The sequence below is a fragment of the Massilia sp. genome, assembly GCF_032106685.1.
Classification (GTDB): domain Bacteria; phylum Pseudomonadota; class Gammaproteobacteria; order Burkholderiales; family Burkholderiaceae_D; genus Telluria.
This window is the reverse complement of record NZ_DAMCPG010000021.1, coordinates 19,086-74,139: the sequence shown is the minus strand read 5'-3', so window position 1 is coordinate 74,139 and position 55,054 is coordinate 19,086. Positions and strand designations below refer to the sequence as shown.

The window sequence follows — 55,054 nt, the reverse complement described above, 5'->3', positions numbered from 1 at the left end:
CCGTCATCTTGTCGTGCATCGTGCCCTGCCAGTCGCGGTCGATGCTGCCGTCGGGCAGCAGGATCACGCCGCCGAAGTTCAGGATCGCGTAGCTGGTAAAGCCCAGGTCGACGCGGCGGAAGGCGTCCAGGCTGCGCGCGGTGGTCGGGATCACCGTCATGCCTTCGCTGGCGAAGGTGAAGAACGCGCGCTGCGCCGGCGTGGTCAGCGAACAGACGCTGCCGTCGCCGTAATAGGCGGCCGGCTCGAGCCCTTCGCGCACCGCGCATTTTTCCAGGGTCTGGAACAGCGTGTCGTCCAGGTCAGCGAACAGGAACTTCTTCAACGTCGTCCTCGGTGTGGTAGTGGAACAGGCGCGCGCCGAGCTGGGCGGCGAGCTCGCGCAGCGCCGCGTTCGGTGGCGTCTCGTGGCACACCAGCACCTGCGCGTACTGGCCGGGCGCCACGTTGTACAGGAAGTTGGCGATGCCTTCGCCGTAGTTGTCGGGGAAGCTCAGCGCGTGCCCGACGGCGCCCCAGGTCAGGATCGGCGAGCGCGTGGTCGACTGCACCACCACGTCCAGGCCAAGGGCTTCGAGCGCCGCGCCCAGCAAGGTGGACGCATGCATGAATTCGCCGGTGCCGAGCACCAGCACTTTTGCGCCGGGCGCGATGCCCGCCGCCAGCCGGTGCGCCAGGGCTTCAGGCGTACGCAGGCCGCGCGTGAGGCCGAGGCGGCCGAATGCCGTGCTGGCGCCACGCTCGGCCAGCGCATCGAAGCGCTGGGCCGGCGCGGCGTCGACCGGGATGTGCGCGGCCTCGAAGCGGTACTCGCCGTCGATCAGCGCACCCAGGGTGGCGGGCATGCCGAAGCGCGCGGCCAGGGCGCCGGTTGCGGCCTGGCCCATGAAGTTGGCGATGACCGCCAGGTGCACGCGTTCGATCGCCGGGTTCAGGCGCAAGCAGGCCTGGGCCAGGTTGACGAAGGTGTTGCCGGTGCTGGCCTCGTCGTCGACCAGCACGATGGTCCTTGCATTGAGCAGCAGGTCCTGTTCGTGGCGGCTTGCGGGCATGTGCAGGAACTGGCGCGGCGCGTGGCTGTGGGCTTCCTCGAACTCGATGATGGGACCCGTGCCGACGCGGTAGCGCGTGGTGTGCAGGAACAGCGCGTCGCGCCCCGGATTGGCGCGCAGCCAGGCCTCGAACACGCCCTGGCCCAGGCCGACGGCCGTCTCGGCCATGGCGATGAAGAGTACCGGGCCGTCGCCAGCCGGCACGCCGGCGGCCAGGCGCGCGTGCACCGCGAGCATGGTCGATGGACGCACCGGCCAGTGCTTGCCCAGCACCTTGCTCAGGAACAGGAAACCACGCTTGGCGTTGGCGCGCGCGGCGAAGCCGAGCAGCGCGTCGAGTTCGTCCGCGCCATTGTAGAGATCGATCTCGAGCAGGCCGGTGGGCAGGCGTTCGCTGCGGCGGACCGGCAAGCCGGCGTCGAGGCGCGCGTTCATGCCAGCTCCACGGCGCGGCTCAATTCGCCGACGCGGATGCCGTTGCGCACCGGTGCGACCTCGACCTTGTCGAAACCGTCGGCGAAGCCGCGCAAGGCGATGTACGGCAGGTTGGGGCCGGCTACGCAGGCCATGCCGATGCCGCCCGACATGCGCGGATTAATCTCGAGCAGGCGTGCGCGTCCTCCGGCTTCGCGGAACTGCACGTTGAACAGGCCGTTCAGGCCATACGCCTGCGCCAGGCGCGCGGTGGCGTCGAGGATGTCGGCGCGCTGGTCGATGCGCTGGCCGGCGCCGGCCTGCGTGCCTTTGCGGCGCGCGACCGCCGCCACCAGGCGGCCGTTGTCGCCGACGCAGTCGACGCTGTATTCGCGCCCGTCCAGGTATTCCATCAACAGCATGTCGCGGAATTCGCCGAGGGCGGGCAGGGCGCGCCGGAAGTCGTCGAGCGAGACGTGGTACTCGGCGCCGGCCATCAGGAGCTCGGCGCTGCTGCGCGTCTCGTCCAGCACGGCGAAGCCCAGGCCGTAGATCGAGCGCGAGGGTTTCACGCACAGCCTGGCGTGACGGCGGCGCAGCTGGTCGTAGGCTTCTTCGAAACCGGCGGCGTCGCGGAAGGCGCGGAACTCGGCCACGGGCGCGCCGGGCAGGTCGGCTTCCCGGTAGAAGCGGCCCTTGTCGTGAATCAGCTGCAGGTTCTGTTCCGAGGCGCAGCTCAGGACGCGGGTGCCGATGGCGGCAAAGCGCGCGTGGGCGCCCGCCAGCAGGGTGGCTTCGCGGCCGGGGACGAAGATGGCGACGGCGTGCGCGCGGCAGAAGTCCAGGCACCAGTCGATGTAGGACTGTCCTTCGAGCCCGGTCGGCTCGGCGTGGAATTCGTGGGCGGCGCGCGCCACCGGCGATTGCGGATTCGGATTGCTGTGGATGATGTGGAAGCGGCCGTCGACATCGTCGCGGCGGATCAGGTCGATCGCGGCGTGGACGGACGAGAACGTACGGTTGAACCAGACGCGCATGAAGTCCTTGTAATGCTGTGGGAGAGTGCCCCGCGCTCAGGCGGGGCGGGAGCAGGGGAGGAAGGCACCCTGCGATCCGGCGGGGCCGGATTACACGTTGACGCCGAACGAGCGCGCCAATGGGCCCAGGCCGCCGTTGTAGCCCTGGCCGACGGCGCGGAATTTCCAGTCGCCGCCTGCGCGGTACAGTTCGCCGAAGATCATGGCGGTCTCGGTCGAGCTGTCCTCGGACAGGTCGTAGCGTGCGATCTCGCCGTTGGTGCCGGCGTTGACGCAGCGGATGAAGGCCTTGCCGATCATGCCGAAGTTCTGGCGGCGCGCTTCGGCGTCGTGGATGGTGACGCAGAACGAGATCTTGTCGACGTCGGCCGGGACTTTCGTCAGGTCGACGGTGAGGGTCTCGTCGTCGCCCTCGCCCTGGCCGGTGGTGTTGTCGCCGTTGTGGACGACCGAGCCGTCGGTCGACTTCAGGTTGTTATAGAAGATGAAGTCGCTATCGCCGCGCACCTTCGCGTCGGACTTCAGCATGAACGCGCTGCCGTCCAGGTCGAAGGCCGCGCCGTCGGTCGAGCGCGGGTCCCAGCCCAGGCCGATGAGGACCTTGGTGAGGTTCGGTGCTTCCTTGCTGAGGTTGACGTTGCCGCCTTTTTGCAAACTGATTGCCATTACAGCTCCTTTCATTGGAGTGAAAACTGCAGTGGATACCGCCGTCGGTGACGGCGGCGGCCGTGATTCCCGCCTGGCCTGGAGTCGATTTGCATCGACTGCCAATATAGGCGTTAATTATTCGATTGTACACAGCTGTCCTTATGGCAAGCTTAGGCGTACGGGAGGGTATGTCGGCGCAGGGTATGCGGCGGGCGCGGGGGCTGTTGCCTGTGCCGTTATCGGAATTCACGATCCGCGTGGGCTCGAGAGCCCACCCTACGGGAGGCGCCTCGGACTCGCGGCGACAGAGCCCGCGATTGGCTTCGCTTTTTTCACCGGAGTCCGCAGCGCCGCCCGTAGGGTGGGCACCTGTGCCCACGCGGACGGCGCGTACCAATCACAGGGCAGTCAGCAGCCCCACAAGCGCCTGCGCACCTGAAGATCACCACCCCAAAAAAACTTTCTCAAACTCAGCTATTGCAAACCGCCGATGCCTTCCCTATAATGCGGGACCTCGGGCGGTTAGTTCAGTTGGTTAGAATACTTGGTCGACATCCAAGGGGTCGCAGGTTCGAATCCTGCACCGCCCACCAAACACTTCAAATATGCGCAGAGCCCTTCGCGGTTCTGCAGAGAAAAGGCGCATTGGTGCCTTTTCTGTGCTGGCCAGCTAGGCCAGATTCCTTCTTCTCCACGCTACTGCGAAAAATGCGCAACAGGGTTCACATACCCCTGATTAACTTGTTGCGTCAAGCCCTTTTGCGCGCTATACTAGCCGGCTTCGGTATGGATTCGTCTTTTTAGATCCGTACTTTTTCTAGTAGTTAAACAACCCCCGCCCAATCGTAGGTGGGAATGGAGAAAAAATGAGCCTGGGCCTTCTCGGTCGCAAGGTTGGCATGATGCGCATCTTCACGGATGACGGGGATTCGATCCCAGTCACCGTGCTCGACGTATCGAACAACCGTGTTGCGCAAATCAAAACTCCTGAAACCGACGGCTATGCCGCAGTTCAGGTCGCATTCGGTCAACGTCGCGCTTCCCGCGTGACCAAGGCTGTTGCGGGTCACCACGCTAAAGCTGGCGTGGAAGCCGGCACGATGCTGAAGGAATTCCGCGTCGACGCCGCCAAGGCAGCCGAACTCAAAACCGGCGACGCCGTCAACGTTTCGCTGTTCGAAGTCGGCCAGAAAATCGACGTGCAAGGCACCTCGATCGGTAAGGGCTACGCCGGTACCATCAAGCGTTACAACTTCGCATCGGGCCGTCAAACCCACGGTAACTCGCGTTCGCACAACGTTCCTGGCTCCATCGGTATGGCGCAGGATCCGGGCCGCGTGTTCCCTGGCAAGCGCATGACCGGTCACATGGGCGACGTTACCGTCACCACCCAGAACCTGGAAATCGCTCGTATCGACGCCGAGCGTCAACTGCTGCTGGTGAAAGGTGCCGTTCCTGGCGCCAAGAACGGTCAAGTGATCGTCAAGCCGGCTGTCAAAGTCAAAGCCAAGAAAGGAGCTTAAATATGGAACTTCAGCTCCTGAATGAGCAAGGTCAAGCTGGCGCCGGCGTTGCCGCCGCCGATACCGTGTTCGGCCGCGAATACAACGAAGCCCTGATTCACCAGATCGTGGTCGCCTACGCCGCCAACGCGCGCAGCGGCAACCGCAAGCAGAAAGACCGTGAAGAAGTCAGCCACACCACGAAGAAGCCATGGCGCCAGAAGGGCACCGGCCGTGCTCGTGCTGGTATGTCGTCGTCGCCTCTGTGGCGCGGCGGTGGTCGTATCTTCCCGAACACCCCGGACGAGAACTTCTCGCACAAGGTCAACAAGAAGATGTTCCGCGCAGGTATCTGCTCGATCTTCTCGCAGCTGGCCCGCGAAGGCCGTCTGAACGTTGTCGAAAACCTGTCGATCGAAGCTCCGAAGACCAAGCTGCTGTCGCAAAAGCTGCAGGGCATGGGCCTGGAATCGGTCCTGGTGATCACCGACACCATCGATGAAAACCTGGAACTGGCATCGCGCAACCTGCCGAACGTGCTGGTTGTCGAGCCGAAAGCGGCCGACCCGATGTCGCTGGTGTTCTACAAGAAAGTCCTGGTCACCAAAGCTGCTCTGGCCAAGATCGAGGAGATGTACGCATGAGCACCGCAATCAAATTTAGCGAAGAGCGCCTGATGAAGGTGCTGCTGGCTCCGGTCATTTCCGAGAAGGCCACCTTCGTCGCGGAAAAGAACGAGCAGATCGTGTTCAAGGTTCTGCCGGACGCAACCAAGCCGGAAATCAAGGCTGCCGTCGAGCTGCTGTTCAAGGTCGAAGTGGAATCGGTGCAAACCGTGAACCGCGAAGGCAAGCAGAAGCGCGCAGGCCGTTTCACCGGTCGTCGCAACCACACCAAGCGCGCTTTCGTGTGCCTGAAGCCAGGCCAGGAAATCAATTTTGTCGAGGAGGCTAAATAATGGCACTCGTTAAGATGAAGCCAACCTCCCCAGGCCGCCGCGGCATGGTGAAGGTTGTGAACGCCGACCTGTACAAAGGCCGTCCGTTCGCAGCCCTGGTTGAGAAGAAATCGAAGACCGCTGGCCGTAACAACAACGGTCACATCACCACCCGCCACATCGGCGGTGGTCACAAGCACCACTACCGCCTGGTTGACTTCAAGCGCAACAAGGACGGTATCCCGGCCAAGGTCGAGCGTATCGAATACGACCCGAACCGCAGCGCGCACATCGCTCTGGTGTGCTACGCCGACGGTCATCGCGCGTACATCATCGCCACCAAGGGCATGGCTGTGGGCGACACCGTCATGAACGGCTCGGAAGCGCCGATCAAGTCGGGTAACTGCCTGCCGATCCGTAACATCCCGGTCGGCACCACCATGCACTGCGTCGAAATGCTGCCAGGTAAGGGTGCCCAGATGGCCCGTACCGCCGGCGCCGGCGTGGTCCTGATGGCCCGTGAAGGCACCTACGCCCAGGTTCGCCTGCGCTCGGGTGAAGTGCGCCGCGTGCACATCGAGTGCCGTGCGACGGTTGGCGAAGTCGGCAACGGCGAGCACAACCTGCGCAAGATCGGTAAAGCTGGTGCGATGCGCTGGCGCGGTGTTCGTCCGACCGTTCGCGGTGTGGTCATGAACCCGATCGACCACCCGCACGGTGGTGGTGAAGGCCGTACGGCTGCCGGTCGTCATCCGGTGTCGCCATGGGGCCAGCAGACCAAGGGCAAGAAGACGCGTTCGAACAAGCGCACTTCGTCGATGATCGTCTCGCGCCGCGGCAAGAAATAAGGATAAATCATGACTCGTTCATTGAAAAAAGGGCCGTTCGTTGACGCCCACCTGGTGAAAAAAGTCGAAGCCGCGCAAGCGACCAAAGACAAGAAGCCAGTCAAAACCTGGTCGCGCCGCTCGACGATCACTCCGGACTTCATCGGTCTCACGATCGCTGTCCACAACGGCAAGCTGCACGTGCCGGTGTACGTCTCGGAGAACATGGTCGGCCACAAGCTCGGCGAATTCGCGCTGACCCGTACGTTCAAGGGCCACGCTGCTGACAAGAAGGCGAAACGATAATGGAAACTAAAGCAATCCTCAAAGGCGTTCGCCTGTCGGAACAGAAGGGCCGCCTGGTTGCGGACCTGATCCGTGGCAAGAAGGTTGACGCAGCACTCAACATTCTGCAGTTCAGCCCGAAAAAGGGCGCGACCATCATCAAGAAGGTTCTGGAGTCGGCGATCGCCAACGCGGAACACAATGATGGCGCCGACATCGACGAGCTGAAGGTCACCCAGATCTACGTCGAAAAGGGCCCGATCCTGAAGCGCTTCACCGCACGTGCGAAGGGCCGCGGCGATCGTATTTCGAAACAATCCTGTCACATCTACGTGACTGTCGGTAACTAAGGGGTCACACGATGGGTCAGAAAATCCACCCAACCGGCTTCCGCCTGGCGGTCACCCGTAACTGGGCGTCGCGCTGGTACGCTGGCAACGGCAACTTCGCCGACATGCTGAAGGAAGACCTGGAAGCTCGCGCTTTCCTGAAGAAGAAGCTGAAGAACGCTTCGGTCGGCCGTATCGTCATCGAGCGTCCTGCCAAGAACGCACGCTTCACGATCTACTCGTCGCGTCCGGGCGTCGTCATCGGCAAGAAGGGCGAAGACATCGAAGTGCTGAAGTCGTCGCTGACGAAGATCATGGGCGTGCCTGTGCACGTCAATATCGAAGAGATCCGCAAGCCGGAAATCGATTCGCAGCTGATCGCCGACTCGATCTCGCAGCAGCTCGAAAAGCGCATCATGTTCCGTCGCGCCATGAAGCGCGCGATGCAGAACGCCATGCGCCTGGGCGCTGTCGGCATCAAGATCATGTCGTCGGGCCGCCTGAACGGCATCGAGATCGCACGTACCGAATGGTACCGCGAAGGCCGTGTGCCTCTGCACACCCTGCGCGCCGATATCGACTACGGCACCAGCGAAGCATCGACCACCTACGGCATCATCGGCGTCAAGGTGTGGGTCTACAAGGGCGACCGTTCGGCAACGGGCGAAGCACCTGTGATCGACGTCCCGGCCGACGAGAAGAAGCCACGCGGCCCGCGTCGCGATGATGGCAAGCCGGGCGGCCGTCCGCGCCCAGGCGCCAAACCAGGAGCCGCTCCAGCAGGTCGTCGCGCCGCTGCCAAGCCGGCTGAGAAAGCAGGAGAATAAAGATGCTGCAGCCATCCCGCAGAAAGTATCGTAAAGAGCAGAAGGGCCGTAACACCGGCATTTCGCACAGCCGCGGCACCGCTGTGTCGTTCGGCGAATTCGGCCTGAAGGCAGTCGCCCGCGGCCGTATCACCGCACGCCAGATCGAAGCGGCGCGTCGTGCGATGACCCGCCACATCAAGCGTGGCGGTCGTATCTGGATCCGTATCTTCCCGGACAAGCCGATCTCGAACAAGCCGGCCGAAGTCCGTATGGGTAACGGTAAGGGTAACCCGGAGTACTACGTCGCCGAAATCCAGCCAGGCAAGGTCCTGTACGAGATGGACGGCGTCGCAGAAGAACTGGCGCGCGAAGCATTCCGCCTGGCCGCTGCCAAACTGCCGCTGGCAACCACCTTCGTGGTGCGCCAAGTCGGCCAATAACAGGAGTTGAATATGAAAGCATCGGAACTCCGCGGCAAGGACCAGGAAGCGCTGCAGAAGGAGCTGAATGAGCTGCTGAAGGCCCAGTTCGGCCTGCGCATGCAAATCGCTACCCAGCAGCTGGGCAATACCGCGCAGCTCAAGAAAGTACGTCGCGACATCGCGCGTGTGAAGACTGTGATGAACTCGAAGGAAGCCAAATGAACGACACCACTAAAACGGCGCTGAAGCGTACGCTGGTCGGCAAGGTCGTGTCCGACAAAATGGACAAGACGGTGACCGTCCTGATCGAGCGTCACGTGAAGCACCCGCTGTACGGCAAGATCATCGTGCGCTCGAACAAGTACCACGCGCACGACGAGACCAACCAGGCCAAGACCGGCGACACGGTCGAGATCCAGGAAGGTCGCCCGATCTCGAAGACGAAGGCGTGGACCGTGACCCGTGTTGTGCAGGTCGCACAGGTTCTGTAAAGCCTGAAAATTTGTCTTGCGGGGCCCGCTGGTATCTGAGATACTAGCGGGCTTCGTTCATGTGTTGCCGCAGTTTGTCCCCCTCGGTAACTGCGGCCTGTACGAAGCTTATTGGAAAGTCCAATCACCCAATCGAACGTTCATGCATTGAGCGGACGGCGGGACCAAGACTGACCGCAGGCCTACGGTTCGCCGTGGGGTTTCTTCGGCTTAAGTTGGGAAAGAAAATACTATGATTCAAACTGAAAGCCGGCTCGAAGTGGCCGACAATACCGGTGCGAAAGAAGTACTGTGCATCAAGGTATTGGGCGGCTCCAAGCGCCGTTATGCGAGCATTGGCGACATCATCAAGGTAACCGTCAAGGTTGCTGCGCCACGTGGTCGTGTCAAAAAAGGTGAAATTTATAACGCTGTGGTTGTGCGTACCGCCAAAGGTGTGCGCCGCCAAGACGGCTCCCTGGTGAAGTTCGACGGCAACGCCGCTGTCCTGCTGAATTCCAAGCTGGAACCGATTGGTACCCGTATCTTCGGACCGGTCACGCGCGAGCTGCGTACCGAAAAGTTCATGAAGATCGTGTCCCTGGCACCTGAAGTTCTGTAAGGAGTCGCAATGGATAAGATTCGTAAAAACGACGAAGTCATCGTTTTGACCGGTAAAGACAAGGGCAAGCGTGGCGTGGTTTCGCGTCGCGTCGACGCCGAGCACGTGATCGTCGACGGCGTGAACGTGGCCAAGAAGGCCGTCAAGCCGAACCCGATGACCGGCGTCACTGGTGGTATCGTCGACAAGGCGATGCCGATTCACGTCTCCAACGTCGCGCTGTTCAACGCCGCGACCGGCAAGGCTGACCGCGTAGGCTTCAAAGACCAGGACGGCAAGAAAGTCCGCGTCTACAAGTCCTCCGGCGAAGTTGTGAAGGTTTAAGATCATGGCCCGTCTCCAACAATTCTACAAAGAAAAAGTCGTCGCTGACCTGACCGAGAAATTCGGCTACAAGTCGGTGATGGAAGTGCCGCGCCTGACCAAGATCACCCTGAACATGGGTCTGTCGGAAGCTGTCGCAGACAAGAAGGTCATCGAACACGCAGTGGGCGACCTGACCAAGATCGCCGGCCAGAAGCCGGTCGTCACCAAGGCACGCAAGGCAATCGCAGGTTTCAAGATCCGCGAAGGCTACCCGATCGGCACGATGGTGACCCTGCGCGGCGCCCGCATGTACGAGTTCCTGGACCGCTTCATCACCGTGGCCCTGCCGCGCGTGCGTGACTTCCGCGGTGTCAACGGCAAATCGTTCGACGGCCGTGGCAACTACAACATCGGCGTCAAAGAGCAGATCATCTTCCCGGAAATCGATTACGACAAGATCGATGCGCTGCGTGGCATGAACATCTCGATCACCACCACCGCTAAGACCGACGAAGAAGCCAAAGCGCTGCTCGCCGCCTTCAAATTCCCGTTCAGGAACTAAGAGCATGGCAAAACTTGCACTGATTAACCGCGAACAGAAGCGTGCAGACCTGGTGGAGAAATTCGCCGCAAAGCGTGCAGCTCTGAAAGCAATCATCGACGACCAGTCGAAGACCGAAGAAGAGCGTTACGAAGCGCGCCTGAAACTGCAGGCCCTGCCGCGTAATTCGGCCCCGACCCGCCAGCGTAACCGCTGCGCCATGACCGGCCGTCCACGTGGCACTTTCCGTAAATTCGGTCTGGCCCGTACCAAACTCCGTGAATTCGCGATGAAAGGCGAAATCCCGGGCATGACCAAAGCTAGCTGGTAATAGGAGAACAAGCAATGAGTATGAGCGATCCTATCGCCGATATGCTGACCCGCATTCGCAACGCACAAACTGTCCAGAAAACCACGGTCGCAATGCCGTCGTCGAAAGTCAAAGTTGCGATCGCCAACGTCCTGAAGGACGAGGGTTACATTGAGGATTTCGCCGTGACCACCGAAGGTGGCAAGTCGGAACTGAAAATCGGTTTGAAGTATTACACCGGCCGTCCGGTCATCGAGCGCATCGAGCGCGTCTCGCGTCCTGGCCTGCGCATCTACAAGGGCAAGAACGAGATCCCGTCGGTCATGAATGGCCTGGGCGTGGCAATCGTCTCGACCCCGCAGGGCGTGATGACCGACCGCAAAGCACGTGCTACCGGCGTCGGTGGCGAAGTGCTGTGCTACGTGGCTTAAGGAGTAGACATGTCTCGAGTAGCTAAGATGCCAATCGCCGTCCCGGCAGGTACCGATGTCGCGATCAACGCGTCGTCGATCACCGTCAAGGGCCCGCTCGGCACCCTGACCCAGCCGCTGAACGGCCTGGTCAAAGTGGAAAACAACAACGGCACGCTGACTTTCGACGTGGTGGACGATTCGCGTGAATCGAACGCCATGTCGGGCACCCTGCGCGCCCTGGTCAACAACATGGTTACCGGCGTCACCAAGGGCTTCGAGCGCAAGCTGACCCTGGTGGGCGTGGGCTACAAGGCAGCTGTGCAGGGCAACGCCCTGAACCTGTCGCTGGGCTTCTCGCACCCGGTGCTGCACGCGATGCCGGAAGGCGTCACCGCGGTCACCCCGACCCCGACCGAAATCCTGATCAAGGGTATCGATCGTCAAAAGGTCGGCCAGGTTGCCGCTGAAGTGCGCGCTTACCGCTCGCCTGAGCCTTACAAGGGCAAGGGTGTCCGTTATGCGGACGAAGTGGTGAAGCTTAAAGAAACCAAGAAGAAATAATCGGAGCTGACATGGACAAGAAACAGTCGCGTCTGCGTCGCGGACGCCAAACCCGCATCAAGATCGCGCAGCTGGGTGTGAATCGCCTGTCGATTCACCGCACCAACCTGCACATCTATGCGAACCTGATCAGCCCGGATGCGAAGGTCCTGGTTTCGGCTTCGACGCTGGAAGCAGAAGTGCGCGCCGAGCTGGGCGGTAAAGCTGGTGCCGGCGGCAACGCTGCAGCAGCTGCCCTGGTTGGCAAGCGCGTCGCAGAAAAAGCACTGAAAGCAGGGATCACCGAAGTCGCGTTCGACCGTTCGGGTTTCCGTTACCACGGCCGTGTGAAGGCGCTGGCAGATGCCGCGCGTGAAGCCGGTCTGAAGTTCTAAGGAAGAATCGTCATGGCAAAAATGCAAGCGAAAATGGCAAGCGACAAGCCGGATGATGGCATGCGCGAAAAAATGATCGCGATCAACCGCGTCACCAAGGTGGTGAAGGGTGGTCGTATCATGGGTTTTGCAGCGCTGACCGTTGTCGGTGACGGCGATGGCCGCATCGGCATGGGCAAGGGCAAGTCGAAGGAAGTTCCTGTCGGCGTGCAGAAAGCGATGGAAGAAGCCCGCCGCAACCTGATCAAGGTGCCCCTCAAGAACGGTACGCTGCACCACACCGTTACCGGTCGTCACGGCGCCTCGCGCGTCATGATGTCGCCGGCCAAGCCGGGTACCGGCGTGATCGCTGGTGGCGCAATGCGCGCTATCTTCGAGGTGATGGGCGTGACCGACGTGGTCGCCAAGTCGACCGGTTCGTCGAACCCGTACAACCTGGTTCGCGCGACCCTCGACGGTCTGGCAAAAATGAGCACCCCGGCTGACATCGCTGCCAAGCGCGGCAAGTCGGTTGAAGACATCCTGGGTTAAGGGGAAGAAACATGGCAAACACTGTCAAAGTCAAGCTCGTCAAGGGCCTGATCGGTACCCGTCAGGATCACCGTGCCACCGTGCGCGGCCTGGGTCTGCGTCGTGTCAACTCGGTTTCCGAGCTGCAGGACACCCCAGCTGTGCGTGGCATGATCAACAAAGTCGCGTACCTCGTTAAAGTTGTCTCGTAAGCGACAGCTTACGTACGGAGAAATCAATGGAACTCAATACCATTCAACCTGCTGACGGCGCCAAGCACGCAAAGCGTCGCGTCGGCCGCGGTATCGGCTCCGGCCTGGGCAAGACCGCCGGTCGCGGTCACAAGGGTCAGAAATCGCGTTCGGGCGGCTTCCACAAAGTCGGCTTCGAAGGCGGCCAGATGCCTCTGCAGCGTCGTCTGCCGAAGCGCGGCTTCAAGTCGCTCAACGCCACCTTCAAGGCTGAAGTCCGTCTGTCGGACCTGAACGCCCTGGCCGTCGGCGATGTCGACATCCTGGTGCTGAAGCAAGCAGGCATCCTGCCGGTGGTGGCACGCGACGTGCGCGTCATCCTGTCGGGCGAGATCACCAAAGCGGTGAACCTCAAGGGCCTGAAGGCGACCGCGGGCGCGAAAGCGGCCATCGAAGCAGCTGGCGGTTCGGTCGCCTAAAGCGGCCGCTGCCTGATCGGAGCAAAAATTGGCGACTAATTCACAACTTGGTAAAAGCGCCGCCGCCGGCTTCCCCTGGGGTCGGCTGTGGTTTTTGCTTGGCGCATTGGTCGTGTACCGCATCGGTGCTCACATCCCGGTCCCCGGGATCGACCCGGTAGCGCTGGCGTCACTGTTCAAGCAGAACGAAGGCGGCATCCTGGGCATGTTCAACATGTTCTCGGGTGGCGCGTTGTCCCGCTTTACCGTGTTCGCACTCGGGATCATGCCCTACATTTCGGCTTCGATCATCATGCAGCTGGCGTCGATCGTCGTGCCGCAGCTGGAAACGCTGAAGAAGGAAGGCGAAGCAGGGCGCCGCAAGATCACCCAGTACACCCGCTACGGCACGGTGGCACTGGCGTTGTTCCAGGCGTTCGGCATCGCCGTCGCGCTCGAGGCCCAGCCGGGCCTCGTGCTCGACCCCGGCATGGCATTCCGCTTCGTCACGGTCGTGACCCTGCTCACCGGCACCATGTTCCTCATGTGGCTGGGCGAGCAGATCACCGAACGTGGTCTGGGCAACGGCATTTCGATCATCATTTTCGCCGGTATCGCAGCCGGTCTGCCGTCGGCACTGGGTGGCCTGTTCACCCTGGTTTCGAACGGTTCGATCAGCAGCATTGCCGCGATCATTATCGTCATCCTGGTAGTTGCGGTTACGTATGCCGTCGTGTTCGTTGAACGCGGACAGCGCAAGATCCTCGTGAACTACGCCAAGCGCCAAGTCGGCAACAAGGTGTACGGTGGCCAAACCAGCCACCTGCCCCTGAAGCTGAACATGGCCGGCGTGATCCCGCCGATCTTCGCCTCCTCGATCATCCTGTTCCCGGCGACGATCGTTGACTGGTACACGCGAGGCAAGGACTCCAGCAGCCCGTTCGTCGGGTTCCTGAAGGACTTGGCCGCTTCGCTGGCGACCGGTGAGCCGATCCACGCGTTGCTGTATGCGGTGGCGATTGTGTTCTTCTGCTTCTTCTACACCGCGCTGGTATTCAACAGCAAGGAAACGGCGGACAACTTGAAGAAGAGCGGCGCGTTTGTTCCGGGCATCCGTCCGGGCGAGCAGACCGCACGCTACATCGACAAGATCCTGATGCGCCTGACCCTGGCCGGTGCAGTCTATATCACCCTGGTGTGCCTGGTGCCGGAGTTCCTGCAGTCGTTCTGGAAAGTTCCTTTCTATTTCGGCGGCACGTCGCTCCTGATCATCGTGGTGGTGACGATGGACTTCATGGCACAAGTGCAGAACTACGTCATGTCGCAGCAATATGAATCGCTGCTGCGCAAGGCGAATTTCAAGGGTGGGATTCCGACGCGATAAGCGGGGAGTACATAGACCGAATGGCAAAAGACGACGTCATCCAAATGCAAGGTGAGATTCTCGAGAATCTCCCAAATGCGACATTTCGCGTAAAGCTGGAAAACGGGCATGTGGTCCTGGGGCATATCTCGGGTAAAATGCGGATGAACTATATCCGCATCCTCCCGGGCGACAAGGTAACGGTGGAACTGACCCCGTACGACCTGTCCCGGGCGCGCATCGTATTCCGCACCAAGTAAAAAATTCAAGTAATCAGGAAGAGAGTGCAAAATGAAAGTTAATGCTTCAGTCAAGCGGATCTGCCGCAACTGCAAGATCATCAAGCGCAAGGGCGTGGTCCGCGTGATCTGCGTCGAGCCGCGTCACAAGCAGCGTCAAGGTTAAGAGGAATAACGAATGGCACGTATTGCAGGGGTTAACATCCCAAATCATCAGCACACTGTTATCGGCCTGACGGCGATTTACGGTATCGGCCGCCCGCGCTCGCAGAAGATCTGCGATGCGACCGGTATCGCGACCAACAAGAAGGTCAAGGACCTCGACGATAACGAACTCGAGAAGCTGCGCGACGAAGTTGCGAAGTTTGTCGTGGAAGGCGATCTGCGCCGCGAACTGTCCATGAACATCAAGCGTCTGATGGACCTGGGTTGCTACCGCGGCATGCGTCACCGCAAGGGCCTGCCAGTGCGCGGCCAGCGCACCCGTACCAATGCACGTACCCGCAAAGGTCCGCGCAAGGCCGCTCAATCGCTGAAGAAATAATCTAGGAATAGACCATGGCTAAGCAACAAAGCAGCGCAGCAGCGGCAGCCGCCCGCGCACGCAAGAAAGTCAAGAAGAACGTGGCTGAGGGCATCGCCCACGTCCACGCTTCGTTCAACAACACCATCATCACGATCACCGACCGCCAGGGCAACGCCCTGTCGTGGGCGACGTCGGGTGGCGCAGGCTTCAAGGGCTCGCGCAAATCGACCCCGTTCGCGGCACAGGTCGCTGCTGAAGCAGCCGGCAAGGTCGCACAGGAAAGCGGCGTGAAGAACCTGGAAGTGCGCATCAAGGGCCCTGGCCCTGGCCGTGAATCGGCTGTGCGCGCGCTGAACAACCTGGGCATCAAGATCACCGAGATCCAGGACGTGACGCCGGTTCCGCACAACGGCTGCCGTCCGCCGAAGCGTCGTCGTATCTAAGACAAACGGCGGGTTCGCCCGCCGGTTGTTGCAGATGCCCGTCGCGGTATCAAATACGCCGGTGCGGTTGCCCGATTTCGGGTATACTGCCCGGCTATTCTCGCCTCGGACCTACGGTCCGGGGCGTTCTTTCAGCCACGTCCGCTCAACATTGGGTCGGACTAGCGCCTGCCGCATCGTTCGCGATGCCTCCGGGGCGTGATTAATACATCAAAGGATTCAACGTGGCACGTTATATCGGACCAAAAGCAAAACTGTCGCGCCGTGAAGGCACCGACCTGTTCCTGAAGAGCGCACGTCGCTCGCTCGACTCGAAGTGCAAACTGGACGTCAAGCCAGGCCAGCACGGCGTGAAGTCGGGTGCTCGCACCTCGGACTACGGCAACCAGCTGCGCGAAAAGCAGAAGGTCAAGCGTATGTACGGCGTGCTGGAGCGCCAGTTCCGCCGCTACTTCGCAGAAGCATCGCGCCGCAAGGGCAACACCGGCGAGACCCTGCTGAAGCTGCTGGAAGCCCGCCTGGACAACGTCGCTTACCGCATGGGCTTCGGCTCGACCCGCGCCGAAGCGCGCCAGCTGGTCAGCCACAAGGCCTTCACCGTCAACGGTAACGTCGTGAACATCGCTTCGTACCAGGTCAAGGCAGGCGACGTCATCGCCGTGCGCGAAAAGGCCAAGAAGCAGACCCGCATCGTCGAGGCGCTGTCGCTGGCTGAACAAGTCGGCATGCCGAGCTGGGTCTCGGTCGACGCCAAGAAGATGGAAGGCACCTTCCGTTCGTTCCCTGAGCGTAACGAGATCGCCGCTGACGTCAACGAAGCACTGATCGTCGAACTGTACTCGCGTTAATCCGAGACGGTAAATGCGCCCGCTCCTCATCCGAGCGGGCGTTGCAGTTTTAAGAATTCACCACATGCCATCAGCCTTATCGGTGTAACGAGCCGAGGGTATTGAAAAGGACATTTCATGCAAAATAGTTTGTTGAAGCCACGTATCATCGACGTCGAAGCCCTGGGCGCCGGTCACGCGAAAGTCGTGATGGAGCCGTTCGAGCGTGGCTACGGCCACACGCTGGGCAACGCGCTGCGCCGCGTGCTGCTGTCGTCGATGATCGGCTACGCGCCGACCGAAGTCACCATCGCCGGTGTCGTGCACGAGTACTCGTCGCTGGACGGCGTGCAGGAAGACGTCGTCGACCTGCTGCTGAACCTGAAGGGCGTCGTGTTCAAGGTGCACAACCGCGACTCCGTCACCCTGACCCTGAAGAAGGAAGGCGAAGGCGCAGTCCTGGCATCGGACATCGATCTGCCGCATGACGTGGAACTGATCAACCCGGATCACGTGATCGCTCACCTGACCGCCGGCGGCAAGCTGGACATGCAAATCAAGGTCGAAAAAGGCCGTGGTTATGTTCCGGGTAACGTCCGTCGCCTGTCGGAAGACACCAACAAGACGATCGGCCGCATCATCCTGGACGCATCGTTCTCGCCAGTCCGCCGCGTCTCGTACGCCGTGGAATCGGCCCGTGTCGAACAGCGTACCGACCTCGACAAGCTGATCATCAACATCGAGACCAACGGCGTCATCACCCCGGAAGAAGCGATCCGCCAGTCGGCCCGCGTCCTGGTTGACCAGCTGAACGTCTTCGCCGCGCTGGAAGGCACGGAAGCGGCCGCCGAAGCACCGTCGCGTGCTCCGCTGGTCGATCCGATCCTGCTGCGTCCGGTCGACGATCTGGAACTCACGGTCCGTTCGGCAAACTGCCTGAAGGCCGAGAACATCTACTACATCGGCGACCTGATCCAGCGTTCGGAAAACGAGCTGCTCAAGACCCCGAACCTGGGCCGCAAGTCGCTCAACGAAATCAAGGAAGTCTTGGCTTCGCGCGGCCTGACCCTGGGCATGAAACTCGAGAACTGGCCGCCTGCCGGCCTCGAGAAGTAAGCTTCATAAACCTACTGCGCGGGCACATTTCCGTCCTGCGATGCTCGCCGTACCGGATGTACGGCTGCGCTTCTCGGACGGAACTGAGCCCGCTCGCTACGGTTTCTGAAGCTTACGATGCTGTAGTGGTTTGCCAGCATTCTTAAGTAATTGTTGTACCTGGCCGGACAATGTTGTCCGGGCAGTCTTAAACCCTTAGAACCGGTCCGCGTCCATGCCCTGGCATGAACGATCGAAGAACTGGAAATTAAACACTCGAAAGGAAGTACCATGCGTCACCGTCACGGCCTCCGTAAGCTGAACCGTACCTCGTCCCACCGTCTCGCCATGCTGCGCAACATGACCGTCTCGCTGCTGCGTCATGAAGCCATCAAGACCACCGTGCCGAAAGCCAAGGAACTGCGTCGCGTCATCGAGCCGATCCTGACCCTGGGCAAAACCGACACCCTGGCCAACAAGCGCCTGGCATTCGCCCGCCTGCGCGACCGCGAAATGGTGCAGAAGCTGTTCGCCGAACTGGGCCCACGTTACGCCAACCGTAACGGCGGCTACCTGCGCATCCTGAAAATGGGTTTCCGCGTGGGCGACAATGCGCCGATGGCCTACGTCGAACTGCTGGACCGTCCGGAAGTCACCTCGGCTGAAGAAGCACCGACCGCCGAGTAATCGCTCCGTGCGACAAGAAAAACCAGGCCTCGCGCCTGGTTTTTTTTCGTCCATGCGCAGCCGGGGACAGGCGGCGGCCTTTGTCCCGGGTTCGGATTACCCATCGTCACGCGGGCGGTGTACCATTCGGCTGCGCTGTATTCAATCAAAGGAAGTCATGTCCCGTTCCCGCCTTCGTGCCTTGCCGACGCACCCGCTCGCCGCGCTGTCGCTGCTGTTCCTGTTCCTGTTCGCCGTCCTGCTGGCCGCGCCGAGCCGCGCCGCCGACGAGTTCCTCGATCCTGCCATCGCCTTCAAGTTCTCGGCGCGCATGGAGGGCGAGCGCACCGCGGTCGTCACCTACGACATCGCGCCCGGCTACTACATGTACCGCGAACGCTTCGCCTTCACGGCCCGCGGCGCGAAGCTGGGCACGCCGGACATCCCGCCGGGCAAGGTAAAGTACGACGAGACCTTCCAGAAGGATGTCGAGACGTATAAAGGGTCGGTGACGATCCGTATCCCGGTCGAGGGCAGCGGTCCCTTCACCCTGAACGCGACCAGCCAGGGCTGCGCCGACGCCGGCCTGTGCTATCCGCCGCAGGAAGCCAGCGCGCAGCTGGCCGCCGGCGGCGCCGCGCCACAGATGAGCCTGCCGAACGGCGGCGCGACCGCGTCCGCACCCGGCTTCCTCTCCTCCAGTCCGCAAAGCGAAGGCAATGCCGGCGCCGCCGCGCGTCTCGGCCTGCCAGTCGACGCCGCGCCCGCGGTCGACAAGCCCGCGCAAACAGCGGCGGGGCAGGGCGCCAGCGCCGCGCAGGCAGCATCCACCACGGCGCCGGGCGAGACCGTCGACATCGCCCCGGGCGCCGGCAGCAGCGCGCCAGCCGCCAGCGCGGAGAAGCCTTCCGAACTGTCCGGCATCAACGCGATCCTGCACGGCGGCCGCCTGCTCGCCATCGTCCCGGCGTTCATCCTGCTCGGCCTGGGCCTGGCCTTCACGCCCTGCGTGCTGCCGATGGTGCCGATCCTGTCCTCGATCATCGTCGGCGAGGGCGGCAAGGTGCGCCGTTCGCGCGGCTTCATCCTGTCGCTGACCTATTCGCTCGGCATGGCCATCGTCTACACCATGCTCGGCGTCGCCGCCGGCCTGATCGGCGAAGGCCTGGCCGCGGCGCTCCAGAATCCCTGGGTGCTGGGCGCGTTCGCCGTGCTGATCGTCGCGATGGCGATGTCGATGTTCGGCTTCTACGAATTGCAGGTGCCGGCGGCGCTGCAGACGAAACTGGCGGGCGTCTCGGGCCGCCAGGCGTCCGGCAAGCTGGCCGGCGTGTTCGCCATGGGCGCCATCTCGGCGCTGATCGTCGGCCCCTGCGTGGCCGCCCCCTTGGCCGGCGCCCTGGTCTACATCAGCCAGACCCGCGACGTGCTGATCGGCGGCGCGGCGCTGTTCTCGATGGCCCTGGGCATGAGCATTCCGCTGCTGCTGGTCGGCGTCTCGGCCGGCTCGCTGCTGCCGCGCGCCGGCGCCTGGATGGAAGCCGTGAAACGCTTCTTCGGCGTGCTGATGCTGGCGATGGCCTTGTGGCTGGTGTCGCCGGTGCTACCCCCAATCGTGCAGATGGTCCTGTGGGCCGCGCTGCTGCTCGGCTACGGCGCCTGGCTGCTGCGCCGCCGCGGACACTGGGCCGCGCTCGCCTTCGGCGCCGTATTCGGCATCCTGGGCGCGATGCAGCTGGTCGGCGCGGCCAGCGGCGGCCGCGATCCGCTCGCGCCGCTGGCCCACCTGACCGGTGCGCAGCAGCAGCACCTCGTATTCAAGCGCGTGAAAACCGTGGACGAGCTGGACGCGGCGCTCGCCGCGCTCGGCGGCAAGACCGCCATGCTCGACTTCTACGCCGACTGGTGCGTTTCCTGCAAGGAGATGGAGAAGCTGACCTTCGTCGATCCGCAGGTGCAGGCGAAACTCGCCAATACCGTGCTGCTGCAGGTCGACGTCACGGCCAACGACGCGCACGACAAGGCCATGCTGAAGCGCTTCGGTTTGTTCGGGCCGCCGGGCATTATCTTCTTCGATCCGAGCGGTGCGGAAATCCCGGATAGCCGGGTGATCGGCTACCAGAATGCGGCGAAGTTTTTGGTGTCGCTGGAGCGCCTGGACTGATCCTGGCTTGCGTGAGGGCGTGCGTGAGACCGCGCGGTCTGTGCAAGCCGTACCGCGTGGGCACAGGTGCCCACCCTACGAAAAACGAAAAATAGGGATGCCGCGGCATCCCTTTTGCATTCGACTGAAAGCTGAACCGATCAGCTCTGCATCGCCGCGCCGCGCTGGCCGTGGTGGCCGCCGTGGCCGCGGTGTTTGCCGCCGAAGCCGCCGCGCATGGCCTGGCTGTCGAACACCTTCTTCTGCTCGGGCGTGAGTACGGCATAGAAGTTGTTCAGGGCGGCCAGGCGCGCTTCCATGCGCGCGGTGCGCTGTTTCTGGCGCTCGATCATGCGCTCCATGCGCTGCGGCGCAGGCAGGGCGGCGAACTTCGCGCGCTCGCCACCATCGCGTGCCTGCGGGCGCCCGGCCGGCTTGCCGGCGGCGAGAAAGGCGGCGAAGGCCGGCTCCTGCTGGGCGCTCAGCTTCAGCTCGGCGCGCAGCTTGGCTTCGCGCTGGGCCCGGCGTTCGGCGTGTTTTGCCTGGCGCTCGGCCTTGTGCGCGGCGCGCTGTTCCGCGCTGACGGCGTGGCCGTGGCGGCCTTCCGCGGCCGGCGCGGTGGCGCTCTGGGCGATGGCGCCGCCGGCGATGCCGAGGGCGGCGAAGGCGATCAGGATGTTCTTGCTCAGGGTGTTCATGTGATGTCCTTTGAGTGTGTGAGTCAGTCGGTTGTGTGCGTGAACTGCTCTCTGCACGGGATCCATCATCGCCAAAAACTGTAACCCCAGCGTGTCCCCTGTCCCGCACTTTGTATCAATATGTTTCCTCTGCGAATTCATATACATACCGATACAAATGCGCTGTTCAGGGTCCTTTTAAGTAAGGATAATTGCGGCTATGGATAATCCTTCTACCATTCTCATCGTCGACGACGACCGCGACATCCGCCAGCTGCTGGCCGATTACCTCGAGTCGAACGGTTACCGCGCGCTGGCTGCCGGCGACGGCAGCGCGATGTGGAAGATCCTCGACGAGTCGCGCCCCGACCTGATCGTGCTCGACCTGAACCTGCCCGGCGACGACGGCCTGACCCTGTGCCGCAAGCTGCGCGCCACCTCGACCCTGCCGGTCATCATGCTGACCGCCCGCAACGAGCCGCTCGACCGCATCCTCGGCCTCGAAATGGGCGCCGACGACTACCTGCCGAAACCCTTCGAACCGCGCGAGCTGCTGGCGCGCATCCGCAGCGTGCTGCGCCGCTCGCACGCCATGCCGTCCAACGCGCCGGCCGAGAACGTGCAGCAGATGCGTTTCTCGGGCTGGACGCTCGACCTGACCGCGCGCCACCTGGTCAACCCGGACGGCATCGTCATCATGCTCTCGGGCGCCGAGTTCCGCCTGCTGCGCGTCTTCCTCGAACACCCGAACCGCGTGCTGAACCGCGACCAGCTGCTCAACCTCACGCAGGGCCGCGACGCCGATCCCTTCGACCGCTCGATCGACATCCAGATCAGCCGCCTGCGCCAGAAGCTGGGCGAGGACGCGCGCATGCCGCAGATTATCAAGACCGTCCGCAACGGCGGCTACGTGCTGGCCGGCCAGGTGACCGTGGAGCCGACTGCGTGAAAGCATTCCTCGGCTCGATGACGGGCCGTGTCTTCGTGACCCTGCTGCTGGGGATCCTGATCTCCGGCGCGCTGACCCAGCTGATGGCCGACAACGAGCGCCAGCGCGTGCTCGAGCATGCGCGCGACCAGAACCTGATCGAGCGCGCCGAGCAGCTGATCATGGCCACCGAGATCGTGCCGGCCCCGGCGCGGCGCGCCTACCTGGCGGTGGCGAACCGGCCCGGCCTGCTGCTCGAGGTCGGCGAACCGCGTCCGCTGGCGAAAGGCGCCAGCGAATTCGCCGAGACCCTGGGCGAGCGCCTCGGCGCCGGCTACCAGATCGTCTCGGCCAGCGCCCGTCCGCCGGCCTGCGAGAGCCCGGTACGCATTCCCCAGCTCTACGGCCTGCTGTCGGCGCGCTGGCGCGGCGCCTGCGAATACCTGAACGTGCGCCTGCGCGACGGCGAAGCGCTGCGCCTGGCGGTGCTGCCGCCGCGCAGCGCCGTCAACGACGACACCGACTACCGCGCGGTCATCGCCCTGTTCTTCGTCAGCATCGCCTTCCTGGCCTACCTGGTCGCGCGCATGACCACGCGTCCGCTCAAGCAACTGGCCGTGGCCGCGCAGGAGCTGGGCAACGACATCAACCGCCCGCCGCTCGACCTGACCGGCGCCAGCGAGATCCGGCAGGCCAGCGCCGCCTTCAATGCGATGCAGGCGCGCATCCGCCAGTACATCTTCCAGCGCACGCAGATGCTGGCCGCCATCACGCACGACCTGCAGACCCCGCTCACCCGCATGCGCCTGCGCCTGGAAAAGGTGGCCGACGCCGAGCTGCAGGAACGCCTGATCGGCGACCTGTCGGCGATGCAGGCCATGGTGAGGGAAGGGCTGGAACTGGCGCGCAGCATGGACACCACCGAAAGCATGCAGATGCTCGACCTCGACTCGCTGCTGGCGTCGAGCTGCGACGACGCCGCCGACGCCAACCAGCCGGTAACGCTCAACGGCCGCTCCGGCATGGCGATCCTGGGCCGGCCGCTCGACCTGCGCCGCTGCCTGGGCAACCTGATCGACAACGCCGTCAAGTACGGCCGCGAAGCGCAGGTGACGGTCGATCGCGTGAACGGCGCGGCGCGCATCCGCGTGCGCGACCGGGGCCCCGGCATTCCCCCGAACGAACAGGCGCGCGTGTTCGATCCGTTCTATCGTGTCGAGACCTCGCGCTCGCGCGAATCCGGCGGCACCGGCCTGGGCCTGACGATCGCCCGCAATATCGCCGGCCAGCACGGCGGCAGCATCGCGCTGGCCAACCATCCGGAAGGCGGCCTGGAAGTGACCCTGATGCTGCCGGAATACTACCCAGGTAAATAAGTTGGTAAATAAGTTGGCAAGATAAGTTGGCAATAAGTTGGTAAATAAGGCTGTCACACGTGGACGCCATACTGCGTGTTTAACTCATCGTTGATTGATAAAGCCGCCGGCACTGGCGGCAAGGGACCTGAATGAAAAAGAATACTCTCGCAGTCGTCGCCATCATCGTTGCCGTCGGCGCAGGAAGCGCCTGGTACATGAGCCGCGGCGCGCACGCCGACGGAGACGGCGGGAACGCAGCCGCCGGCGCCAAGGGCGGACCCGGCGGTGGGCAAGCTCCTGTCGTCGTCAACGTGGTCACGCCGCAGCGCCAGGACGTCGGTGTCGACGTCGCCGCCAACGGCACCGTCAGCCCGAAGCAGACGGTCGACCTGCGCCCGCAAACGACCAGCACCATCCGCGAAGTGCATATCCGCGAGGGCCAGTTCGTGAAGGCCGGCCAACTAATGTTCTCGCTCGACGACCGCAGCGACCGCGCCGCCGTCGCCCAGGCCCAGGCCGAGGTCGCGCGTGGCAAGGCCACGCTGGCCGACCTCGAGCGCCAGTACAAGCGCAGCCAGGAACTGGTCGCACAGAAATTCCTGGCCCAGAGCGCGGTCGATACGCTGCAGAGCCAGGTGGAGGCAGCACGCGCTGCGCTAGCAGCGAGTACCGCCTCGGTGCGTGCTTCGGAAGTCAGCGCCAGCTACACCGCGATCCGCGCGCCGATGTCGGGCCGCGTCGGCGCCATCAACGTCTATCCGGGCAGCCTGGTGCAGCCGGCCACCTCGCTGACCACCATCACCCAGCTCGACCCGATCGACGTCGCCTTCACGCTGCCGGAATCGAGCCTGGGCGCGCTGCTGGCCGCCCAGAAGCAGGGCAAGGTCGCGGTCGAGGCGCGCAGCGGCGGCAACGCCAAGCCGGTCACCGGCGAACTGGTGTTCGTCGACAACACGGTCGACCCGAGCAGTGGCACCATCCGCGTCAAGGCCCAATTCGGCAACGCCGACGGCCTGCTGTGGCCGGGACAATACGTCAACACCCGCGTGACGGTGCGCACGATCAAGGATGCGGTCGTCATTCCGCAAAATGCGATTATCATCAATGCCCAGGGCACCTTCGTCTACGTGGTGGAAAAGGATGGCACCGCGCGCCTGGCGCCGATCCAGCGCCAGCACAGCTTCGGCGTGAACGCGGCCGTGACCGGCCTGGCCGGCAACGAACAGGTCATTACCGAAGGCAAGCAGAACCTGCGTCCGGGCGGCAAGGTGCGCCTGGCAAGCTCGAAACAGCAAGGCGCGCCCGCGCGCAAGGGTGAACAGGCATGAACCTGTCGGAACTGTGTATCCGCCGCCCGGTAATGGTGGTGCTGCTGTCGATCAGCCTGGTGCTGGTCGGCATCCTCGCCTACATGCACATCCCGGTCGCGGCGCTGCCGAGCTATAACACGCCGGTCATCAACGTCAACGCCAACCTGCCCGGCGCCAGCCCGGAGACCATGGCGTCCTCGGTCGCGCTGCCGCTCGAGAAGCAGTTCTCGACCATCGCCGGCATCAAGCTCATTTCCTCGACGAATACCCAGGGCAACACCTCGCTGACGCTGGAATTCGACACCTCGATCGACGTCGACAAGGCTGCCGTCGACGTCCAGGCCGCGCTGCTGGCCGCCCAGCGCCAACTGCCGCTGGAAATGACCGACCTGCCGTCCTACCGCAAGATCAATCCGGCCGACGCCCCGATCCTGTTCATGCACATGACCTCGCCGTCGATGAACCTGTCGGAGCTGAACGACTACGCCGAGAACATGGTCTCGCCGGCGATCTCGACCCTGCCGGGCGTGGCCCAGGTCTCGGTGAACGGCGGCAAGCGCTTCGCCGTGCGCGTGCGCGCCCGTTCCGACCTGATGAACGCGCGCAACATCTCCATGGACGAGCTGGCCACCGCGCTGCGCGCCGCCAACTCGAACACCCCGCTGGGCGTGCTCGACGGCCCGCAGCAGACCTTGACCATCCAGGGCGGCGGCCAGCTGATGAAGGCGGCCGACTTCGCCGACGTGATCGTCGCCACCCGCGACGGCCTGCCGGTGCGCCTGAAGGAAGTGGCCGAGGTCGAGGACAGCTACCAGTCGGTGAAGGCCGCCGGCAGCCTGAACGGCGAGCGTTCGATCGTGCTGATGGTGCAGCGCCAGCCGAACGCGAACACCGTGCAGGTGGTCGACGCCGTGCGCAACCTGATGCCGAAATTCGAGACCCAATTGCCGGCCTCGATCAAGATCCACCTCGTCAACGACCGCTCGGTCTCGATCCGCGAAGCGATCCACGACGTCAACCTGACCCTGGCCGGCACCGTCGTGCTGGTCATCCTGGTGATCTTCCTGTTCCTGCACCGCCTGACCGCGACCCTGATCCCGGCGGTGACGGTGCCGATCTCGCTGCTGGGCGCGCTGTCGCTGCTGTATGCCTTCGGCTATAGCCTCGACAACATCTCGCTGCTCGGCATCACGCTGGCGGTCGGCCTGGTGGTCGACGACGCCATCGTGGTGCTGGAAAACATCGTGCGGCACATGGAGATGGGCAAGAAGCCCTTCCACGCCGCCCTGGTCGGCTCGCGCGAGATGGGCTTCACCATCGTCTCGATCTCGATCTCGCTGGTGGCCGTGTTCATCCCGATCTTCTTCATGCCGGGCGTGATCGGCCTGCTGTTCCGCGAATTCGCCGTCATCGTCGGTCTCGCGGTCTTGGTGTCGGCGGCCGTGTCGCTGACCCTGGTGCCGATGATGTGTTCGCGCCTGATCAAGCAGGGCGGCCACGTCGAGCCGCACGAGATGTCCTGGATCGGGCGCCGCTTCGAAGCCATGTTCACCAGCGTGCGCGACGCCTATGCGCGCACCCTGGACAAGGCGCTGCGCCACCGCTTCCTGGTGCTGATGCTGGCCTTCGGCACCTTCGCCCTGACCGCCGTCCTGTACATGAGCATGCCGAAGGGCTTCTTCCCCGAGGAAGACATCGGCCAGATCCGGGTCAGCGTCGAAGCCTCCGAAGACACGTCCTCGCAGGCCATGATGGCGCTGCAGGGCAAGGTGGTCGACATCATGCGCGCCAACAAGAGCGTGCAGGACGTGACCTCGTTCGTGGGCGGCGGCAATACCGGCCGCATGTTCCTGGTGCTGGTGCCGCGCAGCGAGCGTCCGGCGATGCCGATCGTGCTCGATGAGCTGCGCAAGGCCACGCGCTCCGTGCCCGGCGTGCAGGTCTACATGTCGCCGGTGCAGAACCTGCAGCTGGGCGGACGCCAGAGCAAGAGCCGCTACCAGTACACGCTGCAAAGCGTGTCGGGCGGAGAAATCGGCAGCTGGGCCGACCAGTTCCTCGAGCGCATGCGCGCCGACCCGATGTTCCGCGACGTCACCAGCGACTCGCAGAACAAGGGCTTGCAAGCCACCCTCGACATCGACCGCGACAAGGCGGCGCTCTTGGGCGTGAGCATGGCCGACGTGCGCACCGTGCTGTATGCCAACTTCGGCGAGCGCCAGGTCTCGACCATCTATTCGACCGCGGCCAGCTACTACGTGATCCTGGAAGCGGCCGAAGCCGACCGCTACTTCGACGACGCCCTGGCGCGCGTGTCGGTGCGTTCGAAGTCGGGCGAACTGGTGAAGCTGTCGAGCTTTGCCAGCGTGCGTCGCACGGTCGGCCCGATCGCGGTCAACCACCAGGGGCAATTGCAGGCGATCACGCTCGCCTTCAACCTGGCGCCGGGCGTGCCGCTGGGCGACGCCACCGCCGCCATCGACCAGATGAAGGTCGACATGAAACTGCCGTCCTCGGTCATCACCAACTACGGCGGCGACGCCGCGGTGTTCCAGGACACCCAGTCGAGCCAGCTGATCCTGATCATCACCGCGATCGGTGTGATCTACGTGCTGCTGGGCGTGCTCTACGAGAGCTACATCCACCCGCTGACGATTCTCGCCGGCCTGCCGTCGGCGGCGGTCGGGGCCCTGGTCACGCTGTGGATCTTCGACATGGACCTGACCCTGATCGCGATGATCGGCATCCTGATGCTGATCGGTATCGTCAAGAAGAACGCGATCATGATGATCGACTTCGCGCTCGACGCCCAGAGGAATGCCGGCATGACCCCGGTCGAGGCGATCCGCGAGGCCTGCATCCTGCGCTTCCGCCCGATCCTGATGACCACGCTGGCGGCGATGATGGGCGCGCTGCCGATCGCGCTGGGCATCGGCGCCGGCGCCGAGCTGCGCCAGCCGCTCGGCCTGGCGGTGGTGGGCGGCCTGATCTTCTCGCAGGTGATCACGCTCTACATCACGCCGGTCATCTACCTGTACCTCGACAAGTACAGCGGCAGCGGTCCGATGAGCGATGTCGACATTGCCGCGCACGAGACAGCCCATGAGGCGGCGCACGCGCCGGCACATGGGACATCTCATGCATCCAATCCCACGGTATCGCTCCACAAACCGGTTGAAACATAATGTAACAACCATCAATACAACCGACCTGTAAGCTGTGCAGCGTAACGCGGCCGTGCGCCGGCGACCCAAAGCAGGTAGACTGCGCGGGTAGAATTCGGCCCACCCCGCTTTGCGCTGACCAGTTTCCGGAAAGTTTTATTGATCTTGCGTGACCATTCCCACTCCTACGCCGCGTATAGCGATGTCTGCGAGCATTGCGGGCAAGTCCTGCCCGGCGCCGTGGTGCCCACCTACGGCGTCCGGCGCACCAGCCGTACCGGCCTGGCGGTCACGATCCTCCTGCACCTGCTGCTGGTAGCGCTGTACTTCTACCAGCCCGAACGTCCGGAAAAGAAGGCACTCCCGCCAAGCGGCGGCGAGGTCGTGTACGTCGCACCGCTGGCCAAGCCGCCGCCGCCGCAGGCGCAATCGCCGCAGAAAACCAGCAAGCCCTCGAAGAGCCCGGCCCAGCCGCGCCCGACGACCCCGCGCGTCGAGCGCCTGCCCGACACCATCACCTTGCCCGAGGAAAAGCCGGTCATCGTCGACAAGGTGCAGCCGCCGCCGCTCGAACCGAAACCCGAGCCGAAGGCAGAGGAAGCGCCGCCGATGGACATGGCCGAATACATCGCGCGCCGCCGCGCCCAGCGCGGCGCGACCGAGCCCAGCCCGAGCCAGGAAGAAAGCGAAGCGGCGCGCGGCACGCGCAATGCGCTGGCGAACATTGCCGCCATCAATAACCGCGGCCGCGACGACAGCAACCAGAGCGGCGGCATCTTCTCGATCTCGAACAAGACCTTCCACAGCATGGACCTGAAGTTCCGCGGCTGGAACCCGAGCTTCAAGCGCCGCTGGCTGACCTCGGTGACGGTGGAGCAGGGCAGCGAGCCGGACGTCGAGACCGCCGTGGTCAAGAAGATGATCGAGCTGATCCGGCGCGAGAAGAGCGGCGACTTCGAGTGGGAATCGCACCGGCTCGGGCGCGTCGTGACGATGAGCGCTCGGCCGCAGGACACGGCCGAGCTGCAGGCTTTCCTGATGAAGGAAATGTTCCCCGAGTACAAGCCGCCGCGTTGAAGCGGCAGGCGTTGACGTGCTTGTGACACGCCTTGCGCGCATTGCTTCCTGCGCGCAAGCGGCTTTGCTGGTCTTTTATTTCCCTCTGCCATTGCCCCGATGAACGGGCGCACTGGCCTGGTGCACTCCTTTGCGCTGTGCCATCGCCGGCGCGGACAGACACGATAGGCTGAGCTCGTGCCCTGTCGAGCTTGGCTTTGTCGAAGCTGCGAACTGGGCGTCCCCCGCGCCCGGCGACAGCAGACGGGCGCCGTTCTCCACGCAACCGGAGCAGCCCATGACCATCAAGCCAGACCAGCTTGTCAGCCCGATTCGCCGTCACGTCCTGAAGTCCGCCGGACTCACGCTCGCCGCAGGCGCCTTGCCCTTCGGTGCAGCGCTGGCGCAGCCGCAGGCGCAGCATCACAAGCCGCGCTACCGCCGCTGGCGCGCCTCCTCGCATTCGAAGATGGGCATGCGCATGCTCAAGAGCTACGCGAAGGCCGTGAACGCCATGCTCGCGCTGCCGCCGGAAGATCCGCGCAACTGGTATCGCCAGGCCATCATCCACACCCTCGACTGCCCGCACGGCAACTGGTGGTTCCTGTCCTGGCACCGCGGCTACCTCGGCTGGTTCGAGCAGGTTTGCCGCGAACTGAGCGGCGATCCCCAGTTCGCGCTGCCTTACTGGGACTGGACCGCGGAACCGAGCCTGCCCGACGGCATGTTCGACGGCGTGCTCGATCCGAACCATGCCGCGTTCGTCGGCAACAGCGCCGATTTCGAAGTCCGGCTGGCCTCGGCGGTCGCGAACGCGGGCTACTGGACCTCGCCCGACGGCGTGTTCAACCGCAACTCCCAGTACGGGCAACTGCTGGCGCGCAGCATCCGCTTCGACGCCGACGTGATGTTCGACATCCTGCGCGACCCGTCCGGCCGCATGTTCTTCGACCAGCCGGGCGCGCGCGGGCTGGTGCGCGAACGGCCCGGCTTCTCGCTGGCCGCCAGTGACGCGGTGTCGGCCAGCACGATCCAGGCGGCCCTGGCCGCGCCCGATTTCATCACCTTCGCCAGCGCCAAGACCTCGAACCACCATACCTCGGGCGGCTTCGGCATCCTGGAAGCGCGGCCGCACAATTCGGTGCACCGCTGCGTCGGTTCACGCGACTGCAATTTCACGGAAACGCGCGGCTTCATGGCCGACATGCTCTCGCCGGTGGACCCGGTGTTCTTCCTGCACCATGCCAACATCGACCGCCTGTGGGATGTCTGGACGCGCCGCCAGCTGGCGCTGGGCCTACCCGTCCTGCCGGCCGGCCTGGAGCTGCGCACCGATCTGCCGGACGGAGAAAAGTCGCCGGAAGAACGCGCCACCGATTATTTCCGCTGGGCGCGCGAACCGCTGCTGTTCTTCGTCGACGCCAAGGGCGAACCGGTCAGGCAGACCCGCAACGGCGACTACGTGTCGATGGCGGCCTTCGGCTACGACTACGAGCCCGGCAGCGGGGAAGAAATGGTGCCGGGCGGCGGCAGGCGCGGGCCGCGTTCCGCGGCGCGGCGCGTCTACCCGGGCAAGGTGGTGGCGCGCGCCGTGCGCGGCCCGCAACCGGCCAGCGCCCTGGTGCAGCTGCCGGCGGGGACGCTCGAGAATGCGACGGCCGCCGGCCAGACCATGGTCGCGAACGTCACGTTGAGCTTCCCCGAACAGTGCCGCGATCCCTATGCCGTGATCCTGAACGGGCCCGACGACCCGACCCAGGTCGACACCGGCAGCCCGTTCTACCTGGCGACGATCGTCATGTTCGGCCACCGCGGCGCCACCGGCCCCCTGAGCTTCTCGTTGCCGCTCGGCGAAAAGCTGCAGCGGGCGCGCGCCAATCAGCCGCAGTCCGGCGACGCCGCGCTGCGGCTGCGCGTGCTGTCGCTGCATGAGCTGATGGGACATCACCACATGGCAGGGCAGCCGGTGGAGTTGCTGGCGGCGAGTGTGGAGACGTACTAAGCGTTAGCCCGTTGGCGGGTTGTGTAGGGTGGGTACTTGTACCCACGCGGTAGAACGTTTGCGTGATTTCGGCGTTACCGGTACGCCGGAAACAGCAAGGAAAATAGTGTTTTTACCGGGCGGCGGTGTCCGGTCACGGTGGAGGAAGGGCAGAAGGTCGACCGCGTGGGTACAAGTACCCACCCTACAAAAAAACCGTGCCTCGGCACGGTTTTTCCATTGCTACAGCGAAGTCAACGCTTACGCACCCGCCTTCAGCTTGCGCGCCACGTCGAGCGCGAAGTAGGTCAGCACGCCATCGGCGCCGGCGCGCTTGAAGGCCATCATCGATTCCATCATGACCTTGTCGTGGTCCAGCCAGCCGTTCTGGGCGGCCGCTTTCAGCATCGCGTATTCGCCGCTGACCTGGTAGGCAAAGGTCGGCACCTTGAATTCGTCCTTTACGCGGCGCACCACGTCGAGATACGGCATGCCCGGCTTGACCATCACCATATCGGCGCCTTCGGCCAGGTCGAGCGCGACTTCGCGGAGGGCCTCGTCGCTGTTGGCCGGATCCATCTGGTAGGTGTTCTTGTCGGCCTTGCCCAGGTTGGCGGCCGAGCCTACCGCGTCGCGGAAGGGACCGTAGAAGGCGGACGCGTACTTGGCGGAATAAGCCATGATGCGGGTGTGGATGAAGCCGCGCTCTTCCAGCGCCGCGCGGATCACGCCGATGCGGCCGTCCATCATGTCCGACGGCGCCACCACGTCGACGCCAGCCTCGGCGTGCGTCAGCGCCTGGCGCGTCAGCATCTCGATGGTCTTTTCGTTGACGATGTAGCCGTTCTCGTCCGGCAGGCCGTCCTGGCCGTGGGTGGTGTAGGGGTCGAGCGCGATGTCGGTCAGGATCCCCAGCTGCGGGAAGCTTGCTTTCAGGGCGCGCACGGCGCGCGGCACCAGGCCATCCGGGTTGGTCGCTTCGACGCCGTCATAGGTCTTCAGCGACGCGTCGATGACCGGGAACAGGGCCAGCACCGGGATGCCGAGCGACACGCATTCTTCGGCGACCTGCATCAGGAGATCGACCGAGACGCGCTCGACGCCCGGCATCGACGCCACCTGCTGGCGCTGGTTCTCGCCGTCGAGGATGAAGACCGGATAGATCAGGTCGGCGGCGGTGAGGGTGTTTTCGCGCATCAGGGCGCGCGAGAACGGGTCGCGGCGCATGCGGCGCATGCGGCTGTTCGGGTACTGTCCGGTAACGATCGAGCTCATGTAATGTTGCTTTCTCTTTCAGGAGTGGTCGGGGGCCCCGTTCGCTTCGGGTTCGCCGGCGGCATCGTCGGTCAGGCCGAGCAGGTCGAGGATCTTGGCGTCCGCTTCCTCGACGCCGATGCGCTTGAGCGCGGAGAACAGCTGCACGGTGAAGGGGAAGCCTTCGCCGTCTTCATCGACATAGCTGTCGAGCACCTGCCGGGCCTGGCGCAGCGCATTGGTCTTTTCGTTCTGGTTCAGCTTGTCGGCCTTGGTCAGGATGCAGTGGATCGGCTTGCCGGTCGGGGCGAACCATTCCAGCATCTGCACGTCCAGGTCGGTGAACGGGCGGCGCGAATCCATGATCAGGACCAGCGCGGCCAATTGCTCGCGGCGCTGCACATAGTCGCCCAGCAGTTTCTGCCAGTGCAGCTTGGCCGTGCCCGACACCTCCGCATAGCCGTAGCCCGGCAGGTCGACCAGCAGCGCCTGGATCTCCTCGACGATGGTCGGGTCCTTGCGGTGCTGCCCGACGTGGGCGCCGCCGATCGAGAAGTAATTGATGTGCTGGGTGCGCCCCGGCGTTTTCGACGCGAAGGCAAGGCCTTTCTGGTTCGTCAGGATATTGATCGCCGTCGATTTGCCCGCGTTGGAGCGGCCGGCAAAGGCGATTTCGGGCACCCGGGTGGATGGGAGATCACGCAGCTGGTTGACGGTCGTGAAGAAGCGGGCTTGCCAGAGTTTGGACATGGAAGAGAGGTGAAAAAGGCAACGAAATGAGGCGTGGAGGAAACAATCCTATTGTACAATAAGGGGTTATCTATTGCTTTTGTCGGTGAAGCCGCTGTACCAATAAAACTGTTTTCGACTTTTTCAGGGTGCTCGAATGAATCGTGTGTCTGTATCGTCCGCTAGCGCGGTGTTGATGAAATCGTTGTTGGTTGCAACCCTGGCGCTCGGCAACGTCGCTGTCGCCGCCGAAGCCCAGCCTGCCGCAAAGCCCGATGCCGCCAAAGGCGCCACCCTGTACGACAGCGGCGACGCCGCGCGCGGCCTGCCGGCCTGCCTGTCCTGCCACGGCGCGAACGGCAATTCCACCATCGCCGCCAATCCGAAACTGTCGGCGCAGTTCGAAGCCTACACCCATAAGCAGCTGGTCGACTTCACGACACCCCAGCGCAACAACCCGGTCATGAGCACCTATGCCAAGATGCTGACCGAGGAAGACAAGCGCAACATCGCCGCCTACCTCGCCACCCAGAAGGCCAAGCCGGGCGCGGCCAAGAACAAGGACACGGTCGAGCTGGGCCGCAAGATCTACCGCGGCGGCATCGCCGACAAGGGCGTGGCCGCCTGCGCCAGCTGCCACGGCGCCGCCGGCTCCGGCATCCCGGCCCAGTACCCGCGCCTGGCCGGCCAGCACCAGGACTACACGATGACCCAGCTGACCGCCTTCAAGAGCGGCGCGCGCGCCAACAGCCCGCAAATGACGACGCTGGCCCAGCGCCTGTCGGAAGCCGAGATGCAGGCCGTGGCCGACTACATTGCCGGCCTGCGCTGATTTTTCCGTATCGATAGTATGTACCGTAAGGAAGGGCGCCAACGCGAGTCGGCGCCCTTTTTTGCTGTACACTCGCGGCGCACCTGCCCGCATGAGAAAGTAAGTACCCAGAATGAGCACCACCGGAATTGAACTGAAGACGCGCCGGCGCGCGCTGGCCGAGGCCGTCGAGCTGGTGTCGTCGATGCGTTTTGCCATCAGCCTGCTGGTGATCCTGTCGATCGCCGCCATCATCGGCACCGTGCTGCGCCAGGGCGATGCGATGCCGAACTACGTGAACCAGTTCGGTCCGTTCTGGTACGAGATCTTCCGCAAGCTGGGCCTGTTCACCGTTTATTCGAGCTGGTGGTTCCTGCTCATCCTGCTGGTGCTGATCGTCTCGACCGGCCTGTGTATCGTGCGTAATACGCCGAAGATGCTGCGCGACATGCGCAGCTGGCGCGACCACGTGCGCGAGGAATCGCTGCGCAATTTCCATCACAAGAGCGAGTGGACCGCGCCGCTGAACAGCTCGGCGCTGGCGGTGCAGAGCGCCGAACGCCTGCGCCACGCCGGCTACGCCGTAAAAATCGTCGAGAAGGACAGCGGCGTGCTGGTGGCCGCGAAGAAGGGCGCCGGCAACAAGTTCGGCTACATCTTCGCGCACACGGCGATCATCGTCATCCTGCTGGGCGGCATGCTCGATTCCGAGCTGCCCATCCGCTTCCAGCAATGGTTCTTCGGGAAGACCCCGTATGCCGGCAGCGGCCTGATCTCGCAGATCCCGGCCCAGCACCGCCTCGGCCTGTCGAACCCGACCTACCGCGGCAACACCATGCTGGCCGAAGGCCAGACCGGCAACACCGCGATCCTGCCCCAGGCCAGCGGCGTGCTGGTGCAGGACCTGCCGTTCGCGATCGAACTGAAGAAATTCAACATCGAGTTCTACTCGACCGGCATGCCGAAACTCTTCGCCAGCGAAGTCGTGGTGCACGACCGCGAGGCGGGCAAGACCTTCCCGGCGACGATCGAGGTCAACAAGCCCCTGATCTACAAGGGCGTGGCGGTCTACCAGTCGAGCTTCGAGGACGGCGGCAGCAAGCTCAAATTGACCGGCTTCCCGATGACGGGCGCCACTGCCCAGTCCTTCGAGATCGCCGGCGAGGTGAACGGCTCGACCGAGCTGAAGACCGCGGGCGGCGCCTTCGCCGTCGAGTGGTCGGGCTTCCGCCCGTTCAACGTCGAGAACACCTCCAGCAACGACCCGCGCGCGGTGGAGAAGGGCAAGTCCTTCAACGAACAGTTCTCGGCCACCCTCAGCAAGGCCTCCGGCTCGGCCGGCAAGAACGCCGAGAACAAGGATCTGAAAAATGTCGGCCCGAGCGTGCAATACAAGCTGCGCGACCAGACCGGCCAGGCGCGCGAATTCCTGAACTACATGCAGCCGGTGACACTCGAGGGCGCGCAAGTCTTCCTGGCCGGCGTGCGCGAGAACCCGGCCGAGCAGTTCCGCTTCCTGCGCATCCCGGCCGACGACAACTACAGCGTGCGCGAATGGATGCGCCTGCGCGCGGCCCTGGCCGACCCGGCCCTGCGCCGCCTGGCCGCCGAGCGCTACGCGGCGCGCGCGCTGGCGCCGGGCCAGGCGTCGCAACCCGGCTTTGCCGACCAGTTGCGCGACTCGGCCGAGCGCACCCTGGGCATCTTCGCCGGCGCGGACACGCCGGGCGGCTTCGTCGCCGTGGCCCAGTTCCTGGAAAAGATCCCGGCGGCTGAGCAGGAAAAGGCGGCCAACGTCTTCATCAAGATGCTCAACGGCGTGTTGTGGGAGCTGTGGCAGGCCGCGCGCGTGCGCGACGGCGAGGCGCCGATCGAGGCGAGCGACAAGCACGGTCGCTTCCTGCAGATGGCGACGAACGCCCTGTCCGACAGCTTCTTCTACGGCGCGCCGGTCTACCTGCAGCTCGACGAATTCCACGAGGTCAAGGCCTCGGTGCTGCAGGTGACGCGTTCGCCCGGCAAGAAGATCGTCTATCTCGGCTGCGTGCTCTTGACCGCCGGCATCTTCGCGATGTTCTACATTCGCGAACGGCGCCTGTGGGTATGGGTCCGCAACAACGGCGAAGGGGCGCACGCGCTGATGGCGATGAGCACGCAACGCAAGACGCTGGATTTCGAGAAAGAATTTGCTGACCTGGCGGCCAAGCTGCCGCAATCGGCGTAAGCTGGCGCTTGCCGGCACTCTATAAGCTGAAGGCACTGGAGGACATGATGGAAGCATCCCGACCAAGCCCGACCTCGTCGGTTACCTACAAGGAAACGCCCGGCTATTTCCGGCGCCTGAGCAGCATCGACTGGCTGTACGGCGCCGCCCTGCTGGCTGCCGCGCTGTTCGCACTGAACCGCTACGCCCATTTCATGGACGGCTACGAGCGCGCGATCTTGCTGCTGTCGGCGCCGACCTTCGCCGCGCTCGGCTGGCACTGGAAACCGGTGCGCTGGCTGATCCCGCTGGTGGCGCTGCTGTCGCTGTGGGGCGTGTCGCTGTACGACGGATCACTGGCGGCGGCCGACCAGAAATTCTTCCTCAAGTACATGCTGTCGAGCCAGTCGGCGATCCTGTGGATGAGCGCGCTGTTCGTGTTCTCGACCGTGTTCTACTGGATCGGCTTGCTGTCGCGTTCGGAATCGGGCGCAGCGATCGGTTCGCGCCTGTGCTGGGCCGCCGTGGTGCTGGGCTTCACCGGCATGATGGTGCGCTGGTTCGAGTCCTACCTGATCGGGCCCGACGTCGGCCACATCCCGGTGTCGAACCTGTACGAGGTGTTCATCCTGTTCGCGCTGATCACGGCGCTGTTCTACCTGTATTACGAGGAGCGCTACGCGACGCGCCAGCTGGGCGCCTTCGTGCTCCTGATCATCGGCGCGTCGGTGGGCTTCCTGCTCTGGTACACGGTGTCGCGCGACGCCGCCACGATCCAGCCGCTGGTGCCGGCGCTGCAGAGCTGGTGGATGAAGATCCACGTGCCGGCCAACTTCATCGGCTACGGCACCTTCGCCCTGGCGGCGATGGTCGGCACCGCCTACCTGCTGAAATCCCACGGCATCCTGGCCGACCGCCTGCCGTCGCTCGAAGTGCTGGACGACGTCATGTACAAGGCGATTTCGATCGGCTTCGCCTTCTTCACGGTGGCCACCATCCTGGGCGCGCTGTGGGCGGCCGAGGCCTGGGGCGGCTACTGGTCCTGGGACCCGAAGGAAACCTGGGCCCTGATCGTCTGGCTCAACTACGCGGCCTGGCTGCACCTGCGCCTGATCAACGGCCTGCGCGGCCGCATGGCGGCCTGGTGGGCGCTGGTGGGCCTGCTGGTGACGACCTTTGCCTTCCTGGGCGTGAACATGTTCCTGTCGGGGCTGCATTCCTACGGCGAGCTGTAATCCGCGCTGCTCGGGCTTCCGTAGGGTGGGCGCCCCGTGCCCACGCGTGACGCATGCGTCATGTTGGCCTCTAGAGCGCAGCGTCTGCTCACCGTTTACGCGTGGGCACGGGGCGCCCACCCTACGTCCCTTCGCTCTGGCGCCCGAAAATTTAACCGGCCTCGCATCTCCACGCCGATTGTTTGCCAAAACATCCCCGCGACATCACCGATCATCCACGCGGCCGGCAGTTCCACGAGCAATGGTGTAAGGTACAAGTTCAATTGCCCGCGGAGTAAACGATGCTGATCAAACGAAACCCGAACGGCCTGGACCGGCCCTTCGCCTCTGAAATCACGCCGCGCGAGGTGTACGAAGAGCGGCGCCAGTTCATTGCCCGCATCGCCGCCGGCGCCGCCGTCGGCAGTGCGCTGTGGGAGATGGCCAACCGCGAGGCCTTCGCCCAGGCCGCGCCCGCGCAGAAGCTGGCCGCGAAAGCCAACCCGGCGCTCTCGACCACCGAGAAGCAGACCGCGTTCCGCGACGCCACCAACTACAACAACTTCTACGAATTCGGCCTCGACAAGACCGACCCGGCCGAGAACGCGCACACCCTGCGCCCGCGGCCGTGGACGGTGGCGATCGAAGGCGAGGTGAAAAAGCCGATGCGCCTCGACATCGACAGCCTGGTCAAGCTGGCGCCGCTCGAGGAGCGCGTCTACCGGCTGCGCTGCGTCGAGGGCTGGTCGATGGTGATCCCCTGGGTCGGCTATTCGCTGTCCAACCTGATCAAGCACGTCGAGCCGACCGGCAACGCGAAATACGTGGAATTCACGACCCTGGCCGACCGCGCGCAGATGCCGGGCCTGAGGAGCGGTGTGCTCGACTGGCCTTACGTGGAAGGGCTGCGCATCGACGAGGCCATGCATCCGCTGGCGCTGCTCACCGTCGGCATGTATGGCCAGGTGCTGCCGAACCAGAACGGCGCCCCGGTGCGCGTGGTCGTGCCATGGAAGTACGGCTTCAAGTCGCCCAAGTCCATCGTGCGCATCCGTTTTACGCGCGACCAGCCGAAGACGGCCTGGAACGTGTCGGCGCCGCGCGAGTACGGTTTTTATTCGAACGTGAACCCGAACGTGGACCACCCGCGCTGGTCCCAGGCCACCGAGCGCCGCATCGGGGAAGACGGCTTCTTCAAGCGCAAGCGCGATACGCTGATGTTCAACGGCTACAACGAGGTCGCGCCGCTGTACGCGGGCATGGACCTGAAACGGTTCTTCTGATGGCGGCGGGTCCTTCGGCGAAACAGGTCAGCGGTATCAAGGCGTCGGTCTTCGTCGCCGCGCTGCTGCCTTTCCTGTGGGGCGCGTGGCAGGTCGTGCAAGGGGTGCCGGTCGATCCGCTCGCCTACATCACGCACCAAAGCGGCGACTGGGCGCTCTACCTGCTCTGCATCACCCTCGCCGTGACGCCCTTGCGGCGCCTCTCGGGCTGGAACTGGCTGCTGAAACTGCGGCGCATGCTCGGCCTGTTCGCCTTCTTCTACGCGCTGCTGCACTTCATCGCCTTCTTCTGGTTCGACCATTTCTTCGACGTCGCCAGCATGCTGCGCGACGTCGCGAAACGTCCCTTCATCCTGGTCGGCTTCATCGCCTTCCTGATGCTCGTTCCCCTGGCCGCGACCAGCACCAACGGCATGATGCGGCGCCTGGGCGGCAAGCGCTGGCAGTGGCTGCACCGGCTGATCTATCTCGTTGCGCCGCTCGCCGTGCTGCACTTCTGGTGGATGAAGGCGGCCAAGAACAACCTGGCCCAGCCGATGCTGTTCGCCGCCATCGTGGCGGTGCTGCTGGCGCTGCGCATTTACTGGAGCCGGGCCAAGGCGCGGGCGCAGGCTTCCGCCGCGGCGCCGCATCGCCGATCCGCATAACAGCCTTGCCGTCACCAGCATTGATGCCATCCTTTCATCGGCATAGATTGATTCTCGCAGGATCAATTACATAACGATAAAAGGAGACATCGTGATTTGTGCGGAAAAAGCGCCGTGGAAGTACCTGGTGATGTGGCTGCGGTTTTACTACGCCATCCATTTTTTGAAATCGGGAATCAACTACGCCGTGTTCGGCGTCATTCCCGATTTCAGCAAGGCCGGCGCGGTCGGCCCCTACCTGACCGAGATGAACAATATCGGGTTCTATCCCTTCATTAAATATCTCGAGATCGTCCTCGGATCGATGTTGCTGTTCAATATCCTGACGCCGCTGGCATTGGCCGTCATGGCCGGGATCGCCTTCCAGATCGCCTACCTGAACCTGTTCGTCTCCCCGCATCCGAGGCAGCTGTTCACCGGCACCCAGGAGTTGCTGCTGTGCGGCTTGCTGATCCTTGCCTACGGCAAGCATTTCCGCTCGCTGTTCGTGATGAAGGCGGGGGCCGCCTTTCCCTGGGCGGCGCGTCACGGGAGCAAGCCATGAAGCGCGCAGTCACGGCCAAGGATGTCCTGATCCTGATCGGCGTCGCCATCGCCTGGACCCTGGTCGTCATGGCCTTCTCGACCTCGATGGGAACGCGTCCCCTGCGCATCTACGACTGGGGTCCGCCGGTGTTTGCCGCCGTGCTGACCCTGTTCTTCATGCTGAAGGACAGGAAATCGGGTCCCGACGAACGCTAAGCCGGCGGCGGACGGACCAAAAAAAATGCTCCAGCCGCAAGACTGGAGCATTTTTCCGTTCATGCATCGCCATGACGATGCAGCGGCTGGCTTACTTCAGCATCGACTCCAGCGCATACAGCTCTTCCGGCGTCTCGCGCCGGCGCACCAGGTGCATTTGCTCGCCGTCGACGATGACTTCGGCGGCGCGGCCGCGGGTGTTGTAGTTCGAGGCCATGGTCATGCCGTAGGCGCCGGCGGTCATCACCGCCAGCAGGTCGCCCGGCGCGACCGCCAGTGCGCGGTCGCGCGCCAGCCAGTCGCCCGATTCGCAGACCGGGCCGACGATGTCGTAGGTGACCTTGCCGCCTTCGCGCGGCGTTACCGGCTGCACGCCCATCCAGGCGCCGTACAGGGTCGGGCGCATCAGGTCGTTCATGGCGGCGTCGACGATGCAGAAGCTCTTTTCTTCGCCCGGCTTCAGGAATTCGATGGCGGTCAGCAGCACGCCGGTGTCGGCGACGATCGAGCGGCCCGGCTCGAAAATCACCTTGATCGGCTGGCCGGCGTGGCGCTCGGCGCGCCAGGCGTCGATGCGGGCGAACAGGCGTTTCAAATAGTCGCCGACCGGCACCGGCGGCTTGTCGCCTTCCGCGCCGTAGTCGACGCCGATGCCGCCGCCGATGTCCAGGTGGTGCACATGGATGCCTTCGCCGTGCAGGGTGTCGATCAGTTCGATCAGTTTATCGAGCGCTTCGAGCAGCGGGGCGTCGTCGAGCAGCTGCGAGCCGATGTGGCAGTCGATGCCGACCACGTCCAGGTGCGGCAGGCTGGCGGCGGTGCGGTAGGTCGCCAGCGCGTCGTCGAAGGCGACGCCGAACTTGTTCGCCTTCAGGCCAGTGGCAATATACGGGTGGGTCTTGGCGTCGACGTTCGGGTTCACGCGCAGCGAGACCGGCGCGCGCTTGCCCATGCTGCCGGCCACCTCGTTCAGGCGGTGCAGCTCGGGGATCGACTCGACGTTGAAGCACAGGATGTTCTTTTCCAGCGCCAGGCGCATCTCGGCCACGGTTTTCCCCACGCCCGAGAAAATGACCTTGCCCGGGTCGCCGCCGGCGGCGATCACGCGCAGCAGTTCGCCGCCCGAGACGATGTCGAAGCCCGCGCCTGCGCGCGCCAGCAGGTCGAGGATGGCCAGGTTCGAGTTGGCCTTCATCGCATAGCAGACCAGGGCGTCGCGGCCGGCGCAGGCGTCGGCGTAGGCGGCGAAGTTCTTCAGCAGGGCCGACTTCGAGTAGACGTAGGTCGGGGTGCCGAATTCCTCGGCGACGCGGGACAATGGGGTGCTTTCGGCGTGCAGGACGCCGTCTTGGTACGAGAAATGCGACATGTGCTTATTGTGCGGGGGCGGGTGTGGATTGTTCTTGCTGCTTCGTTGCCGGGGCGGGGCGCGCCTGGGCCTGGTTGTCCGGCATCGCGGCCGGCGTGCTCATCGCCGGGGTGCTGGACAGCGTGGCGGTCGCGGGCCTGGCCGGCGGGGTGGGCATGTAGAGCGGACCGGTCTGGCCGCAGCCGGACAGCGCGGACGCGGCGAGGATGGCGAGCGCGGCGGCGGGAAGAAGCGCGATGGGTGACTTCACGATTAGAATCACGGTTTGATTAAGACCTTGGAGTGTAGCATGACCGAAACCGAATTTTTGGACCTGGCCGAATCGACGCTGGACCGCATCGAAAGCTGCTTCGACAACCTGAACGACCAGGACGTCATCGATGTCGAATGCAAGCGCAGCGGCAACGTGCTCGAGATCGAATTCATCGACAACGGTTCGAAGATCATCGTCAACAGCCAGGCCCCGCTGCAGGAAATGTGGGTGGCGGCGCGCGCCGGCGGCTATCACTACAAGCGCGTCGGCGACGAGTGGAGGAATACGCGCGACGATACGGAACTGTACACGGCGCTGTCGGACCTGGCCACGCAGCAGGGCGGGGCGCCGGTCAAGCTGGGATAAGCGTTTCGTAGGGTGGGTTCTCGAACCCACGCCGTACCCCGGCGGCATGTCGAAACGAGATTCTCTGCGATGGCGGGCGTCATCGCGGATGCGATGCGGTGTGCGAGCGCTCTACTGGGGTAAGCGCAGGTCGGGTTGTAGGGTGGACACCTGTGTCCACGCTGTACCCCGGCGGCATGTCGAAACGAGATTCTCTGCGACGGCGGGCGCATCGCGGATGCTGTGCGGTGTGCGAGCGCTCTACGGCGTGGGTTCGAGAACCCACCCTACAAAAGCGATGAAAGAATATTTCATTCAGCGATGCTTTCTGAAATATTCTTTCACGCAAACTTCAATCAGAACAACTCGTTCCGCACCGCATCCTGCGCCTTCTGCTGGGCCGGCGGAGGCGGAGCACCGACGTCGAGCGACTGCACGCCCGTGCCCGGCGGGTTCTCGGCGTAGTAGTAATCCCCGTCCATCATGATCAGCCCCGGCGGCGCTTCGCGCTCCTCGACCGGCACGCCTTTCAGCGCGGTCTGCATGTAGCCGATCCAGATCGGCAGGGCCAGGCCGCCGCCGGTTTCGCGGTTGCCCAGGTTCCTCGGCTGGTCGTAGCCCATCCAGGCGATGCCGACCAGTTTCGGCTGGTAGCCGGCGAACCAGGCGTCGATCGAGTCGTTGGTGGTGCCGGTCTTGCCCGCGATGTCGGGGCGCTTCAGGGCTTGCTGGGCTTTCGCTGCGGTGCCGTAGCGCGCCACGTCGCGCAGCATCGAATCCATCAGGAAGGCGTTGCGCGCATCGATCACGCGGTTCGCCTCGACGCCGGCGCGTTCCGGACGCGCTTCCGACAGCACCTTGCCCGAGCTGTCCGTCACCTTCGAGATCAGGTAGGGGCTGACGCGGTAACCGCCGTTGGCGAAGACCGCGTAGGCGCCGGCCATCTGCAGCGGCGTGGTGGCGCCGGCGCCCAGGGCGAGCGTCAAATACGGCGGGTTGCGCTCGGGGTCGAAGCCGAAGCGGGTCGCGTATTCCTGGCCGTAGCGGGCGCCGATGCGGTTCAGGATGCGGATCGAGACCATGTTCTTCGACTTGGTCAGGCCGCGCCGCATCGTCATCGGGCCCTCGTACTTGTTGTCGTAGTTCTTCGGCTCCCAGGGCTGGCCGCCGGTCTGGCCGGCGTCGAACGAGATCGGCGCGTCGTTCACCAGGGTCGAGGGCGACAGGCCGCGCTCGAGCGAGGCCGAGTAGATGAAGGGCTTGAACGAGGAGCCCGGCTGGCGCCAGGCCTGGGTCACGTGGTTGAATTTATTTCGGTTGTAGTCGAAGCCGCCCACCAGGGCCTTGATCGCGCCGTCCTCGGTGCTGGCCGCGACAAACGCCGATTCGACCGCCGGCATCTGCGTGATCTTCCAGTCCGCGCCGCCTTCCTGCATGACGCGGATCAGCGCGCCGCGGCGGATGCGGCGGTTCGGCGCCGCCTTGGCGGACAGCCAGTTCGAGGCGAAGGACAGGCCCTTGCCGGTGATCTTGATTTCCTCGCCCGAGGCCAGCACCGCGGTCACGCTCGACGGCGAGGCCTGCAGCACGACGGCGGCGACGATGTCGTCGCTGTCGGGCTTCTCGGCCAGTTCCGCCTCGATCGCTTCGTCCGCTTCGGTCTTGTCGTTCGGGATCTCGATGTAGGATTCCGGGCCGCGGTAGGGATGGCGGCGCTCGTAGTCCATCACGCCGCGGCGCACCGCGAGGTAGGCCGCGTCCTGGTCGGCCTTGGTGATCGTGGTGAACACGTTCAGGCCGCGCGTATAGGTGTCTTCCTTGAACTGTTCGTAGACCAGCTGGCGCGCCATCTCGGCCACGTACTCGGCGTGCACGCCGAACGCGGTGCTGTCCGACTTGATCTTGAGTTCCTCGTTCTTCGCCTGCTCGAACTGGGCGTCGGTGATGTAGCCCAGCGAATGCATGCGCTGCAGGATGTACTGCTGGCGCGTCCTGGCGCGGGTTGGGTTCACCACCGGATTGTAGGCCGATGGGGCCTTCGGCAGGCCGGCCAGCATTGCCGCTTCGGCCACCGTGATGTCGCGCAGGTCCTTGCCGAAATAGATCTGGGCCGCCGACTGGAAGCCGAAGGCGCGCTGGCCCAGGTAGATCTGGTTCATGTAGACCTCGAGGATCTGGTCCTTGGTCAGGTTCTTCTCGATCTTCCAGGCCAGCAGGGCCTCGTAGGCCTTGCGCTTGAGGGTCTGTTCCGACGACAGGAAGAAGTTGCGTGCCACCTGCTGGGTGATGGTCGAGGCGCCCTGGCGCGAGCCGCTGGTCGCGTTGTGCAGGGCCGCGCGCAGGATGCCCATGTAGTCGACGCCGCCGTGCTGGTAGAAGCGGTCGTCCTCGATCGAGAGCACGGCCTTCTTCATGACGTCGGGGATGTCCTTGAAGCGCACCAGGGTCCGGCGTTCTTCGCCGAATTCGCCGATCAGGACGTTATCGGCCGTGAAGATCCGCAGCGGCATCTTCGGACGGTAATCGGTGATGGTGTCGAGCGCCGGCAGGTTCGGGTAGGCCATCGCCAGCGCGAACACCACCAGCAGCACGCCCGTGAGGGCCAGGCCGGCGATGGCGCCGAAGGTCCACAGGACCAGGCGCTTGGCGCCAGATTTCTTCGGGGTAGAGGACTTCGAATCGGTTTGGGATTTCATGCTGACTCACAGTGTTGATCCATCTCATTATAAGACAGGGACTTTTGTGACGGTACGAACTCAACCGGACAAGCCGGCGGAATCTGCCTTTCATGACGATCCGACAAGTGGTGTGTACAAGGCGTTATCGAGTGTGGCATGCGCGCGCCGGATTGTAATGTTCCAATGCAGAAATATCTTGTCGGTACGCATCCTTATTGCTACGATTTAATGCAGTGCCTCATATATGTGCAGTAAGTTGTGCTGACACAGGCAGTTTCTTCAACATGACACTCCCCCGAGCGGGCGTTCAATAAATCGTTCTGCCACGGCAGACAGCAGTGAGGGAGGTCGCTCGTGATCAATCTGGGGTCCCTGTTCGGAAAGTCGAGCCCGCCTTTGGCCGGGCTCGACATCAGCACGTCCGGACTGCGCCTGGTGGAGCTGGCCGACGCCGGCAAGGGCGCGCTGCGCCTCGAGCGCCACGCGTTCGAAGCGCTGCCGCGCGGCGCCGTCGTCGACGGCAACATCGAGAACTTCGACCAGGTCGCCGACGCCGTGCGCCGCATCTGGAAGAAAAGCGGGACCCGCGCCCGCCACGTCGCGCTCGGCATGCCGCCGGGCGCCGTCATCACCAAGAAGATCATCCTGCCGGCCGGCATGGGCGAAGACCAGCTCGAAGTGCAGGTCGAGTCCGAAGCCAGCCAGTACATCCCGTTCGCGCTCGACGAGGTCAGCCTCGACTTCGACGTGGTCGGTCCCTCGGCCACCTCGCCCGAGGACATGGAAGTCATGCTGGCCGCCGCGCGCCGCGAGAAGGTCGAGGACCGGGTGGCGATCGCCGAGGCGGCCGGCCTCACCGCCACCGTGATGGACGTCGAATCCTACGCCGCGCGCGCCGCACTGGAACGCGTTACCGTCAATACCGCACTGGCCGACGCCAAGGCCGACGACAAGGTCGTGGCCCTGTTCCAGATCGGCGCGAGCATGACCTACGTCTCCTTCATGGTCAACGGCGACACCGTCTACGAGCGCGAGCAGCCCTTCGGCGGACACACGCTGACCCAGGACATCGTGCGCAGCTACGGCCTGGCCTACGAGGAAGCCGAGGCGCGCAAGCGCTCGGGCGACCTGCCCGAGAACTTCCGCGCCGACCTGCTGGCGCCCTTCATGGACAACGCCGCCCTCGAAGTGACGCGCGCGATCCAGTTCTTCTACACCTCGACGCCCTACACCCGCATCGACCAGATCTGGCTCGCCGGCGGCAACGCGCTGCTGCCGGGCCTGGTCGAGCTGGTCGGCGGGCGCACCCGCATCCCGACTGCGCCGGTGGCGCCGTTCGAGGGCATGCTGCTGGCGCCCGGCGTGCGCGAACAGCAACTGCGCCAGGAGGGCCCAGCCTACCTGGTCGCCTGCGGCCTGGCCCTGCGGAGGTTCGGATGATCCGGATTAACCTGCTCCCGCACCGGGAAGCGAAGCGCAAGCAGAAGCAGAAGGCTTTCGTCGCCATGCTGGTGCTCGGCGGCCTGCTGGGCGCGGCCGTGGTGCTGCTGGTCGGCGGCTGGAACGCCAGCCGCATCGCGATCCAGGAACAGCGCAACCTGGCGCTGAAGAACGAGAACGCAAAGCTCGACAGGAAGATCAAGGACATCGCCACCCTGAAGGAAGAGATCGAGGCCCTGAAGTCGCGCCAGCAGGCGGTCGAAGACCTGCAGGGCGACCGCAACCAGCCGGTCTACCTGCTCGACGAACTGGTGCGCCAGACGCCCGACGGCGTGTTCCTGAAATCGGTCAAGCAGGACGGCCAGCGCGTGGTGCTGAACGGCGTCGCCCAATCGCAGGAGCGCGTTGCCGAGCTGCTGCGCAACCTGTCCGGCCAGTCGCCCTGGCTCGAGGCGCCCGACCTGACCGAAGTGAAGGCGGCCACCGTGACCCAGAACAAGGCCGCGCGCAAGGTCGTCGAATTCACGCTGGCCGTGAACATCAAGCGCCCGCGCGAAGCGGAGGAGGGTGACGAAGCCGACAAGCCGGCCGCCCTGGCCGCGAAGAACGGAAGCAAGCCATGAACATCGACCTGAAACAATGGAGCGCCGAGCTGTCGTCCCAGTTCGAAGGCCTGCAAGGGCGCCCGCCCGGCCTGTGGCCGCTGGCGCCGCGCCTCTTGTGCGCGGCCGGCGTGATGGCGCTGGTGGTCGTGCTCGGCTACTTCGCCTACTGGCAAGGCCAGTTCGAAGCCCAGGAACAGGGCGCGGCCCAGGAACAGAAACTGCGCACGGCCTACAAGAACAAGATCGCGCAGGCGGTCAACCTGGAAGCGCTGCAGGCGCAGAAGCTGCAGGTCGACCAGTCGGTCGAGCGCCTGGAGAAGCAGTTGCCGAGCAAGGCCGAGATGGCGGCGCTGCTGTCGGACATCAACCAGGCCGGCGTCGGCCGCGGCCTGCAGTTCGAGCTGTTCCGCCCGAACCAGACCGTGGTGCGCGACTACTACGCCGAGCTGCCGATCGACATCAGGATCAGCGGTACCTACCACGACCTGGGCGCCTTCGCCGCCGACATGGCGCACATGCCGCGCATCGTCACGCTCAACAACATGGCGATCGAAACCAACAAGGACGGCAGCCTGAAGCTGGAAGCGATCGCCAAGACCTTCCGCTACCTCGACGCCGAGGAACTGGCCGCGCAGAGGGCCGCGCGCGAGAAGGCCAAGGGCAAGGGCAAAAAAGCCAAAGGGGCGAAGAAATGACGAAGACCCATGGCGCACTGCTGCTGACGATGGCCGCGCTGCTGGCCGGCTGCGGCGACAGCGACGTGCGCGAGGTGCGCAGCTGGATGGACCAGGTCAAGCGCGAAACGAAGCCAAAAGTGAAACCGCTGCCGGCCTCGAAGGAATTCATCCCCTACGCCTACAACCAGCAGGAGGCGGTCGATCCGTTCAGCACCGCCAAGCTGGCCGACGCCGGCCTGCTGGCGCAGGCGCGCAGCACGCTGCAGCCGGACTTGGAGCGGCCGCGCGAGGCCCTGGAGGCCTACCCGCTCGACACCATGACGATGGTCGGCACCATGCAGAAAGGGGGCGCCAGCTTCGCGCTGCTGCGCATCGACAACGTCATCTACCGCGTGCGGGTCGGCCAGCGCATCGGCCAGAACTTCGGCCAGGTCACGCGCGTGACGCCGGCGGCGGTGGACGTCAGGGAAATGGTACAGGACGCCGGCGGCGATTGGGTCGAGCGGATATCGAAGCTGGAGCTGCAGGAAAGTAAGGAGACCGGGAAATGACCCCATTTGCAATGAACAGCGGCGCGGCGCGCTTGCTGCCAGGCTGGCTGCTGCGCCTGGGCGCGGCGCTGCTGCTGGCGTTGGGCGTGCAGGCCGCGCAGGCGCAGGCGCAAGCCAATGCCATCGAGTCGATCACGGCCAACCAGCAGGGCGCCAACGTGGTGCTCAACATCGCCATGAGGAACGCGCCGGCGAAAGCGCCGCTCGGCTTCGCGATCACCAACCCGGCCCGCATCGCGCTCGACTTCGGCGCCACCAGCAACGCCACCGGCAAGAGCACCCAGGAGATCAACCTGGGCGACCTGCGCAGCGTGAACGTGGTGCAGGCCGCCGAACGCACGCGCCTGGTGCTGAACCTGAAGCGCTCCGTGAACTACACCACCGCGATCGACGGCAAGGCCATTGTCGTCACCATCGACGGCGCCGGCGCCGGCGGCACGTCTGTCGTCTCCCAGGTCAGCACCGCGGCCGCGGCGGTACAACCGTCAGTGCGTCAACAACTGCGCAACCTCGACTTCCGCCGCGGCAGCGGCGGCGAAGGCCGGGTCGTGGTCGACCTGCCGAACAACCAGGTCGCGGTGGACGTGCGCCAGCTCGGCAACCGGGTCCAGGTCGATTTCCTGAACACCGGCCTGCCGGAAGCGCTGCGCCGCCGCCTCGACGTGACCGACTTCGGCACCCCGGTGACGACCGTCACCACCGCGGCCCAGGGCAGCAACGTGCGCATGATCATCGAGGCGCAAGGCCAGTGGGAACAATCGGTCTACCAGAGCGAGACCCAGCTGGTGGTCGACGTGCGTCCGGTCAAGGAAGACCCGAACAAGCTGGGCGGCCCGCAGGGCTTCAACGGCGAGAAGATCAGCTTCGACTTCCAGAACATCGAAGTGCGGGCCGCGCTGCAGGCGGTGGCCGACATCTCGGGCCTGAACATCATCGCCAGCGATTCCGTCAGCGGCAGCCTGACCCTGCGCCTGAAGGACGTGCCCTGGGACCAGGCGCTCGACGTGATCCTGCAATCGAAGGGCCTGGACATGCGCAAGAACGGCACCGTGCTGTGGATCGCGCCGAAGGAAGAACTGCTGACCAAGGAAAAGCTCGAGCTCGAGCAGCGCGCCCAGATCTCCGACCTGGAACCGCTGCGTTCGGAGATCTTCCAGCTGAACTACCAGAAGGCCGAGTCCTTCCGCACCGTGTTCGGCCTGGACGCCAACGGCGCGCCGGGCGGCGACAGCCGCAACCGCGTGCTGTCCAAGCGCGGCAGCGCCATTATCGATCCGCGCACGAACCAGTTGTTTGTCACTGACATCGCCTCGAAGATCGAGGACATCCGGATGCTGATCCAGAAGACCGACGTCGCCTCGAAGCAGGTGCTGATCGAGGCGCGCCTGGTGGAGGCGAGCGACGGCTTCTCGCGCAACCTGGGCGCCAAGATCGGCTTCAACGATGCGCGCCGCGCGGCCGGCGGCGACCCCGGCTACGGCGTCGGCGGCGACAACCGCCTGGCGCTGAGCGGCAACATCCCCGGCGTCGGCGCGGTGACCGGCCAGGCCAGCGGCAGTACCTTCGACAACTCGACCCTGGTGAACCTGCCGGCGGCGGCGATCGGCGGCATCAACGCCCCGAGCATCGCCTTCAGCCTGTTCTCCTCGTCCGACAACCGCTTCCTGAACCTGGAACTGTCGGCGCTGGAAGCGGACGGCAAGGGCAAGATCATCTCCAGCCCGCGCGTGGTCACCGAGGACAAGATGGTGGCCGTGATCGAGCAGGGCATCGAGCTGCCGTACCAGGTCGCTTCGTCGAGCGGCGCGACCTCGATCGAATTCAAGAAGGCCAACCTGCGCCTGGAAGTGATCCCGCAGATCACCCCGGACGGCAACGTGGTGCTGGAAGTGGACGTCAGCAAGGATTCGAAGGGCGACGAGACGCGCGCCGGCTTCGCCATCAACACCCAGCACGTGAAGACCAAGGTGATGGTCGAGAACGGCGGCACGGTGGTGCTGGGCGGGATCTACCAGCAGACCGAGCGCAGCAACGAAAGCAAGGTGCCGCTGCTGGGCGACATCCCGTTCGTGGGCTACCTGTTCAAGACCCAGGGCCGCGAAAGCGCGAAGACCGAACTGCTGGTCTTCATCACGCCGAAGATCGTGGCCGACCGCATGACGTCGGGCCGCTGAACGACGTTTCGAACAACGCAGCAAGGCCGGCGCCGCGTGCGCCGGCGCGATGTACCCGCCACAGCGACGCCGGCGTGTTCCTGTGGCCTTCGTTTTTTTGATGGCCGGGCCGTATGCCGGCTGCATGAGTGACCAACAACCAATAATCGACAACAACTGGAACGACGATGCAGCACACCCCGAACTCCTCGAAGCCCGCCGCGCAGCTGCGCCTGGCGGCCCTGACCCTGATCGCCGCGGCCGCCCTGGCCGCCTGCGGCGGTGGCGGCGGCAATCCCGGCGCGGTCGGCGCGCCGGGTGCCCCCAGCGCCGGCGGTGGCGGCACGACGCCGCCCGCGCCCACCACGCCGGCGGCGCCGACGGTCAGCCTGTCCCTGCTCGGCGCGGGCGGGCAGGCCAGCAACTCGCTCAGCGGCGCCACGCCGCTGACGGTGCAGGCCAGCGTGAAGGACGCGGCCGGCAAGCCGATGAAGGAAGAACTCGTGACCTTCGTCACCGACGCCAACCTGGGCGTCTTTTCGCCATCGGCCGGCACCGCCCTGACCGACGACCAGGGCGTGGCGCGCATCACCCTGAACGCGGCCAGCCTGGCGGCGGGCGGCGCCGGCAAAGTGACCGCGACGGTCAATGCCGGCGGCACCACCATCGTGGGGGAGCGCAATTACCAGGTCGGCGCCACCATGCTGAGCTTCGGCACGCTCAAGATCTCCAGGAGCGCGATTCAGGCCTACGACTCGACGGACCTCTCGGTGGAAGTGCAGGCCGGCGGCGCGACCTATGCCGGCCGGGCCACCGTCAACTTCACGTCCGCCTGCGTTGCCGCCGGCAAGGCCACGCTGGCCACGGCCGTCGCGACCACCAACGGCGTCGCCAGGACGGTCTACCGCGACCTGGGCTGCGCCAACGACGACATCATCACGGTCTCGGCCGACGGGGTCTCGGTCCCGGCCACGGCCGCGCTGAAGATCGCGCCGCCGAACGCGGCCTCGGTGCAGTTCGTCTCCGCCGATCCGGTCGGGAAGTCGATCGTGATCCAGGGCCAGGGCGGCATCAACCGCACCGAAACGGCGACCCTGAAGTTCCGCGTCTTCGACACCTTCGGCAACCCGCTGCCGCGCCGCGCCGTGAATTTCACGGTCTCGTCCCCGACCCTGGTACACCTGAACAAGACCTCGGACAGCACCGACGAGAAGGGCGAAGTGATCACGACGGTCAATTCCGGCACGGTGGCGACCTCGTTCCGCGTGTTCGCGACCCTGCCGAACACGGCCACCGCGACCCAGCCGGACATCTCGACCACCTCCGATTCGATCGTCGTCACTACCGGCCTGCCGGTGCAGCGCGCGTTCTCGCTCAGCGCCGGCAGGTCCAACCTGGAAGGCTGGACCCGCGACAGCAGCCCGACCCAGCCGGCCACCACGGTCCAGGTGATGATCGCCGACAGTTTCGGCAACCCGGTCCCGGACGGCACCCCGGTCGTGTTCCAGACCAACATGGGCTCGGTGGGCTCGTCCGACAAGGGCGGCTGCAACACCGTCAACGGCGGCTGTGCGGTCGATTTCCGGACCCAGGAACCGCGGGTGCCGACGCCGGGCCAGCCGGCCACGCCGTGCAACACCGGCAGCGGCGCCGGCGTGAGCCCGGACAGCACGCGCCCGGGCCTGGCGACCGTGTGCGCCAGCAGCACCGACGGCACCAACACCATCTTCGGCAAGATCGGCCTGTTCTTCGGCGGCAGCGGCGCCGCCAAGGTGTTCCTGGACGGCGCGTCGGCGCCGCTGGCGAACGGCGTCACCGACCTGGGCACGGTGAAGGCCCTCGATTCGAAGGTGTTCGTGCTGCAGCTGAACGACGTGAACCTGAACCCGCTGCCGTTCGGGACCCGCGTCGAGGTGACCAACCTGGTGAACGCGAGCGCGGCGGCCGTGGTGCCGGCCACGGTTCCGAACATCTTCCCGCACACCATGAACGGCGACGACATCACCGGCACCAACGTCTCCGGTCCGCAGGGATCGCGCCATACTTTCTCGATCTCGAACCCGGCCGGCAAGGACTGCACCGCCCCGGTAACGGCGACCTTCAACGTCACCGTGACCTCGCCAGGCGAGGTGGTGACCACGATTCCGTTTAAACTGGCGTTCAGCTGCCCATAAAAAGGGTGACCGTAACAACAGACGGCCAGCTTATCCTGGCCGTTTGTCTTTTTAGACGAGCTGAATATCGTGCCCGAGGCAAACAGTAACAATATCTTCCTGGTCGGACTGATGGGGTCCGGCAAGACCACCATTGGCCGGCTCCTCGCGCGCCGGCTGGGCAAGCGCTTCGTCGACTCCGACCACGCCATCGAGGCGCGTACCGGCGCCTCGATTCCCTGGATCTTCGAGATCGAGGGCGAGGCGAGTTTTCGCCGCCGCGAGGCCGAGATGATCGCCGAGCTGACCGCCCAGGACGACATCGTCCTGGCCACCGGCGGCGGCGCCGTCCTGAATCCGGCCAGCCGCGCGCTGCTGGCCGAGCGCGGCACCGTGATCTACCTGCGCGCCGGCATCGGCGCCATCTTGCAGCGCACTTCGCACGACAAGAACCGGCCGCTCCTGCAGACGGCCGATCCGCGCCGCAAGCTCGAGGAGCTGCTGGCCCAGCGCGAGCCGCTGTACCGCGAGATTGCGGACCTCGTCATCGATACCGGCCGACCTAACGTACAATCGATGGTCCAGACTATCCTAGACCAGCTGGACGCGCTCGCAGCCGGGCGCGCCCGGCGCACGAAGGCGGCATCGATGAATCAGGCAGCACAAATCAATCTCAACGTCGAACTGGGCGAGCGCAGCTATCCCATCGCGATCGGCCCCGGCCTGCTGGCCGACCCCGCGGCCCTGGCCCGCCACGTCGGCGGCCACAAGGCGGCGATCGTCACCAACACCACCGTGGCCCCGCTCTACCTGGAGCAGGTGGCCGCGCCCCTGCGCGCCGCCGGGCGCGAGGTGGTCGAGATCGTCCTGCCGGACGGCGAGGAATTCAAGCACTGGGGCTCGCTGATGCAGGTGTTCGACGCCCTGCTGGCCAACAAGTGCGACCGCAAGACCACCCTGGTCGCCCTGGGCGGCGGCGTGATCGGCGACCTGACCGGCTTCGCGGCGGCCAGCTACATGCGTGGCGTGCCCTTCGTGCAGATCCCGACGACCCTGCTGGCCCAGGTCGATTCCTCGGTCGGCGGCAAGACCGGCATCAACCACCCGCTCGGCAAGAACATGATCGGGGCCTTCTACCAGCCGCGCGCGGTGCTGGCCGACACCTCCACGCTGTCGACGCTGCCGGACCGCGAGCTGTCGGCCGGCCTGGCCGAGGTGATCAAGCACGGCGCCATCCTCGACGCCGAATTCTTCGACTGGATCGAGGCCAACGTCAAGGCCCTGGTGGCGCGCGAGCCGCAGGCGCTGGCGCACGCGATCGCGCGCTCCTGCGAAATCAAGGCCGACGTCGTGCGCCGCGACGAGCGCGAAGGCGGCCTGCGCGCGGTGCTGAACTTTGGCCATACCTTCGGCCACGCGATCGAGGCTGGCCTCGGCTATGGCGAATGGCTGCACGGCGAAGCGGTCGGCTGCGGCATGGTGATGGCGGCCGACCTGTCGCAGCGCCTGGGCCTGGTCGACGCGGCAACCGTGGAGCGCCTGCGCGCGCTGGTCAAGGCGGCCGGCCTGCCGACGGTGGCGCCGGACCTGGGCGTCGCGCGCTGGATCGAGCTGATGGAAGTCGACAAGAAGAACGAGGGCGGGGCGATCAAGTTCATCCTGCTGAAACCCCTGGGCAGCCCGAGCATCGCCAGCGTGCCCGAGGAAGCGCTGCGGGCCACGCTGGCGGCCTGCGTGGCGGGCGGGAGCGCATGATGGATTTCGACGCCCACCTCGCACCCTATGCGGCGCATTCGTCGACATCGCGCGGGCGTCGCTTTCCGGAACCGGCGCCGGGCTCGCGCAGCGAATTCCAGCGCGACCGCGACCGCATCATCCACTCCACGGCCTTTCGCCGGCTGGAATATAAAACCCAGGTCTTCCTGAACCACGAGGGCGACCTGTTCCGCACCCGCCTGACGCACTCGATCGAGGTGGCGCAAATCGGGCGCACCCTGGCGCGCAGCCTGCGCCTGAACGAGGACCTGGTCGAAGCCACGGCGCTGGCGCACGACCTCGGCCACACGCCCTTCGGCCACGTCGGCCAGGACGTGCTCAACGAATGCATGCAGGACTACGGCGGCTTCGAGCACAACCTGCAAAGCCTGCGCGTGGTCGACCAGCTGGAAGAACACTACGGCGCCTTCGACGGCCTGAACCTCACGTTCGAAACGCGCGAGGGCATCCTCAAGCACTGCTCGCTGAACAACGCGCGCCAGCTGGGCGAACTCGGCCAGCGCTTCATCGACAAGACCCAGCCGAGCCTGGAAGCGCAATTGACCAACCTGGCCGACGAGATCGCCTACAACAACCACGACATCGACGACGGCCTGCGTTCCGGCCTGCTGACGATGGCGCAGATGGAGGAAGTGGAACTGTTCGCGCGCCTGCGGCACCAGGTCGAGGCCCAGTACCCGGGCCTGCCGGGACGGCGCGCGCTGTACGAGACGATCCGCCTGATGATCACGGCGATGACGGCGGACCTGGTCGAGACCTCGGCCGAACGCCTGCGCGAGGCCGCGCCGCAGAGCATCGACGACGTGCGCCAGGGTCCGCCCTTGATCCGCTTCTCGGACAAGATGCGCGCCGAGACCACGGCCTTGAAGCGCTTCCTGTACGCCAACCTGTACCGCCACTTCCAGGTCAACCGCATGCGCGTGAAAGCCAGCCGCATCGTGCGCGAGCTGTTCGACGCCTTCATGACGGACCCGGTGCTGCTGCCGCCCGACTACCAGGCGGTCGATGGCGACACCCTGAAGCAGGCGCGCAAGATCGCCGATTACATCGCGGGGATGACGGACCGGTACGCAATCCGCGAGCACCGGCGGATTTTCTCGCTCGACCATCTGTAAGGTGGGTTCCTGAACCCACGCGCCGTGACGATGCGCATCGCGGCGCAGTATCGTAGGGTGGACACCTGTGTCCACGCTGTATGGTGCGCGTCCCGGCCACCAGCGTCACCGATGAAAGGCGCCGTGATGCAACCGGTGAGACCGCGTGGGCTCAGGAGCCCACCCTACGCAACCCCGGTAGGGTGGGTTCTCGAACCCACCGGGCGGCAGCATGATGCGAACGGCCGGGGCGGTGGGTTCAAGAACCCACCCTACGAGAACAG

The 55,054-nt window shown here is 64.6% G+C and carries 61 protein-coding genes and 1 tRNA gene (1 of these 62 running past the window's edge); 52 read left to right on the top strand and 10 right to left on the bottom strand.

Going from position 1 to position 55,054, the window contains the following annotated elements:
- The 4 genes from RT688_RS13450 to RT688_RS13435 all read right to left on the bottom strand — a co-directional run.
- Nucleotides 1-325, bottom strand: partial view of a hypothetical protein gene (locus RT688_RS13450; protein ID WP_313705364.1) — the start only. It extends 428 nt beyond the left edge of the window; 325 of the gene's 753 nt are visible here — the first part of the coding sequence; it begins with the start codon at nt 323-325; the stop codon falls past the left edge of the window.
- Nucleotides 303-1,487 carry a phosphoribosyltransferase domain-containing protein gene (locus tag RT688_RS13445; protein ID WP_313705363.1) on the bottom strand — a complete coding sequence of 395 codons (1,185 nt, stop codon included), beginning with the start codon at nt 1,485-1,487 and terminating at the stop codon, nt 303-305. The genes RT688_RS13450 and RT688_RS13445 overlap by 23 nt, the downstream gene beginning before the upstream one ends.
- Complete coding sequence (locus tag RT688_RS13440) at nt 1,484-2,503, bottom strand: ATP-grasp domain-containing protein (RefSeq protein ID WP_313705362.1); 1,020 nt, start codon at nt 2,501-2,503, stop codon at nt 1,484-1,486. Before RT688_RS13440 ends, RT688_RS13445 begins: the two co-directional genes overlap by 4 nt.
- Nucleotides 2,504-2,593: 90 nt before the next feature.
- Nucleotides 2,594-3,169 (bottom strand): TerD family protein, encoded by a 576-nt coding sequence (locus RT688_RS13435; protein ID WP_313705361.1) that lies wholly within the window; start codon nt 3,167-3,169, stop codon nt 2,594-2,596.
- A 498-nt stretch (nt 3,170-3,667) separates the two neighbouring features.
- Between RT688_RS13435 and RT688_RS13430 the strand changes: the two genes are divergently transcribed.
- The 30 genes from RT688_RS13430 (at nt 3,668) to dsbD (ending at nt 20,341) form a co-directional block, all read left to right on the top strand.
- Nucleotides 3,668-3,744: transfer RNA gene (locus RT688_RS13430), tRNA-Val, on the top strand.
- A gap of 273 nt (nt 3,745-4,017) precedes the next feature.
- The gene (gene rplC / locus RT688_RS13425; protein WP_313705360.1) at nt 4,018-4,674 is read left to right on the top strand and encodes a 50S ribosomal protein L3; all 657 of its coding nucleotides are present in this window, start codon (nt 4,018-4,020) and stop codon (nt 4,672-4,674) included.
- 2 nt (nt 4,675-4,676) lie between these two features.
- Complete coding sequence (gene rplD, locus RT688_RS13420; protein WP_027867260.1) at nt 4,677-5,297, top strand: 50S ribosomal protein L4; 621 nt, start codon at nt 4,677-4,679, stop codon at nt 5,295-5,297.
- Nucleotides 5,294-5,611, top strand: a complete 318-nt coding sequence (rplW, locus tag RT688_RS13415) for a 50S ribosomal protein L23 (RefSeq protein ID WP_312550063.1) — start codon at nt 5,294-5,296, stop codon at nt 5,609-5,611. The genes rplD and rplW overlap by 4 nt, the downstream gene beginning before the upstream one ends.
- Complete coding sequence (gene rplB / locus RT688_RS13410; protein WP_312550064.1) at nt 5,611-6,438, top strand: 50S ribosomal protein L2; 828 nt, start codon at nt 5,611-5,613, stop codon at nt 6,436-6,438. The genes rplW and rplB overlap by 1 nt, the downstream gene beginning before the upstream one ends.
- Before the next feature lie 9 nt (nt 6,439-6,447).
- Entirely contained in the window at nt 6,448-6,723 is a 276-nt protein-coding gene (gene rpsS, locus RT688_RS13405) for a 30S ribosomal protein S19 (protein ID WP_312550065.1), read from the top strand.
- On the top strand, nt 6,720-7,052 hold the full coding sequence (gene rplV, locus RT688_RS13400) for a 50S ribosomal protein L22 (RefSeq protein WP_174348348.1): 333 nt from the start codon (nt 6,720-6,722) through the stop codon (nt 7,050-7,052). Before rpsS ends, rplV begins: the two co-directional genes overlap by 4 nt.
- A gap of 11 nt (nt 7,053-7,063) precedes the next feature.
- Nucleotides 7,064-7,858: a 30S ribosomal protein S3 gene (rpsC, locus tag RT688_RS13395; protein WP_312550066.1), complete on the top strand. Its 795-nt coding sequence runs from the start codon at nt 7,064-7,066 to the stop codon at nt 7,856-7,858.
- A 2-nt stretch (nt 7,859-7,860) separates the two neighbouring features.
- Nucleotides 7,861-8,280, top strand: a complete 420-nt coding sequence (gene rplP / locus RT688_RS13390) for a 50S ribosomal protein L16 (RefSeq protein WP_312550067.1) — start codon at nt 7,861-7,863, stop codon at nt 8,278-8,280.
- A 12-nt stretch (nt 8,281-8,292) separates the two neighbouring features.
- The gene (gene rpmC, locus RT688_RS13385) at nt 8,293-8,484 is read left to right on the top strand and encodes a 50S ribosomal protein L29 (RefSeq protein ID WP_027867254.1); all 192 of its coding nucleotides are present in this window, start codon (nt 8,293-8,295) and stop codon (nt 8,482-8,484) included.
- Nucleotides 8,481-8,753 carry a 30S ribosomal protein S17 gene (gene rpsQ, locus RT688_RS13380; protein ID WP_135191947.1) on the top strand — a complete coding sequence of 91 codons (273 nt, stop codon included), beginning with the start codon at nt 8,481-8,483 and terminating at the stop codon, nt 8,751-8,753. Before rpmC ends, rpsQ begins: the two co-directional genes overlap by 4 nt.
- Nucleotides 8,754-8,985: 232 nt before the next feature.
- The gene (gene rplN, locus RT688_RS13375) at nt 8,986-9,354 is read left to right on the top strand and encodes a 50S ribosomal protein L14 (protein WP_211519064.1); all 369 of its coding nucleotides are present in this window, start codon (nt 8,986-8,988) and stop codon (nt 9,352-9,354) included.
- Nucleotides 9,355-9,363: 9 nt separating this feature from the next.
- Nucleotides 9,364-9,678 (top strand): 50S ribosomal protein L24, encoded by a 315-nt coding sequence (gene rplX, locus RT688_RS13370; protein WP_312550069.1) that lies wholly within the window; start codon nt 9,364-9,366, stop codon nt 9,676-9,678.
- A gap of 4 nt (nt 9,679-9,682) precedes the next feature.
- A complete protein-coding gene (gene rplE, locus RT688_RS13365) occupies nt 9,683-10,222 on the top strand; it encodes a 50S ribosomal protein L5 (RefSeq protein ID WP_312550070.1) in 540 nt (179 codons plus the stop codon).
- A gap of 4 nt (nt 10,223-10,226) precedes the next feature.
- Nucleotides 10,227-10,532 (top strand): 30S ribosomal protein S14, encoded by a 306-nt coding sequence (gene rpsN / locus RT688_RS13360; protein WP_036240351.1) that lies wholly within the window; start codon nt 10,227-10,229, stop codon nt 10,530-10,532.
- A gap of 14 nt (nt 10,533-10,546) precedes the next feature.
- Entirely contained in the window at nt 10,547-10,942 is a 396-nt protein-coding gene (rpsH, locus tag RT688_RS13355) for a 30S ribosomal protein S8 (protein WP_312550072.1), read from the top strand.
- A 9-nt stretch (nt 10,943-10,951) separates the two neighbouring features.
- A complete protein-coding gene (gene rplF, locus RT688_RS13350) occupies nt 10,952-11,485 on the top strand; it encodes a 50S ribosomal protein L6 (protein WP_312550073.1) in 534 nt (177 codons plus the stop codon).
- Between the two features lie 11 nt (nt 11,486-11,496).
- A complete protein-coding gene (gene rplR / locus RT688_RS13345; protein ID WP_312550074.1) occupies nt 11,497-11,859 on the top strand; it encodes a 50S ribosomal protein L18 in 363 nt (120 codons plus the stop codon).
- A gap of 12 nt (nt 11,860-11,871) precedes the next feature.
- Complete coding sequence (rpsE, locus tag RT688_RS13340; RefSeq protein ID WP_026354944.1) at nt 11,872-12,390, top strand: 30S ribosomal protein S5; 519 nt, start codon at nt 11,872-11,874, stop codon at nt 12,388-12,390.
- Between the two features lie 11 nt (nt 12,391-12,401).
- Nucleotides 12,402-12,581: a 50S ribosomal protein L30 gene (gene rpmD, locus RT688_RS13335; protein WP_027867247.1), complete on the top strand. Its 180-nt coding sequence runs from the start codon at nt 12,402-12,404 to the stop codon at nt 12,579-12,581.
- A gap of 26 nt (nt 12,582-12,607) precedes the next feature.
- Entirely contained in the window at nt 12,608-13,039 is a 432-nt protein-coding gene (gene rplO, locus RT688_RS13330) for a 50S ribosomal protein L15 (protein ID WP_312550077.1), read from the top strand.
- A 28-nt stretch (nt 13,040-13,067) separates the two neighbouring features.
- Nucleotides 13,068-14,402: a preprotein translocase subunit SecY gene (secY, locus tag RT688_RS13325; protein WP_313705359.1), complete on the top strand. Its 1,335-nt coding sequence runs from the start codon at nt 13,068-13,070 to the stop codon at nt 14,400-14,402.
- 20 nt (nt 14,403-14,422) lie between these two features.
- Nucleotides 14,423-14,641 carry a translation initiation factor IF-1 gene (gene infA / locus RT688_RS13320; protein WP_005663428.1) on the top strand — a complete coding sequence of 73 codons (219 nt, stop codon included), beginning with the start codon at nt 14,423-14,425 and terminating at the stop codon, nt 14,639-14,641.
- A gap of 31 nt (nt 14,642-14,672) precedes the next feature.
- On the top strand, nt 14,673-14,786 hold the full coding sequence (rpmJ, locus tag RT688_RS13315) for a 50S ribosomal protein L36 (RefSeq protein ID WP_005663407.1): 114 nt from the start codon (nt 14,673-14,675) through the stop codon (nt 14,784-14,786).
- Nucleotides 14,787-14,798: 12 nt separating this feature from the next.
- On the top strand, nt 14,799-15,164 hold the full coding sequence (gene rpsM, locus RT688_RS13310) for a 30S ribosomal protein S13 (protein ID WP_036208931.1): 366 nt from the start codon (nt 14,799-14,801) through the stop codon (nt 15,162-15,164).
- Between the two features lie 14 nt (nt 15,165-15,178).
- Nucleotides 15,179-15,589: a 30S ribosomal protein S11 gene (gene rpsK, locus RT688_RS13305; RefSeq protein ID WP_027867243.1), complete on the top strand. Its 411-nt coding sequence runs from the start codon at nt 15,179-15,181 to the stop codon at nt 15,587-15,589.
- 224 nt (nt 15,590-15,813) lie between these two features.
- Nucleotides 15,814-16,437, top strand: a complete 624-nt coding sequence (rpsD, locus tag RT688_RS13300; protein ID WP_313705358.1) for a 30S ribosomal protein S4 — start codon at nt 15,814-15,816, stop codon at nt 16,435-16,437.
- A 117-nt stretch (nt 16,438-16,554) separates the two neighbouring features.
- The gene (locus tag RT688_RS13295) at nt 16,555-17,532 is read left to right on the top strand and encodes a DNA-directed RNA polymerase subunit alpha (RefSeq protein ID WP_026354946.1); all 978 of its coding nucleotides are present in this window, start codon (nt 16,555-16,557) and stop codon (nt 17,530-17,532) included.
- A 270-nt stretch (nt 17,533-17,802) separates the two neighbouring features.
- Nucleotides 17,803-18,198 (top strand): 50S ribosomal protein L17, encoded by a 396-nt coding sequence (gene rplQ / locus RT688_RS13290; protein ID WP_005663400.1) that lies wholly within the window; start codon nt 17,803-17,805, stop codon nt 18,196-18,198.
- A 157-nt stretch (nt 18,199-18,355) separates the two neighbouring features.
- Nucleotides 18,356-20,341 (top strand): protein-disulfide reductase DsbD, encoded by a 1,986-nt coding sequence (dsbD, locus tag RT688_RS13285; protein WP_313705357.1) that lies wholly within the window; start codon nt 18,356-18,358, stop codon nt 20,339-20,341.
- 140 nt (nt 20,342-20,481) lie between these two features.
- Here dsbD and RT688_RS13280 read toward each other — a convergent pair whose 3' ends face one another.
- Nucleotides 20,482-21,018, bottom strand: coding sequence for a Spy/CpxP family protein refolding chaperone (locus tag RT688_RS13280; protein WP_313705356.1), 537 nt, complete (start codon nt 21,016-21,018; stop codon nt 20,482-20,484).
- 199 nt (nt 21,019-21,217) lie between these two features.
- Here RT688_RS13280 and RT688_RS13275 point away from each other — a divergent pair, with 199 nt between their 5' ends.
- From RT688_RS13275 to RT688_RS13250, 6 genes are all read left to right on the top strand, one after another.
- Complete coding sequence (locus RT688_RS13275; RefSeq protein WP_312551291.1) at nt 21,218-21,946, top strand: response regulator; 729 nt, start codon at nt 21,218-21,220, stop codon at nt 21,944-21,946.
- Nucleotides 21,943-23,301: an ATP-binding protein gene (locus RT688_RS13270; protein WP_313705355.1), complete on the top strand. Its 1,359-nt coding sequence runs from the start codon at nt 21,943-21,945 to the stop codon at nt 23,299-23,301. Before RT688_RS13275 ends, RT688_RS13270 begins: the two co-directional genes overlap by 4 nt.
- Before the next feature lie 131 nt (nt 23,302-23,432).
- The gene (locus RT688_RS13265; protein WP_313705354.1) at nt 23,433-24,611 is read left to right on the top strand and encodes an efflux RND transporter periplasmic adaptor subunit; all 1,179 of its coding nucleotides are present in this window, start codon (nt 23,433-23,435) and stop codon (nt 24,609-24,611) included.
- Nucleotides 24,608-27,778: an efflux RND transporter permease subunit gene (locus RT688_RS13260; RefSeq protein ID WP_313705353.1), complete on the top strand. Its 3,171-nt coding sequence runs from the start codon at nt 24,608-24,610 to the stop codon at nt 27,776-27,778. Before RT688_RS13265 ends, RT688_RS13260 begins: the two co-directional genes overlap by 4 nt.
- A 144-nt stretch (nt 27,779-27,922) precedes the next feature.
- Entirely contained in the window at nt 27,923-28,834 is a 912-nt protein-coding gene (locus RT688_RS13255) for a hypothetical protein (protein ID WP_313705352.1), read from the top strand.
- A 277-nt stretch (nt 28,835-29,111) separates the two neighbouring features.
- Nucleotides 29,112-30,815, top strand: coding sequence for a tyrosinase family protein (locus RT688_RS13250; protein ID WP_313705351.1), 1,704 nt, complete (start codon nt 29,112-29,114; stop codon nt 30,813-30,815).
- 240 nt (nt 30,816-31,055) lie between these two features.
- Here RT688_RS13250 and hemB read toward each other — a convergent pair whose 3' ends face one another.
- Together hemB and yihA are read right to left on the bottom strand one after the other, a co-directional pair.
- Nucleotides 31,056-32,069 carry a porphobilinogen synthase gene (gene hemB, locus RT688_RS13245; RefSeq protein WP_313705350.1) on the bottom strand — a complete coding sequence of 338 codons (1,014 nt, stop codon included), beginning with the start codon at nt 32,067-32,069 and terminating at the stop codon, nt 31,056-31,058.
- A gap of 18 nt (nt 32,070-32,087) precedes the next feature.
- A complete protein-coding gene (yihA, locus tag RT688_RS13240) occupies nt 32,088-32,798 on the bottom strand; it encodes a ribosome biogenesis GTP-binding protein YihA/YsxC (RefSeq protein ID WP_313705349.1) in 711 nt (236 codons plus the stop codon).
- Between the two features lie 175 nt (nt 32,799-32,973).
- On the opposite strand from yihA, the gene RT688_RS13235 reads away from it, so the two are divergent.
- The 7 genes from RT688_RS13235 to RT688_RS13205 all read left to right on the top strand — a co-directional run bounded on the left by RT688_RS13235 (nt 32,974) and on the right by RT688_RS13205 (nt 39,676).
- Nucleotides 32,974-33,609 carry a c-type cytochrome gene (locus tag RT688_RS13235; protein WP_313705348.1) on the top strand — a complete coding sequence of 212 codons (636 nt, stop codon included), beginning with the start codon at nt 32,974-32,976 and terminating at the stop codon, nt 33,607-33,609.
- A 112-nt stretch (nt 33,610-33,721) separates the two neighbouring features.
- Nucleotides 33,722-35,812, top strand: a complete 2,091-nt coding sequence (locus tag RT688_RS13230) for a cytochrome c biogenesis protein ResB (RefSeq protein WP_313705347.1) — start codon at nt 33,722-33,724, stop codon at nt 35,810-35,812.
- A gap of 47 nt (nt 35,813-35,859) precedes the next feature.
- Nucleotides 35,860-37,026, top strand: a complete 1,167-nt coding sequence (gene ccsB, locus RT688_RS13225) for a c-type cytochrome biogenesis protein CcsB (protein WP_313705370.1) — start codon at nt 35,860-35,862, stop codon at nt 37,024-37,026.
- A 281-nt stretch (nt 37,027-37,307) separates the two neighbouring features.
- A complete protein-coding gene (gene msrP, locus RT688_RS13220) occupies nt 37,308-38,288 on the top strand; it encodes a protein-methionine-sulfoxide reductase catalytic subunit MsrP (RefSeq protein ID WP_313705346.1) in 981 nt (326 codons plus the stop codon).
- Nucleotides 38,288-38,935, top strand: coding sequence for a protein-methionine-sulfoxide reductase heme-binding subunit MsrQ (locus tag RT688_RS13215; RefSeq protein WP_313705345.1), 648 nt, complete (start codon nt 38,288-38,290; stop codon nt 38,933-38,935). Before msrP ends, RT688_RS13215 begins: the two co-directional genes overlap by 1 nt.
- Nucleotides 38,936-39,026: 91 nt before the next feature.
- Nucleotides 39,027-39,479: a hypothetical protein gene (locus tag RT688_RS13210; protein ID WP_313705344.1), complete on the top strand. Its 453-nt coding sequence runs from the start codon at nt 39,027-39,029 to the stop codon at nt 39,477-39,479.
- Nucleotides 39,476-39,676 (top strand): hypothetical protein, encoded by a 201-nt coding sequence (locus RT688_RS13205; protein WP_313705343.1) that lies wholly within the window; start codon nt 39,476-39,478, stop codon nt 39,674-39,676. Before RT688_RS13210 ends, RT688_RS13205 begins: the two co-directional genes overlap by 4 nt.
- Nucleotides 39,677-39,767: 91 nt before the next feature.
- Here the strand turns inward: RT688_RS13205 and lysA are convergent, their stop codons facing one another.
- Both lysA and lptM read right to left on the bottom strand, forming a co-directional pair.
- Nucleotides 39,768-41,045: a diaminopimelate decarboxylase gene (lysA, locus tag RT688_RS13200; RefSeq protein WP_313705342.1), complete on the bottom strand. Its 1,278-nt coding sequence runs from the start codon at nt 41,043-41,045 to the stop codon at nt 39,768-39,770.
- A gap of 4 nt (nt 41,046-41,049) precedes the next feature.
- Nucleotides 41,050-41,295: an LPS translocon maturation chaperone LptM gene (lptM, locus tag RT688_RS13195; RefSeq protein ID WP_313705341.1), complete on the bottom strand. Its 246-nt coding sequence runs from the start codon at nt 41,293-41,295 to the stop codon at nt 41,050-41,052.
- Between the two features lie 39 nt (nt 41,296-41,334).
- On the opposite strand from lptM, the gene cyaY reads away from it, so the two are divergent.
- On the top strand, nt 41,335-41,664 hold the full coding sequence (cyaY, locus tag RT688_RS13190; protein WP_313705340.1) for an iron donor protein CyaY: 330 nt from the start codon (nt 41,335-41,337) through the stop codon (nt 41,662-41,664).
- 335 nt (nt 41,665-41,999) lie between these two features.
- On the opposite strand, the gene RT688_RS13185 is transcribed toward cyaY, so the two are convergent.
- On the bottom strand, nt 42,000-44,339 hold the full coding sequence (locus RT688_RS13185; protein WP_313705339.1) for a penicillin-binding protein 1A: 2,340 nt from the start codon (nt 44,337-44,339) through the stop codon (nt 42,000-42,002).
- Between the two features lie 336 nt (nt 44,340-44,675).
- On the opposite strand from RT688_RS13185, the gene RT688_RS13180 reads away from it, so the two are divergent.
- The 8 genes from RT688_RS13180 (at nt 44,676) to RT688_RS13145 (ending at nt 54,791) form a co-directional block, all read left to right on the top strand.
- A complete protein-coding gene (locus RT688_RS13180) occupies nt 44,676-45,761 on the top strand; it encodes a pilus assembly protein PilM (RefSeq protein ID WP_313705338.1) in 1,086 nt (361 codons plus the stop codon).
- Nucleotides 45,758-46,384, top strand: a complete 627-nt coding sequence (locus tag RT688_RS13175) for a PilN domain-containing protein (RefSeq protein WP_313705337.1) — start codon at nt 45,758-45,760, stop codon at nt 46,382-46,384. The genes RT688_RS13180 and RT688_RS13175 overlap by 4 nt, the downstream gene beginning before the upstream one ends.
- The gene (locus tag RT688_RS13170; RefSeq protein WP_313705336.1) at nt 46,381-47,061 is read left to right on the top strand and encodes a type 4a pilus biogenesis protein PilO; all 681 of its coding nucleotides are present in this window, start codon (nt 46,381-46,383) and stop codon (nt 47,059-47,061) included. The genes RT688_RS13175 and RT688_RS13170 overlap by 4 nt, the downstream gene beginning before the upstream one ends.
- Nucleotides 47,058-47,594: a pilus assembly protein PilP gene (locus RT688_RS13165; protein ID WP_313705335.1), complete on the top strand. Its 537-nt coding sequence runs from the start codon at nt 47,058-47,060 to the stop codon at nt 47,592-47,594. Before RT688_RS13170 ends, RT688_RS13165 begins: the two co-directional genes overlap by 4 nt.
- Nucleotides 47,591-49,768 carry a type IV pilus secretin PilQ gene (gene pilQ, locus RT688_RS13160; protein ID WP_313705334.1) on the top strand — a complete coding sequence of 726 codons (2,178 nt, stop codon included), beginning with the start codon at nt 47,591-47,593 and terminating at the stop codon, nt 49,766-49,768. The genes RT688_RS13165 and pilQ overlap by 4 nt, the downstream gene beginning before the upstream one ends.
- A gap of 167 nt (nt 49,769-49,935) precedes the next feature.
- A complete protein-coding gene (locus RT688_RS13155; protein ID WP_313705333.1) occupies nt 49,936-51,921 on the top strand; it encodes an Ig-like domain-containing protein in 1,986 nt (661 codons plus the stop codon).
- 111 nt (nt 51,922-52,032) lie between these two features.
- Nucleotides 52,033-53,655: a bifunctional shikimate kinase/3-dehydroquinate synthase AroKB gene (gene aroKB / locus RT688_RS13150; RefSeq protein ID WP_409521916.1), complete on the top strand. Its 1,623-nt coding sequence runs from the start codon at nt 52,033-52,035 to the stop codon at nt 53,653-53,655.
- The gene (locus RT688_RS13145; protein WP_313705369.1) at nt 53,655-54,791 is read left to right on the top strand and encodes a deoxyguanosinetriphosphate triphosphohydrolase; all 1,137 of its coding nucleotides are present in this window, start codon (nt 53,655-53,657) and stop codon (nt 54,789-54,791) included. Before aroKB ends, RT688_RS13145 begins: the two co-directional genes overlap by 1 nt.
- The last annotated feature ends 263 nt before the right edge of the window (nt 54,792-55,054 follow it).

Excerpts from the sequence above, each read along its gene's own strand:
- RT688_RS13445 (WP_313705363.1), bottom strand. The coding sequence starts at position 1,487 with ATGAACGCGCGCCTCGACGCCGGCTTGCCGGTCCGCCGCAGCGAACGC.
- RT688_RS13440 (WP_313705362.1), bottom strand. The coding sequence starts at position 2,503 with ATGCGCGTCTGGTTCAACCGTACGTTCTCGTCCGTCCACGCCGCGATC.
- RT688_RS13435 (WP_313705361.1), bottom strand. The coding sequence starts at position 3,169 with ATGGCAATCAGTTTGCAAAAAGGCGGCAACGTCAACCTCAGCAAGGAA.
- rplC (WP_313705360.1), top strand. The coding sequence starts at position 4,018 with ATGAGCCTGGGCCTTCTCGGTCGCAAGGTTGGCATGATGCGCATCTTC.
- rplD (WP_027867260.1), top strand. The coding sequence starts at position 4,677 with ATGGAACTTCAGCTCCTGAATGAGCAAGGTCAAGCTGGCGCCGGCGTT.
- rplW (WP_312550063.1), top strand. The coding sequence starts at position 5,294 with ATGAGCACCGCAATCAAATTTAGCGAAGAGCGCCTGATGAAGGTGCTG.
- rplB (WP_312550064.1), top strand. The coding sequence starts at position 5,611 with ATGGCACTCGTTAAGATGAAGCCAACCTCCCCAGGCCGCCGCGGCATG.
- rpsS (WP_312550065.1), top strand. The coding sequence starts at position 6,448 with ATGACTCGTTCATTGAAAAAAGGGCCGTTCGTTGACGCCCACCTGGTG.
- rpsC (WP_312550066.1), top strand. The coding sequence starts at position 7,064 with ATGGGTCAGAAAATCCACCCAACCGGCTTCCGCCTGGCGGTCACCCGT.
- rplP (WP_312550067.1), top strand. The coding sequence starts at position 7,861 with ATGCTGCAGCCATCCCGCAGAAAGTATCGTAAAGAGCAGAAGGGCCGT.
- rpmC (WP_027867254.1), top strand. The coding sequence starts at position 8,293 with ATGAAAGCATCGGAACTCCGCGGCAAGGACCAGGAAGCGCTGCAGAAG.
- rpsQ (WP_135191947.1), top strand. The coding sequence starts at position 8,481 with ATGAACGACACCACTAAAACGGCGCTGAAGCGTACGCTGGTCGGCAAG.
- rplN (WP_211519064.1), top strand. The coding sequence starts at position 8,986 with ATGATTCAAACTGAAAGCCGGCTCGAAGTGGCCGACAATACCGGTGCG.
- rplX (WP_312550069.1), top strand. The coding sequence starts at position 9,364 with ATGGATAAGATTCGTAAAAACGACGAAGTCATCGTTTTGACCGGTAAA.
- rplE (WP_312550070.1), top strand. The coding sequence starts at position 9,683 with ATGGCCCGTCTCCAACAATTCTACAAAGAAAAAGTCGTCGCTGACCTG.
- rpsN (WP_036240351.1), top strand. The coding sequence starts at position 10,227 with ATGGCAAAACTTGCACTGATTAACCGCGAACAGAAGCGTGCAGACCTG.
- rpsH (WP_312550072.1), top strand. The coding sequence starts at position 10,547 with ATGAGTATGAGCGATCCTATCGCCGATATGCTGACCCGCATTCGCAAC.
- rplF (WP_312550073.1), top strand. The coding sequence starts at position 10,952 with ATGTCTCGAGTAGCTAAGATGCCAATCGCCGTCCCGGCAGGTACCGAT.
- rplR (WP_312550074.1), top strand. The coding sequence starts at position 11,497 with ATGGACAAGAAACAGTCGCGTCTGCGTCGCGGACGCCAAACCCGCATC.
- rpsE (WP_026354944.1), top strand. The coding sequence starts at position 11,872 with ATGGCAAAAATGCAAGCGAAAATGGCAAGCGACAAGCCGGATGATGGC.
- rpmD (WP_027867247.1), top strand. The coding sequence starts at position 12,402 with ATGGCAAACACTGTCAAAGTCAAGCTCGTCAAGGGCCTGATCGGTACC.
- rplO (WP_312550077.1), top strand. The coding sequence starts at position 12,608 with ATGGAACTCAATACCATTCAACCTGCTGACGGCGCCAAGCACGCAAAG.
- infA (WP_005663428.1), top strand. The coding sequence starts at position 14,423 with ATGGCAAAAGACGACGTCATCCAAATGCAAGGTGAGATTCTCGAGAAT.
- rpmJ (WP_005663407.1), top strand. The coding sequence starts at position 14,673 with ATGAAAGTTAATGCTTCAGTCAAGCGGATCTGCCGCAACTGCAAGATC.
- rpsM (WP_036208931.1), top strand. The coding sequence starts at position 14,799 with ATGGCACGTATTGCAGGGGTTAACATCCCAAATCATCAGCACACTGTT.
- rpsK (WP_027867243.1), top strand. The coding sequence starts at position 15,179 with ATGGCTAAGCAACAAAGCAGCGCAGCAGCGGCAGCCGCCCGCGCACGC.
- RT688_RS13295 (WP_026354946.1), top strand. The coding sequence starts at position 16,555 with ATGCAAAATAGTTTGTTGAAGCCACGTATCATCGACGTCGAAGCCCTG.
- rplQ (WP_005663400.1), top strand. The coding sequence starts at position 17,803 with ATGCGTCACCGTCACGGCCTCCGTAAGCTGAACCGTACCTCGTCCCAC.
- dsbD (WP_313705357.1), top strand. The coding sequence starts at position 18,356 with ATGTCCCGTTCCCGCCTTCGTGCCTTGCCGACGCACCCGCTCGCCGCG.
- RT688_RS13280 (WP_313705356.1), bottom strand. The coding sequence starts at position 21,018 with ATGAACACCCTGAGCAAGAACATCCTGATCGCCTTCGCCGCCCTCGGC.
- RT688_RS13275 (WP_312551291.1), top strand. The coding sequence starts at position 21,218 with ATGGATAATCCTTCTACCATTCTCATCGTCGACGACGACCGCGACATC.
- RT688_RS13265 (WP_313705354.1), top strand. The coding sequence starts at position 23,433 with ATGAAAAAGAATACTCTCGCAGTCGTCGCCATCATCGTTGCCGTCGGC.
- RT688_RS13260 (WP_313705353.1), top strand. The coding sequence starts at position 24,608 with ATGAACCTGTCGGAACTGTGTATCCGCCGCCCGGTAATGGTGGTGCTG.
- RT688_RS13250 (WP_313705351.1), top strand. The coding sequence starts at position 29,112 with ATGACCATCAAGCCAGACCAGCTTGTCAGCCCGATTCGCCGTCACGTC.
- hemB (WP_313705350.1), bottom strand. The coding sequence starts at position 32,069 with ATGAGCTCGATCGTTACCGGACAGTACCCGAACAGCCGCATGCGCCGC.
- yihA (WP_313705349.1), bottom strand. The coding sequence starts at position 32,798 with ATGTCCAAACTCTGGCAAGCCCGCTTCTTCACGACCGTCAACCAGCTG.
- RT688_RS13235 (WP_313705348.1), top strand. The coding sequence starts at position 32,974 with ATGAAATCGTTGTTGGTTGCAACCCTGGCGCTCGGCAACGTCGCTGTC.
- RT688_RS13230 (WP_313705347.1), top strand. The coding sequence starts at position 33,722 with ATGAGCACCACCGGAATTGAACTGAAGACGCGCCGGCGCGCGCTGGCC.
- ccsB (WP_313705370.1), top strand. The coding sequence starts at position 35,860 with ATGGAAGCATCCCGACCAAGCCCGACCTCGTCGGTTACCTACAAGGAA.
- msrP (WP_313705346.1), top strand. The coding sequence starts at position 37,308 with ATGCTGATCAAACGAAACCCGAACGGCCTGGACCGGCCCTTCGCCTCT.
- RT688_RS13215 (WP_313705345.1), top strand. The coding sequence starts at position 38,288 with ATGGCGGCGGGTCCTTCGGCGAAACAGGTCAGCGGTATCAAGGCGTCG.
- RT688_RS13205 (WP_313705343.1), top strand. The coding sequence starts at position 39,476 with ATGAAGCGCGCAGTCACGGCCAAGGATGTCCTGATCCTGATCGGCGTC.
- lysA (WP_313705342.1), bottom strand. The coding sequence starts at position 41,045 with ATGTCGCATTTCTCGTACCAAGACGGCGTCCTGCACGCCGAAAGCACC.
- cyaY (WP_313705340.1), top strand. The coding sequence starts at position 41,335 with ATGACCGAAACCGAATTTTTGGACCTGGCCGAATCGACGCTGGACCGC.
- RT688_RS13185 (WP_313705339.1), bottom strand. The coding sequence starts at position 44,339 with ATGAAATCCCAAACCGATTCGAAGTCCTCTACCCCGAAGAAATCTGGC.
- RT688_RS13175 (WP_313705337.1), top strand. The coding sequence starts at position 45,758 with ATGATCCGGATTAACCTGCTCCCGCACCGGGAAGCGAAGCGCAAGCAG.
- RT688_RS13170 (WP_313705336.1), top strand. The coding sequence starts at position 46,381 with ATGAACATCGACCTGAAACAATGGAGCGCCGAGCTGTCGTCCCAGTTC.
- RT688_RS13165 (WP_313705335.1), top strand. The coding sequence starts at position 47,058 with ATGACGAAGACCCATGGCGCACTGCTGCTGACGATGGCCGCGCTGCTG.
- pilQ (WP_313705334.1), top strand. The coding sequence starts at position 47,591 with ATGACCCCATTTGCAATGAACAGCGGCGCGGCGCGCTTGCTGCCAGGC.
- RT688_RS13155 (WP_313705333.1), top strand. The coding sequence starts at position 49,936 with ATGCAGCACACCCCGAACTCCTCGAAGCCCGCCGCGCAGCTGCGCCTG.
- aroKB (WP_409521916.1), top strand. The coding sequence starts at position 52,033 with ATGGGGTCCGGCAAGACCACCATTGGCCGGCTCCTCGCGCGCCGGCTG.
- RT688_RS13145 (WP_313705369.1), top strand. The coding sequence starts at position 53,655 with ATGGATTTCGACGCCCACCTCGCACCCTATGCGGCGCATTCGTCGACA.